The sequence below is a fragment of the Amycolatopsis decaplanina DSM 44594 genome, assembly GCF_000342005.1.
GTDB lineage: Bacteria > Actinomycetota > Actinomycetes > Mycobacteriales > Pseudonocardiaceae > Amycolatopsis > Amycolatopsis decaplanina.
On sequence record NZ_AOHO01000047.1, the window covers coordinates 1 to 57,369 of the forward strand.

Here is a 57,369-nt window from a genome sequence, read left to right on the forward strand (position 1 = left end):
ATGATGACCAGGCGCCTGACCCGCCACTAAGCGCGCCAGGACCACCCAGTCAGGTTCAAAGACACGCTCTAAGGACGGTTAGAACCGTCCTTACCACTCACGAGCCACCTGCTCAGCCGCAGTGCTCGGACGGGCTGTCGTACTTCGTCCCGCCCGCGGAACCGCCCCACTTCACGCATTTGCCCGCCGCGGCCGCCCGCACCGGACCGGCGAACCAGGAGAACGACCCGGAATCGGTGATCCGGGACGAGCCCGCCACCTCGAGGTAGGCCGCCGTCGCGGTCGCGGTGCCCGCGGACTCGCTCTTCATCGTGCTGACACAGTTCTGCCCGTTGGAAGCGTTGTAGGACAGGTAAACCGTGCCCGACGTCCCGAGCGGAGCCGAGTCGATCACACCGTATCCGCCGCCGCAGACCGGGGCGCCGAGCGTCGTCTCAATGACGGTCGAGAAGCGGATGGTTTCGTTGGCGTTCCCCGCCGGGCCCGCTTCGTACAGCACGCCGACCGAGCCCGAGGACAGCTGGACCATGTCGGAGTACGCGGCGTCACCGCTCCACACCAGCGTTCCGGCGGAGTTGCCCTGCCAGTTCGCGCCCTCGTCGAACGACGACCGCACGACGAGTTCCTTGCGGCGGTCGCAGACCGACGGCGCGGCGAACAGGATCCGGTTGTACTTGCCCGCCTTGTCGGTCGCGGTCATCCGTGCGGTCGAGGCCTGTACCACCGGAGTGATCAAGTCCTCCTCGAAGGTGAACTTGGTGGAGAAGCTCGCCCCACCATCGGAACTGATGGCGTAGGCCCGGTTCTTCGCACCACCGCTGAGGCATTTGTCGTCGTTGTTGGCCTGGTTGCGCGCCGCGGCGTAGACCCGGCCGTCGAGCAGTTCGGTGACGCTGATCTCCTGCGGGTTCAGCCCGGCCGACGCCGCCGGGGTGTCGGTGGCGCCGCGCTTCCACGTGACACCTTGGTCGTCGCTGTAGATGAGGGCGCCGCTGTTCTTTCCGTCGATGGTGTAGCTCATCCCGGCGACGATCCGGCCCGCGTGCGCGCCGCGGGTCAGCACGATGCCGTGCGACGGGCCGGTCGCGAGCCAGCCGGGTGCGGTGCCGAACCCGAGTTGCGTGGTGAGCACCTTGGGCGCGGTCCAGGTCTTGCCGTGGTCGTCGCTGATCGAGACGCGCGGAATCCGGTTGCAGTCGGGGTTCTTGACGCATTCCATCACCGAGAGCAGCACGATCCGCCCGGTGGACGGGATCACGATCGGCGTCGGATTTCCCTTGGTGTCACCGAAACCTTCGATGACGATCTTCGGGGCGCTCCAGGTCTTGCCGTTGTCGGCGGAGCGTTTCACGACGAGATCGATGTCGCCGCTGTCGTTGCAGAAGCTGGCGCCGCCGTTGCGGCCTTCGGCGAATGCGAGCAGCTCGCCGTTGTTCGCCTTGACGATGGCGGGGATTCTGAAGCAGTCGTAACCTTCTGTTTTCTGGTTGTACACCAACGTGTTCCCGACCGCGGCGGCCGAGATCCGGTCGCCGGTGGCCGGCGTGGCGAGTGAGGTGGCCGGGGATGCGCCGACCGCCGCGGTGGCGACGAGGGCCGCGAACAGGCCCTGTGCGACGCGGGAGATCTTCACGGGAGTGGCTCCGTCCTGGATTCGATTCCGGGTGACGGGGCATCAGAGTCCTTCCGGCTCGTACAGCCGTCGTACAAGGCGCGTACAACCCGGTTTCGCCTTCTGTGTCAGGTGACGCAGAACAACGGTGCCTTCCCTGCCAAGCTCGATCTCGTCGGACACGGCGCGAGATCGGAGGGAGGGCCGATGAAGGTGATCGATCCGGAGGGGCGCGGGCGGGCGGTCGATCGCCGGTTCGCGCCGTGGCGCCGGGCTACCTGCTGCTGACCTGCAGGAGGGCGACGATCCCAGTGGATATCGGGATCGGCGATGAAGGAATTAGGACGCTCAACGTCCCGATTCCTTCATAGACGCGAGGTGGCCCCGTCCCGGGCCATGATCAACGGAAGATCCGGGACACTCAACGTCCTCCATCTTCCGTTGATCAAGGCTCTGCCACTCAAACCCGGTGGCCTACACGCCCGCCCACCCCCGCCGCGGCACCGCTCAGGGGGCATTCACGTACAGGGGGCCTTCACGCGCCGACCACCTGGACCGACCGTCCACTCCTGCCTCCACGACGTTACGAAAGATACTTTCGCAAAAGGAACACAGCGGTGAACCGGCCGTGCGCGAGGCGCTCACGCGGTTCGGCGCGCGGGTGGAACGCCGTCGGACCCTGCTTCGTCGGAGATCTGTGCCAAGATCCGCACACGGATGAGGGGGAACGCGATGCGGGTGACCGATACCGACGGCGGCGAGTGGCTGATCGTGCGCCGGTTCGCGCCCTGGCTGCGCCGGATCCGCCCGCTCGCGATCGTCACCGAAAGCGAGCGCTACCGGGAAGTGTCGTTCACCAGGCACCGCGGCCGGTCCGCCGAGGAAGAACGTCTGGGCTTCGAAGACTGGCTGATGCTGGGAATCGCCGTCGGGCAGGCGGCCGGACTCGCGCTGATCCTGTCGCCGTTCCTTTTGGCGGAACTGGCGCTTTGGGGGCTGACAGGCGCGGTTCTCCGGCTGCTGAGGCTGACCGGCCTGGTCCGTGCCCGGGTCGACCTCATCGCGCCGCCCCCGGCCGTACGCAGCCTCGCGCCGGTGCGGGTCCTGCTGGTGCCGGGGAAGGCGGCGGCCGGGCTGACTCGCGACCTGGCGACGCTGATCGAGACCACGCCGGATTTCGATCCGGAGAACGAGCCGCGCGTGCGAAAACTGTTCCTGGCCACCGGAGCGCGCGTGGAACGGCACTTCGGCCTGCCGTGGCGGCTCAGTGGTCGTCGGGTGTCAGCTGTCTGAGGTTGCTCAGGCTCCGGACGACCAGCCGCTGGCGGCCGGTGCTGAGCAGCCCGTCGGCGCGCAGGGTCCGTGCGATGGCCTCCCGTGACGCGGACGCGAGTCCCGCCGGGTCGCGCTGGCTGATCCGCAGGGGGCCGAGCGCAGGCTGCCGTCCTTCTTGTCGCCTCCGTGCGCGATCGTACGAGCGGAACCGGCCGGACGTTAACCGGGGATCTCCTGGTACGCCTGGGAAAGGCGCCGGACGCCGTCCCGCAGTTGAGCGCCTGTCGCGGCGCTGACGTAGCTCAGGCGCAGATAGGGCCCCGGGGCCTCGGCGGCGAAGTACATCCTGCCGGGGGTGACCGCTACTCCGGCGCGGAAAGCGGCGCTGGTCAGCGCCACTTCGTCGACGAAGCCGGGAAGCGGCTGCCACAGGTGGTAACCCCCGGTCGGGACGGGGACGGCGCTCCAGGAGGGCAGGAACTCCCGCAGTGCCGAGACGGCGACGTCGCGGCGTTCCCGCAACGAGGCGGCGAGGGTCCGCAGGTGGCGTGCCCAGGCCGGAGAACTCACCAGTTCGAGTGCGGTTTCCTGGAGCGGCCGCGGCACGAAGAAGCTCTCGACGGCGTGGAGTCCGCGCAGCCGCTCCAGTGCCGGGCCGCGGGCGGCCAGCGCGCTGATCCGCAGGCTCGGGGACGCCGGTTTCGTGAGCGAGCGGATGTGCACCACGACGCCGTCGGGATCGTCGGCCACGAGCGGCGGCGGGGGAGCCGGGCTGCCGGGATGTGCCATCAGCCGGGCGAAATCGTCCTCGATGACGAAAGCGCCCGCGTCACGGGCGATTCGCAGGACCTCGGCGCGGCGTTCGGCGCACAGCACCGCGCCCGTCGGGTTCTGGAACGCGGGCTGGCAGACGAACAGCCGGGCGCCGGTGTCGCGGAAGGCGTCCGCGAGCAGTTCCGGCCGGACGCCGTCGCGGTCGATCGGCACCGGGACCGGCCGCAGCCCCGACGCCCGCGCGATGGCCAGCATCCCCGGGTAGGTCGGGGATTCCACCAGCACCGGCGCGCCCGGAGCGCCGAGCGCGCGCAACGCCGTGGTCAGCGCGCTTTGCCCGCCCGAGGTGACCAGCACGTTCTCGACGTTCACCGGGCTGCCGATGTCGCGGGCGAACCAGGCCCGCAGTTCGGGCAGGCCGCAGATCGGCGGCCGCGTCCACGCACCGGGACGGCGTCCGGCTCGGGCCGACGCCGCCGCGAGTTCCCGTTCCGGCTGGAGACTCGGGTGCGTGTACCCGCCGTTGAGGTCGATGACGCCGGACGGCGGGTCGCTCAGCGCGGTGAGCACGCCGGTCGCGTCGATCGCGCGGGTGCCGGACTGGGAACTCAACGCCACCTCCTGCCAGGACACGTCGCCGGTCACCACCACTTCGCGGGGCGGCGGGGCGCGGAAGACGCCGGCGCCGGGGCGGGTGATCACCAGTCCTTCGGCGGCCAGCGCGGCGATGGCGCGCGACACCGTCACCGGGCTCACCTTCAGCTGCCGGACCAGCTCCCGGCTGGACGGGAGCTTTCCTTCGATTGGATAGCGCTCAAGCTCGGACCGCAGCTGTGTGACCAGGCTGGTGACGCTGCTACCATCGGACATGAGACTGGATGATAGCGCTATCGCGGACCGGGCAGTAGCGGTCCGCTCCGGGACCGCGCTGGCGGCGCTGGGTGTCCTGGCCTTCTCGTTCACGTTCCCCGCCACCGTGTGGGCGCTCAAGGGGTTCGACCCGTGGACCGCCACCGGTCTGCGTAGCGTCCTGGCCGCGCTGGTCGCCGGCACCTGTCTTCGTGCCTTCCGGGTCCCGCTGCCGAGACGCGACCAATGGCGCGGCCTGGCCGTGGTCTCCCTCGGCTGTGTGCTCGCGTTCCCGATCCTGACCACGCTCGCGCTGAAGACGTCGTCGACGGCGCATTCCGCGGTGGTGATCGGGCTGCTGCCGCTGGCCACCGCCGTCATCTCCTCGAGGCTGACCGGGAACCGGCCGTCCCGCCGGTTCTGGCTCGTCGCCGCGGTCGGCGCGAGCGCGGTCGTGGTGTTCACCGTCGCGCAGAGCGGTGGGGGACTGTCCACGGCGGACCTGTTCCTGTTCGGCGCGCTCGTGCTGTGCGCGTTCGGGTACGCCGAGGGCGGCAGGCTGGCCAGGGAAATGGCGGGGTGGCACGTGATCGCCTGGGCACTGGTCCTCGCGCTGCCGGTCACCGGCGCGTTCGCGGTCTTCGGGCTCGCGACCGAGCCGTTGCATGTCACCGGCGAGGGGATCGTCGGCCTGCTGTACGTCGCGCTCGTTTCGCAGTTCGGCGGGTTCTTCGCCTGGTACCGGGGAATGGCCGAGATCGGCGTCGCGCGGGCGAGCCAGTTGCAGCTCGCCCAGCCGCTGCTGACGCTGGTCTGGGCGGTCCTGCTGCTCGGCGAGCACCTCCCGGCCGCCGCGCCGGTGACCGCGCTGATCGTCGTCGCCTGCATCGTCGTGACCCAGCGGTCGCGCAGCTAGATCAACGTCGCGAATCCGCCAGACCGCGGTGCCCGCGCGGTGATGGGCTGAAGCACATGACCGCTTCGACCCTCGACACCTCCGTGCGGACCCCGCTGAAGGGATGGCTCGCCGTCCTCGCGGTGACGCTCGGGATCTTCTCCCTCGTCACCACGGAGATCCTGCCGATCGGTCTCCTGACCCCGATCGGCGGGGACTTCCGGATCACGCCGGGGACGGCGGGCCTGACCATGACCCTGCCCGGCTTCCTCGCCGCGCTCGCCGCCCCGGCCGTCACCGTCGCCGCCGGGCGGCTCGACCGCCGGATCCTGCTGTGCGTGCTGATGGTGGTGCTGGCCCTCGCCGACGTCCTCGCGGCGACAGCGCACGCCTACTGGGCGATGCTGGTCTCGCGAGTCCTGGTCGGGCTGGTGATCGGCTCCTTCTGGGCGATCGGTTCCGGCCTCGCCGCGCGGCTCGTCGGCCCCGGACGCGCGGGCACGGCGACCGCGGTGATCTTCTCCGCCGTACCGCTCGGCTCCGTGCTGGGGGTGCCCGCGGGGACTTTCGTCGGCGAGCTGTTCGGCTGGCGGGCGGCCTTCGCCGTGATGGCGGTCTTCACGGTGGGCGTTCTCGCCGCATTGGCCTGGGCGTTGCCTCCGCTGCCGTCGGAGGGCGCTACGCGGCTCGGTGTCCTGCGCGAGATGACCCGCCGGCGCGAGACCCGGCTCGGCCTGCTCGTCACGGTGCTGATCGTGCTCGCCCACTTCGGGACCTACACCTACGTCACGCCGCTCCTGCGCCAGGTGACGCAGGTGAGCCCGGAGCTGATCACCGTCTTCCTGTTCGTTTACGGCACCGCCGGGATCGCCGGCAACTTCGCCGCCGGCGCGGCGATCGCCCGCGATCTCCGGCTGACCTTCCTCACCGCGGCGGGCTTGATCGGCGCCGTGACGTGCGCGCTGCCGTTCCTCGGCGACGCGAAAGCGGGCGTGCTCGCGCTGCTGGTGGTCTGGGGTTTCGCCTACGGTGCCGTCCCGGTCTGTTCGGGAACGTGGTTCGCGAGGGCGGCGCCGCGGGCGCCCGAAGCGGCGTCGGTGCTGTTCACCTCGTCGTTCCAGGCGACCCTCTCGGCGGGCGCGCTACTCGGCGGGCTGGTCGTCGACGCGGTCTCCGTCCCGGCCGTGATGGTCGCCGGCGGCTTGGTCGCGCTGCTCGCGGCCGCCGTCCTCAGCCGAGCACGGTCAGCGTGACCAGCGCGGTGGTCCCGACCAGCAGGGTGGAGAGCAGGCCGAGCAGCAGGGCGCGGCCACCGGTGCGGACGAGCGTGCCGATCCGGACCGCGCAGCCCAGTCCGAACAGCGCCCCGGCCAGCAACAGCGTGCAGGCGACCTTGGCGATATCGAGCGCGAAACCCGGCACGATCCCGGTGCTGCGCAGGGCGGCCATCGCCAGGAAACCGAGGACGAACAGCGGGACCAGCGGCGGCCGCTTGCCGTCGACGGGACGCTGCCGCTCGCGTACACCGACCGCGGCGACCATCGGGGCCAGCAGGACCACCCGGCTGAGCTTGATCACGATGGCGACCGCGATGGCGGCGCCGCCCGCGGGAGTGGCCGCGGCGACGACCTGCGCGACTTCGTGCACGCTGAGCCCGGCCCACTCGCCGATCCGGGCCGCGTCGAGCCGCAGCCAGCCGCCGATCAGCGGGACGGCCGCGATGGCGAGCCCGCCGTAGAAGGTGACCAGCGCGACCGCGGTCGCGACGTCGGAGTCCTCGCGTTCGACGACACCTTCCATGGCGGCGATGGCGGAAGCGCCACAGATCGAGAAGCCGGTCGCGACCAGCATCGCCAGGCCACGCGGAACGCCGAGGAGCCTGCCGATGCCGATGGTGCCGAGGAACGTGATGCCGACCGTGAGCACGACGGCGAGCAGCGTCCCGGGGCCCAGCGCCAGGACGGCCGGAAGCGAGAGCTGCAGACCCAGCAGCACGACGCCGGCGCGAAGCAGCTTCTTGGTGATCCCGGAGATGGCTTTCCGGGTCTCCTCCGACACCGACGACAGCGAGCCGGTGAGGATGCCGAGCACGACGGCGATGGTGAGCGCGCTGACGACCGGGAAAGCGGTGCCGACCAGGTATGCGGCGGCCACTCCGGCACCGGTGATGGCCAAGGCGGTCAGGTAGGGCTTCGTCGGTCTCGTGTGCGTGGTGCTCATGGTTCGAGCCTCGCCCGGACGGGGTGACCTCGGTAGCCGGGAATGCGAGGGGTAGGTCATACACTTGGGCTATGACCACACCCGATCTGGACTCCCTGCGCCTGCTGGTGCTCGTGGACGAGCTCGGCAGCATCGGGCAGGCCGCGGCCAGTCTCGGGATCGCGCAGCCCTCGGCGAGCAAACGACTGTCCACAGTCGAGCGACGGCTGGGACTGGTGCTGGTCGACCGCACGCGGCGCGGCTCGGCGCTCACTCCCGACGGCCGGGTCATCGCGGGCTGGGCGTACCGCGTGCTGTCCGAACTCGACGGTCTGCTCGACGGCGCCGAAGCGCTGCGCACCCAGCATGAGGCGCATCTGCGGGTCGCCGCCAGCATGACGCTGGCCGAGTATCTGGTGCCGGGCTGGATCGGCGAGCTCAAACGCGGCGACCCCGGGCTGTACCTCGGACTGGAGGTCACCAACTCCGACCAAGCCGCCGAACTGGCGCGGGAGGGCAAGGTCGACCTCGGGTTCGTCGAGTCGCCCGGTTCGTTGCCCGGCCTCTCGTCCAAGCGGGTCGCCACCGATCACTTGGTCCTCGTCGTGCCCGCGAATCATCCTTGGGCGCGTAAACGCCGCCCGCTGACCGCGGCCGAACTGGCGATCACGCCGCTCGTCGTCCGTGAACTCGGTTCCGGGACCAGGGAAACCGTGGACGCCGCGCTGCGCCAGGCCGGTGTCGGACCGGCGAAACCGTTGCTGGAACTGGGTTCCGCCTCCGCTGTCCGCAACGCCGTGATCGCCGGCGCCGGGCCGGCGGTGATCAGCGAGCTCGCCATCGCCCGTGACGTCGCCGACCGCAGGCTCGTCCCGGTCGCGGTCGACGGCGTCGACTTCGGCCGGGAACTGCGCGCGGTATGGCCCGCCGGGCGGCGGCTCGCCGGTCCGGCCGCGGAACTGCTGAGCATCGCGGTGCGGAGTGCGAAATCCCGGTGACCTCCCTGCACGTTTCCTCGTGGTCCGATGAAAGCGGAATGGTGAACTGCGGGTAACAGGCCGATGGCGTATCACGCATGGACGCCGTCGTCTGCCACGGTGTTTCGAGGCGCGCTTCCGGATTGACGGCTCCAGACCGGGAGAGGACACCATCTGCCTCTTGAAAAGCGCGCGTGTAGGGACTCTCCTGGAGGGGTACCAGGCTGCAGAAGGTGTGTCCTCGTGCTGGGAGTCGGCATGACCAGAGTGAAGACATCGCCCCGACCGGAGGCCGTCAGCTTCGGCGGACGGCGTCGAGCACCGAAGGGCGGCGTGTTCCTCAACGTCGTCCGCACCACCGACCACAAGACGATCGGCGTGCTCTACCTGAGCACCTCGTTCGCGTTCTTCCTCATCGGCGGGTTCATGGCACTGCTGATGCGCGGCGAACTGGCCAGGCCGGGGATGCAGTTCCTGTCGCAGGAGCAGTACAACCAGTTGTTCACCATGCACGGCCTCATCATGCTGCTGCTGTACGCGACACCGAACCTCTTCGCGTTCGCCAACTACATCCTGCCGCTGCAGATCGGCTCTCCGGACGTCGCCTTCCCTCGGCTGAACGCGTTCTCCTACTGGCTCTACCTCTTCGGCGGGCTGATGACACTCAGTTCCTTCGTGACGCCGAGCGGAGCGCCCGACTTCGGATGGACGATGTACACGCCGCTGTCCAGCGCCGCGCACACCCCGGGCGTCGGCGCCGATCTGGTGATCATGGGCCTGATCGTCTCCGGGCTCGGGACGATCCTCGGCGCGGTCAACATGGTCACCACGATCCTCTGCCTGCGGGCGCCCGGAATGACCATGTGGCGGTTGCCGCTGTTCACCTGGAACATCCTGTTCACCACGATCCTGATCCTGGCGGTCTTCCCGATCCTCACCGCGGCGCTGTTCGGGCTGGAGGCGGACAGACGGCTCGGCGCGCACGTCTTCGATCCGGCCAACGGCGGGGCGATCCTGTTCCAGCACCTGTTCTGGTTCTTCGGACATCCCGAGGTGTACATCGTCGCGTTGCCGTACTTCGGCATCGTCACCGAGATCGTCCCGGTGTTCAGCCGGAAACCGCTCTTCGGCTACAAACTCATGGTGTTCGCGACGATCACGATCACCGCGTTGTCCTTCGCCGTGTGGGCGCACCACATGTTCGCCACCGGCGCGGTACTGCTGCCGTTCTTCTCCATCATGACCTTCCTCATCGCGGTGCCGACCGGGATCAAATTCTTCAACTGGATCGGCACCATGTGGAAGGGGCAGCTCACTTTCGAGTCACCGATGCTGTGGTCGGTCGGGTTCATGGTGACGTTCCTGCTCGGCGGGCTGACCGGGGTCATCCTCGCCGCGCCACCGCTGGACTTCCACATCCACGACACCTATTTCGTGGTGGCGCACTTCCACTACGTGCTGTTCGGCACCATCGTGTTCGCCACCTTCGCCGGGATCTACTTCTGGTTCCCCAAGATGACCGGGCGGATGCTCGACGAGCGGCTCGCGAAGCTCCATTTCTGGACCACGTTCATCGGCTTCCACACGACGTTCCTCGTCCAGCACTGGCTCGGCAACGAAGGGATGCCGCGCCGCTACGCCGATTACCTGAGCACCGACGGTTTCACGGTGCTGCACACCGTTTCCACGATCGGCGCCTTCCTGCTCGGTGCTTCGGTACTGCCGTTCCTCTGGAACGTGGTCCGCAGCTACCGGTTCGGGGAGGTCGTCGAAGTGGACGATCCGTGGGGACACGGGAATTCCCTGGAATGGGCGACGACCTGTCCGCCGCCCCGGCACAACTTCTTCGATCTCCCGAGGATCCGGTCCGAGCGCCCGGCGTTCGAACTCCACTACCCCCACATGATCGCCAGGCTTCGCGCCGAGGGACACACGACCCCGTTCCAGCGTCGCGACCAGCCTGCCCCGTCGGAAGTGGCGGCGGACAAGGCACTGAAGGACGACGACACCGCCTGACCGAGGGAATGAGGTACCGCGCATGATTTCGATGGACGTCGAGGGGATGGCAGTCCTGGCCCCGGAAGCGGCACCGGTGATGTTGCTGCGAGAGCGGGAGGGTGAACGCCGCTGGCTGGCGATCACGATCGGCGGCCCGGAGGCGAGCGCGGTGGCGCTCGCGCAGGAGCAGATCCAGCTGCCCCGGCCCGGCACGATCGAACTGATCGGCCAGGTGGTCGAGTCGTTCGGGCACCGGGTCACCGGGGTCCAGGTCACCGCGCTGCGGGATGGCATCTTCTTCGCCGACCTGGTGCTCGATTCCGGTATCCGCGTCTCGGCACGGCCGAGCGACGCGGTCGCGATCGGGTTGCGCGCCGGCGTCGGAATCGAGGTGGCGGACGCGGTGCTGGAGGTCGCTTCCGTTCGGGTCGAGATCGTGGGATCCGGGCCCGACGCGGAACTGCCGACGGTGCCGTCCGATCCGGTCGCGCAGGAACGAGAGGTCGAGGAGTTCCGTGCGGCGTTGGACAAGATCGCGCCTGAGGACTTCGGGGACGGCCCGCCCGGCCCGTGAGATGAACGGGACTTTCATCGCGTTCTTGCGATGAAAGTCCCGTTCATCTCACTCGGTGAACGCCGCTACTGCTTCGCCAGGCCCTGTTCGATCGCCTCGATGATGCGCGGCCGCATCTCGGCCGCGCTGATGATCGCGTCCACCGAACCGACTTTCACCGCGCGCTCGATGCTGTGCACGCCGTCGAACTCGGCCGCGACCGCGCCCAGCTTCTCGGCGCGCACCGACGACTGGACGTCGGCCAGTTCCGCGGCCAGTGCGGCGCGTTCGGCACCGGTCGCCCCGCTCAGCTTCTCGGTGAGCGACCGCACCCGCTGATCCGCCGCGGTCCGGGCGTTGACCTCACCGGAGAACACGACCGCCGCGGCGGGCGCGCCACCGAGCACGGAGGCGAACGAGCCTTCCAGCGCCAGCACCGTCATGTTCGGGTTCAGCGCCTTCGAGAAGACCACGAACGCGCCGCCGTGGTACCGCGAGATCACGGTGAACACGATCGGGCCTTCGAAGTTGACGATCGCCCGTCCGATCTCCGCGCCGTACTCCAGCTGCAGTTTCCGCATCGACTCCGGCGAACCGTCGAAGCCGGACAGGTTCGCCAGCACCACCAGCGGCCGGTTGCCGCTGGCCGCGTTGATCGCCCGCGCCGCCTTCTTCGACGACCGCGGGAACAACGTGCCCGCGGTGTAGGTGTCCGGGCCGTCGGTGGGCGGGAAACCGCGGCGCGGCACCGAACGCGATTCGATGCCGAGCAGGCATACCGGCCGCCCGCCGAGGTGCACGTCCTGCACGGCCGCGGTCTCCGCGTCCGCCATGCCCGGCCAGCGCTCCAGCACCGGGTGGTCCTGGTCCGACAGCGCGCGCATCACGGTGCGGATGTCGAACGGCTTCTTGCGGTCCGGGTTGGCTTCCCGCGAGAAGATCTGGCCGACGGTGGTGAAGTCGCTGTCGACGGCCGCGTGCGGGAACGACGAGATGTCCCGGTCGATCGGGTCGTTCGTGACCGCCTTGCGCGGACCGGACTCCTCCGGCGCCACGTAGGTGTGGTCGTAGTGCGACATCAGCACGTCGCGCGCCGCGGCGAGGTTCGGCGCCCAGTACTGCGCCTGGCCGTTCGGGCCCATGACGCGGTCGTAGCCGCCGATGCCGAAGTTGTCCTCGGCCGAGACACCACCGGAGAAGTCGAGGGACTGCTTACCGGTCAGCACCATCGCGGAATCCGGCGTCATCACCAGGATTCCCTTGGTGTGCATGAGCATCGTCGCTTCGGCGTTCCAGTACGGCTGGGCGCCGACGTTGATCCCCGCGACGACGATGTTGATCTCGCCGCCGTCCTGGGTGAAGTGCACGATCCGCTTGAGCGCGGCCGCGACCCAGTCCATGTTCTCGGTGCCGGACTCCATCGAGATCCGGGCACCGGCCGAGAGCGCGTACCACTCCAGCGGGACCCGCAGCCGCTCGGCGAGGTCCAGCGCCGCGATCACCCGCGAGCACTCAGGCTCCGACAGTGCGCCGAGCGCCTTCGTCGGGTCGCCGAGCAACACGACGCGCTTGACGCCCTCCGGGTGACGTTCGGTCGGCGTGGTGACCACACCGGCGACGATCGCCGCCTTGTTGCGGCCCTTCTTCCGGTCGACCGGGACGAGCGTGTTCGTGTCGTCCATGTCGTACTCGGTGAACGAGCCGAGCATCTCGGTCAGCTCGTACGGGTACACCGTGTCGCGGCGGCGGGCACGCAGGACGTTCTGGCGGTAGTCGTCGAGCGGGAGGATCGGCTCGGTGGTGGGCTCGGACAGCGACATCTGCACGCCGCCGCTGACGTCGTAGCCGATCCGCACGGCGACCTCGGTGACCTCGCCGGTCGCGCGGTCGCGCTGCCTGCCGAGGAACTGGACCTCTTCGAGACCCGCGCCCGCCGTCGACGGCTGCACGCGCTGCGCGACCGTGTTCAGCTCCTCGCCGGTGAGCTCACTGGTCGGCCACACGTAGAGCATGATCCGGTTGGTGTCGAAGCGCTTCTTCGGCGGAAGCTTCGCCTGCACCTCGCGGATCGCGTCGAGGCAGCCCGCCAGCGTGCCTTCGACCGCGGGCAGGGCCAGCAGCTTGCCGTCGTTGTCCCGCAACGGGGTCAGGTCACGGACCTGGGCGAGCGCGACCAGCCGCTGATCCGACGGGTTCATCGGCGAGACGCACTTGAACAGGTAGACGTCCTCGTCGCCGGACGGCAGCCGCGTGAGGTCGAAGTTCGCCAGCCGCTGCAACTGCATCCGCTGGGCGATCAGCGGGTGCAGGCCGCGGATCAGCCGTTCCTCGCTGAAACCGGTCGAGGACGGGCGGAAGGTGAAGTGGTGGTGCATCACCGCGCCGCCGTGCCCGGCGACCGTGGTGGTGACGCGCCGGATCCGGCTCGGCAGCGACTCGGCCGTGAGGATCTCACGCAGGCCCGCCGCCATCGCGTCGTCGTCGGCGGACTCGTCGTCCCAGGTGAGGTAGAGGTCCGCCTCGACGTCGGTGTCGGCGGGCAGCTGGGCGGCGAGATCGGCGACCGCCTTGATCGCGCCGGGCAGTCCGGCACGGTCGACGGCGGTGGTGGCCATGTGGAACCGCTCGTTCTCGTCGGCGTAGTCACCGGTGACGAAGGTACACCCGCCGACGGTGACCTGCTGGACACCGGTGAGTGCGCGGTTGCCGTAGTAGCGGCGGCTCAGCACTTCGAGCAGCGGCGTGTGATCGGTGCCGGGGCGCCCGATCCGCTGCCCGAGCAACCGCACCAGCGGTTGCGCGCTGGCCTGCATGCTCGCGATCCGCTCGGCGCGGTCCGGCGAATCCGGGTGCAGGTCGAGGTGACGCAGGTGTTTGCGGACCTCGCTGTACACCTCGGCACGGGTGCGGCGGAGCAGCGGCTGGGCGAACCAGCGGAACACCACGCTGCGGGCCAGGTCGCCGACCACCGGGAAACGGAGCTGGGTGGCGGCGATGAGCGCCTCCAGCGCCTTGCCCGCCGGCTCGCGCATCGACTCGAACGGCTGCGCCTCGGTGAGCCACTGTCGCAGCAGGGCGGTGACGATCGCGACGTCGGACGAGGTCCGCTGCTGGGCGAGGAAGATGCGGAAGACCGCCTCCTCCAGCTCCGGCGTCCGCTCCAGGTCCGTGATGCCGTAATGCCCCAGCACCTTCTTGAGCTTGTTCTGGAACGACTCCGACAGCCCGGCGCGTTCGACGTCGAGGCTCTGCAGGTAGGTGTGGAAGAACTCGCGGGAGCTGTGCACCGGGGTGTCGGACTTGGCCTCTTCGCTCGCCGGCTTGTTGCGCATCAGCTCGGACAGGTCGGCGAACACGGTCAGCAGTTCGACCTCGCCCTCCAGCGGGCGGTCGCCGTTGCCCTCCAGTTCGGCGCGGGCGGCCAGGTACGCGCTGAGCGTGCGGCGCTCGTCGTGCGGGTCGACGTCGAAGCCGAGCAGGAGGCTGCGCAGGTCCTGCTGTCCGCGCGTGATCCGCTGCGCCGCCGACGTGCCGTCCGGCTCTGCGGGCAGCTCGATCTCGACGCTGCCGGTGTCCTCGGCGACCTCTTCGCCTTCCTCCGCCAGCGGCTCGAGCCGCAGCAGGGGAGCGCCGGTCTCGACCTGGCTGCCGACCGAGACGACGCACTCACGCAGCTTCGCGCGGAACGGCGCGCGGAGCACCGTCTCCATCTTCATGCTTTCCAGCACCAGCACGGGCGCGCCGGCCTCGACCTCGGCGCCGACCTCCAGCGGCGTCGCGACGACGAGCGCGGGCGCGGGTGAGCGGACGACACCGCCCTCGTCACGGCTGATGCGGTGGGTGATGCCGTCGACCTCGACCAGGTGGATCGGCCCGTGCGTGCCGGTGACCAAGCGGAACCGGGTGCCGTTGACGGTGATCTGGCCGGTGTGCTCGTCGAAACGGTCGACCTCGACGTCGGCGGGGTGGATGTCGCCGCCGCCCGCCGAGACGCCGACGCGGAACCGGCGGTGGCCGATCCTGGCGACGCTGACGCGGTACGTGGCGCCGCGCAGTTTGAGGTCGAGCGGGCGGCCGCTCTCGTGCTGAACCTGCGGGCGGCCACCGTGCGCGGTGGAGAGAAGTCGTTGGCGCTCAACGGCTTCCTCGTCCTCGTAGGCCTCGATCGCGGCTGCGGTGAGCGCGATCGCCGAATGGCGGTGGGTGACCAGCTTGCCTTCGCCGCGGACCCGGTCGATCCAGCCGGTGTCGGCACGGGCGTCGATCACCTCGGGCTGGTCGAGCAGGTCGAGGACGAAGCTCTTGTTGGTCGCGCCGCCCTCGATGATGACCGTGGTCTGTGCCATCGCGCGGCGCAGACGGCCGAGCGCCTCGTCACGGTCGCGACCGTAGGCGATGATCTTCGCGATCATCGAGTCGAAGTCGGCCGGGATCGTGTCGCCTTCGCTGACTCCGGTGTCGACCCGGATACCGGGGCCGGCGGGAAGGGCCAGGCGCGCGATGCGGCCGGGCGACGGTGCGAAGTCGCGGTCCGGGTCCTCGGCGTTGAGCCGCGCCTCGACGGCGTGGCCGAATTCGGCGGGCTGGACGCCTTCGAGCTTGCCGCCGGAAGAGACGTGCAGCTGGGCCTTGACCAGGTCCATGCCGGTGGTCAGCTCGGTGATCGGGTGCTCGACCTGCAGACGGGTGTTGACCTCGAGGAACGCGAACAGCTTGTCGCCGGGGTGGTAGAGGAACTCGACCGTCCCAGCGCCGCGGTAGTCGACCGCGAGCGCGAGCCGCTCAGCGGACCGCTTGAGTTCGTCGGCCTGCTCGGGGCTCAGCACCGGGGAGGCGGACTCTTCGATGATCTTCTGGTTGCGGCGCTGCACCGAACAGTCGCGGACGCCGAGCGCCCACGCGGTGCCCTGGCCGTCGGCGATGACCTGGACCTCGACGTGCCTGGCGCCGGTGACCAGGCGCTCCAGGAAGACCACTCCGCTGCCGAAGGCGCGCTCGGCCTCCAGGCTGGTGCGCTCGTAGGCGTCCTTGAGCTCGTCGGCGGAGGTGATGACGCGGATACCGCGGCCGCCACCGCCGGCGGTCGCCTTGAGCATCAGCGGATAGCCGATCTCGTCGGCCGCGCGGATCGCCGCGTCGAGGTCCGCGACGGCGCCGCGGCTCCACGGCGCCACCGGGACGCCGACCTCTTCGGCGATCAGCTTCGCGCCGATCTTGTCGCCGAGCTTGCGCATCGCGTCCGCGCTCGGGCCGATGAACGTGACGCCCAGCCGCTCACACAGCTCGGCGAAGGCCGGATCCTCGGCCACGAAACCCCAGCCGACCCAGGCCGCGTCGGCCCCGGTCTCGGTCAATGCCCGCTCCAGCACGGCGAAATCCAGATACGGACGCGCCGACGCGGGGCCGAGGTCGTAGCTGATGTCGGCTTCCCGCACGAACGTCGCCGACCGGTCCGCGTCCGTGAAGAGCGCGACGGTCTCGATCCGCCGTCCGGTCTCCGCCGAAAGCTCGCGGACGGCGTGGATGAGCCGCATCGCGGCTTCTCCGCGGTTGACGATGGCGACACGACTGAACACCGACTGAGCCTCCCAAGTGCGCGACACAACAGCTGACGTCCCGCCGGATCACGCGCGGGACAGTCTCCTGTACCTGGCTAACAGCCTGCCTCTTACCGGCCGGTACGAGAATGTCGCCGGTGGCGCATGCCGAGGGCCGGGTCTTGTAGGAACCCGCCAAAAAGTGGCCTGGAACACCTAGTAGAGGGGCCTGATGACGTGATGAAGTGGACAACTGCGGGGTGGACTTGGTAGCCGGGTTCGCGAGGTGTCATCCGGTGTTCACACCGGTTTCATCGGGAAGCTCAGGGCTTGTTCCGGCTGCCGTGGCGGGTGTGGCCGTTTTTCGGCGACGGTGCTGGCGGGGCGGCGGCGAGTCGTTGTGGTGAGTCTCGGCGGACGGGCGGCTGAGTGGTTGTGGCGGTCCTCGATCGAGCCGTAGCCGTTTTTCGGCGACGGCATGCCGGTCGGCAGCGCGTGATGGCGTCGGTCAGCAGGAGGGCCCTCACGTGGAGGTTGCCGAGTCATAGCCGTTTTTCGGCAACGAAGACCGAAAGTTCTCGGGCAAGGGGTGAAGCGGCGGTCGGGTTCGCGACACCGCGGCGTGCGGCACCGTGGTCGTTTTGGCGACGGCTGCGACTGGTGTCGGGAGTTCGGCTGGGGCTTGTCGGGTCGGGGCGTCGTTATGGGCGGTTTCGGGCGACGTTGAGAACGGTGGTGACTCCCTCAGGTAGAGACTGGTTCGCGGAAAGGTGCGTTGTGATGGCGGTCCACGATCGAGCCATGGCCGTATTTCGGTGACGAAGCCAGAACAGGGGCGTTCCTCCGAGGCGCAACACGGCAGGGTCGTGGCCGTTTTCCGGCGACGGCTCAGAATGGTGGTGGTTCCTCGGTCAGGGGTTCGTGCAGAGGTGGAGGCGTGCTGCCGTAGGCCTGCCCCGTGGGCGTGGTGATCGTGAGGGTCCCATCGGAAGCCAGCCGGTAGACCCAGCCGGGCTCGTCCTTCAGCCGGTGGTCGCGACGGCACAGATCGACCAGCTCGGTATCGGCGGTATGACCACCGAATTGCCACGGCAGTGAATGGTCGAGGTCGCAGGCTTGGGCGATGCGGTGGCAGCCGGGTCTTCGGCATTCCCGGTCTCGTACCCGTACGAACTCGTCCAGCCCCGCGGTTGGCCGGTAGCGGTCCCGGCCGAGGTCGAGGACCTGCCCGGACAGTGGGTCGGTGATGATCCGCCGCAGCACGGTGTTCGGCCCACTGGCGATGTGCCGGGCCAGCGAGGCCGGGATGTGCCCGTGCCCGGCCAGCTCCGCGGGATTGTCGTTCGCCCCGAGGTAGGAGTTGAGGTCCATGTAGAGGAACACCTCCGACCGTTCGCTCGTCCCGCCCTGGCCACCGAGCAGGAGATCGAGGGCGACATCCGCGCGCAGCTGATCCAGGGTGCGGGTCTCCCCGCCGGTTTTGAGTGCTCGTGCTTCGCGGTCGATCCGGGTGTAGGCGGCGGTCACCTTCTCCACCGGGCCGTCCTCGACCTGGATCGAGGCCACCCCGGTCTCGCCCTGCCGCACCGAGAGCCGGCGCCCGGCGCGGTGCCGTTCGGCCCGCACACCCGCCCCGTCGCGGTCGGCCATCATCGCCGCGTGGTTCGCCGCTTTCCGGATCTGTTCCGAGTTCCTGCCCGGCAACCGGTCCTCCAGTACCGCGTCCACCGCCCGGGCATCCTCATCCGACAACCACGCCGTGGCCGTGGCGACCTTCATCGCCCCGAACCCGCCCACCAGACCGCGATCCAACAGCCCCAATGTTCGTGGCAGGCGGGTGGTCAGTGCCTGGGCCGTCGACACCAGCCCGGCAGCGTGACCGTCCACAACAGACAGAGCGAACGCGACCTCCTGCGCCACACTGGACGCGCCATCACGATGACGGCTCAGCTGCCCCAACGCGCGGAACCGGACAGCTTCCAACCGCGCGATCCCCTCCGACGCCGCTACCGCCGCGGCGACAGCATCATTGTCCCCCAACGAACCCAGCGAACCATTGACCTCCCGAAGAGCATCCGACTCGGTGATTTCCTTTAATAGCGCCACAGTGGCGTTGAGTGTGTCCACGCCCAGAACGTACAACCGGACACCGACAGTTTCGGCACAGCAGAGAGCATCGCCGATTTCCGTCAACGGCCGGATCAGGGACCTACGGCGGCAGAAGAAGGAGGCCCCCCAGTCCACATAGGACATATGCCCCCAGTGCTCCCCGGGAAGCCCGTAATGCTCCAGAGCTCCCGCCTGCTCGCCTTGCTCCTTGTCCACCAGCAGGACCGGCGCCGGCGCGGACACCGGCAGCAGAGGCAATCCGACGATGAGTGAGACCGCGGCACCGATCACAGCCGGCACCGCCGCCCCGACGCAACAGAAAAGGCGCCGAGTAGTACGGTTTTCCCCCAATACCAGCAAAATCACCGCGATCCAGAGCGGCACGACCACGGGGAAAGATAGACCAGCTGCATCGGTACGAACAGGATCCGGTTCTCCGTGCCGTCGTCCTCGCTGATGCCGGAAGCCGCGGTCAGCAAAGGGAAATCGTGCGCAGCCTGCCAGCTCAGGCTCGGTGCGGCCGGCACGAGCGCGAGCAGGATCCCGACGGCGAGCCAGCCGCTGCGGAACAGCGCCTCCCCGGACGAGGCGAGACTTACTGCGCGGGCGGTGCCAATTCGACCCTGTTGCGGCCGCCTTGCTTCGCCCGGTAGAGCGCGGTGTCGGTGGCGACGAGGAGGTCGTCGACGCTGGTGATGTTGGCCGCCGGGTACAGCGCCCCGCCGATCGACACCGTCAGGTCGGTCAGCACGGTGTCGCGATCGGGCAGCGCGACCGAGACCACCGCCACCTGGTGCCGGATCCGTTCGGCCACCTGGCGCAGGGTCTCCTCGCCGTGGATGTCCGGGATGACGATCGCGAACTCCTCGCCGCCCCACCGCCCGCAGACGTCCTGCTCCCGGATCTCGGCGCGCAGCGCGTCGCCGACCGCGCGCAGGACGAGATCGCCGTTGGGGTGGCCGTAGGTGTCGTTGATCGTCTTGAAGTTGTCGAGGTCGAGGAACAGCACGCCGAGTTTGCGTCCGGCGCGTGTCCGGCCCAGGTGCTCTTCGGCCAGTTGACGCCAGCGGCGTTTCGTGACGAGACCGGTGGTGGCGTCGGTGTGCGCGTCGCGCCGGTACTGGGTCAGCAGCAGCCCGCGATGCAACGCGACCAGCGCGATGACCACACCGACCAGCACCAGCGGGTTGGCCTGCACGAGGACGACGGCCGTCACGAGGCCGAGGCCGAGCGCGCCCGCCTCGAGGATCTGGTCGCCGAACCCGGAGAACAGTTCGCCGATCGATTTCGGCGGCGACGAGAGTGCGATCGCGATCATCACCAGCGCGGTGTTGATCGCCCAGCGCAGGGCCGCGGCCAGGATGATGACGGCGAGGTCGCCCAGCCCGGCGAGCAGTCCGGGCTCGGGCGAACCGGGGTAGTGACGCATGCCGAGGCTGAGGACGACGACGGCGGCCTGCGTGCCGCAGAGCACCGTCGCGGCGGAAAAGATCCACCGATGGGGGAGAACCGGCCGTTGGTGTGGCCAGATCCGCAGCCATGCGATGGTGTAGGTCACCACGACCATCGCGGCGGCGAGCACCGGAGGCAGCGCGATGACGGCGGCGACGCTCCAGACCGCCTTGGTGTCGACGTAGGCGACCGACGGGGCCCTGTCGTACTCCCGTTGGCGTTCGATCTGCCGGGTGCCCTCGATCGCGATGGCCGCGCACAGCGTCAAGACGCCGAACCGGACCAGGTCGGTACCGGTCACCGGGACCAGCCGGGCGGTGGCGGCGGTCGAGAGGACTGCGATGAGATTGACGACCAGGACGTAGGAACGCACAGGTCGCGGCAGGCTCCACAGGTGCCAGGACCTGAGCCGCCGCCGCGCGCCGCCGCGTCGTCCGTCCACGAACCCTCTTCCGTCGGTGATCTACACCGTAATCGAACCGGGACGGCGACGACCGTCGTTGTCCGGACGATGAGAGTCGCGGGCCCGAATTCCCCCGGACAGCCCAACCGAAACGAGGGAGGTGCACCGATGCAGGACAACAACTGGTGAGTGTTTTGCCGGATAAATCGCTATTTCGAGGGAGGTGGACGACATGCGGGACAACAACTGGACCACTCGGCGTGACAACAACTGGACGTGATGAACCGATCGAGTCAGGAACCATGCTCGCCGACGGGTGTCGTCCCGCCGACCGGACCCACGGGATCTTCGGGATCCTCAGGGCCGGGGCGGGACGACACCGCCCGTGACCAGCCCACCCCGGCGACACAGGCGACCACCACACCGGCGCTCGCCGCGACGGTGACCACGGCGGTCGGCGTGACGACCTGGGCCAGCAGCCCGGCCGCCGCGATCCCCGCCGCCTGAGCCGCCCGCAACGCCGCGATCGCGACCCCGATCACCTGACCGCGATGGGCAGTCGGCGCGGCGAGGCTGTACTGCGTCTGAGTGATCAAGTCGTGCGCAGAGAACATGCCCGAGATCGTCCACAGCACGACGATCGTGACCAGGCCCGGCGCCCAGCCGGTCGGGATCAGCACCAGGCTGCTCGCCACCGTCAGCGCGCCCAGCACCCGGATCTGCCGTTCGCGCGGGATCCGGCTCAGCAGTATGCCGCCGAGCACCGAGCCGACCGGGTTCGCGGCCAGCAACCATGGCAGCGCGCCCGCGCCGCCCAGTTCGGCGGCGACCGGGACGGCGAGGCCCTCGGGCACGACGTAGAAACCGCAGCAGCAGGCGATGAGCAGCAGCCAGCGCAGCTTGCGGTCGCGCGCCACGAGACGGCAGCCCGCGATCAGGGAAGGGTGATCGTGGTGGCTCGGTGCCGAGGGCGGGTATCGCTCGAGCCCGAAACGGAGCATGAGCGCCGACAGCGCGAACGTTCCCGCGTCGATCAGCAGCGCACCGGGGACGCCGAGGCCGGTGACGACGGCGGCGCCCGCGCCGAAGCCCACCACGAGCCCGGCCTGGTACGTGGACGAGATGATGGCCTGGCCGACGACCAGCCGGTCCGGATCGAGCAGATCCGGCAGCATCGCCTGGCGGGCCGCGTGGAACGGCCCGGCCATGAGCTGCACGAGGAACAACAGCGCGGCCGCGGCGGGCAGCGGCAGACCGGGCACCGCCATCAGCGCGATCAGGACCGCGCGGCCGACGTCGGTCACCACCATCACGGTGCGCCGCGAGAACCGGTCCGCGATGCCGCCGAGCGCGCCGCCGAGGAGATCGGGCACGAAGGTCAGCGCGTACGCCGCCGAAGCCCACCCCGCCGACGACGTCCGGTCGAACACCAGCACCGTGAGCGCGACCCTGGCCAGCTGGTCACCCGCGACCGAGAGCAGATGCGCGAGCCAGATCCGGCGGAATCCGGCGACCGCGAGGACGCTGCGGAACGACGCCGCTCGGGCTGGCATGCGCTTCAGGCTGTCGTGATGCGACCACTTTGCGCAACCCCGGAACAAGTTCGAAAAATATCCGCGCGACTGTCGAACCGCCGAGCCGCCGTTCGACGTGTCTGTAGAGAGAGGAACGGAGAATCCGATGTCGCATTCACTGGGCCCGCTGGCGAACAACCTCGCCGCCTACGCCATCTACTCGACCGCGCAGACCGAGATGCGCCACGCCTACAAGCTGATCGAGGCAGGCGACTACCTCGGCGCCGCCGCGGAGATCGATTCCGCCGCGCACGCCGCCGAGGTGCTCGCCCGCGCCACCTCCGGTCTGGACGCCGAGCGCTCCGAACGATGGCTCAGAGTGGTCGCCGCCCGAAGGCGGTTCGCCGACCAGGCCCGGGCGCGGGCGTCGGACACCGCTCTGTCGCTCGCCGCCTGATTCAGCCGCCGGTCGCGTAGGCGGAGCCGATCCAGGCCTCGTCCACCCGCAGCCGGTCGGCGCCCTGGCTGTCGACCTTCTCGACGCGTACGTGCCGCGCCGTCGTCATGGGCAGATCGATGAACTGCACGCCGCGGTGGTTCGGCAGCGAGCCGGTCTTCACCGGTGAGCCCCAGTTCTGCCCGTCCGCGCTGACATAGACCCGGTAACCCTTGATCCGCGCCGAATTCGACGCCGGGTAGGTGGTGGAGTCCTCGCGCTGGTTGATCCCGATGTACTGGATCCGCTTCGGCGCACCGAGGTCGAACCGCAGCGACACCGGCCGCGCGGACGTCGCGTCCCAGTAGGTCGAGTAGTCGCCGTCCGCCGGTCTCCACCGCGAACACGGTGTCGTACTGGTCCCACGACGAGATCCCGGTCAAGGTGAGCCTTCCGCCGGACTGGCTGTGCGCGATCGCCGCGCCGGTGCGCAGGTTCGTCACCCGCTTGACCTTGTATCCGTTGTCCCGTAGGGAAAGCGTGGTTCCCGACGGCCGGGTGAGCACATGGAGATAGTGCTTGTCCGGATCGGCCTTGGACACCGTCGTGACGCCGTGCGCGCCGTCGTTCCAGAAGCCGGGCGCGAAGCCGCCGTGGTCGTAGCCTCCGCCATGGGTGCCTTCGACCGCTCTCCAGATCTTGTCGAAGAACGCGGCGGCGAAGTCGTTGAACGCCTCCTGGTTCGAGGGGAACCGCCCGTTCACCATGGCGGTCTCGGCCATCAGTGCCTTGACGTCCGAGCCCTTGTTGGCCAGATACCGGCCGAGGGTGAGCTTATAGTCGACCGAGGAGTTCGAGCCGCTGTACCACCACGCGCCGGAGGTGGGGAGTTTGAAGCAGGCCTCGATCAGCCTCGGCGCGGCGGTGTGGACCGCCTGCGGGTAGTCATAGGCCGGGGTCATGCCGGTCTTCTGCTCGTTGCTGATCGTGTCCATGATCGGCGTGTCTTCGTTGTTGTTGCTGAGCAGGTAATCCGGCCGCTCCCGGCGGACGCGTTCGTAGAGGCCGTTGCGCTCCCAGTACGCGTTGTCGTTGTCGATCCAGAACCCGGCGAGATCGGGGTAGCGCCGCATGATCTCGACGAAGGTGTCTTAGCCGAATTCGCCGAAGCCGTCGCGCGTGTGCAGATCGACCTGCTTGCCCCTTGTACTTCGAGTACGCGGACGAGTTCAGCCAGCTCTTGCCCGAGCCGAGACCCTCGTTGTACCACTGGGGATCGTCGGTCATGTAGCCGAGCCTGCTGTGGAACGACGCCAGCACGACGTGCTGCGCGTGCAGTTTCTTCGCCTCGTCGATCCAGTACTGCATCCCCCAGTGCAGGAACAGGCCGGCGGACGAGGCGCGCAGCCTGCCTCCTGACGACGTCCCCTACGGCGGGCGAAGACGTGCTCGGTGATGTGTACCGCCATGGTCGCCGGAAGGCGCGGCCACCGGCAAGAGGCGTTCCCGCTCAACGGAAAGCGCGCCGATAGGTGCCGGGGCTGACGCCGGTCGTGCGCTTGAACCGGTCGCGGAACGAGGTGGGCGAACCGAAACCGACCTCGGCGCCGATCCGTTCGACGGCGTACTGGGTGGTCTCCAGCAGATGCTGTGCCTGCCGGACACGTGTCCGGTGCAGCCACTGCAACGGCGTCGTCCCGGTCTGCTCGCGGAAGTGCCGGATCAGCGTGCGCGTGCTCATCCCGGCGTGCGCGGCGATGTCGGCCAAGGTGAGATCACGCGCGAGATTTTCCTGCATCCAGAGCAGAGTGGGTTCCAGCGCCGCGCCGCGGGGAGCGGGCGGATGCCGCAACGCGATGAACTGCGCCTGCCCGCCCTCGCGTTCCAGCGCCATCACCGAAAGGCGGGCGGCGTCGGCCGCGATCGCGGAGCCGTGGTCCCGCCTGATCAGATGCAGGCACAGATCCAGGCCCGCGGCGGCGCCCGCGGACGTCAGGATCTGCCCGTTGTCGACGTAGAGCACGTCCGGGTCGACATCGACCGCCGGGTACGCCGCGGCCAAGGCCTCGGCGGCGACCCAGTGTGTGGTGGCGCGAAGCCCGTCGAGCAGGCCCGCGGCGGCGAGGATGAAGGTGCCGGAACAGATCGAGGCGATCCGCGTACCCCTCGCGGCGGCCGAGATGAGCTCGTCGTGGACGCCCTCCGGCAACGGCCCGGTCGGATCGGCGGTGCCGGGGACGATGATCGTGCCCGCCTCGCGCAGCGCCTCCAGTCCGGACGGCGCGCGCAGGGTGAAATGCCCGGCGTCGACCTCCGGTCGTCCGGCGCAGACGAGGACCCGATAGCCCGCGCTCCCGTCGGCGAGCCGGGTCCTGGTGAAGACCTCGATCGGCGTCGAGAGGTCGAACGGGATCACCTTGTCCAGCGCGAGGACGGCGACGGTGTGCATGGCCGCAACCTACCCACCCGATGGCGAGATCCCGTTGGAAGGCGTCGTTCACGCCACTGGGAGCGGGCTCCGGCCGGTTCTAGCGTCGAGCCATGATGATCATCGCGCCGATTCTCGTCGGCCTCGTCTATGTCGTGCTGATGTCGCTGATCCACGAGCCGTACCGCCGCCGCTTCAACGCGGTCATGGTGGCGGGCGCCGGCGCCGCCTATCTGAGCGGAGGCGGGCTCGGGGTCTGGGAGTTCGCGTTCACCGTCGTCGTGACCTACGTGGCTTACCGCGGACTCGAGTCCTGGACCTTCATCGGCATCGCCTGGCTGCTGCACACCGGCTGGGACGTCGTGCACCATCTCAAGGGAGCACCGATCATCCCGTTCGCCGCGCATTCGTCGTTCGGCTGCGCGATCTGCGACCCGGTGATCGCGATCTGGTGTTTCACGGGCGGGCGATCGGTCACGGATTTCGTCCGCGCCCGTGTCGGTTCCCGTCGTCCGCGTTCGTCGGTGGTGTGAACCGGCCGAACGACCGGACCGCCGTTCGACTGATCCGGGAAGCTTGGCCACTGAGCCGTTTGATGCGAACATATGTTCTATGACGACCGAGGGTCCCATCCTGCACGCCGACCTGGACTCGTTCTACGCGTCGGTCGAGCAGCGTGACGACCCGAGTCTGCGCGGGCGGCCGGTCATCGTCGGCGGCGGTGTCGTGCTGGCGGCCAGTTACGAGGCGAAGGCGTACGGCGTCCGCACGGCGATGGGCGGTGGCCAGGCACGGCGGCTGTGCCCGGACGCGATCGTGGTCCCGCCTCGGATGCACGCGTATTCGGCGGCGAGCAAGGCGGTCTTCGAAGTCTTCGGCAACACGACACCGCTCGTGGAAGGCATTTCGATCGACGAGGCGTTCCTCGACGTCGGCGGGCTGCTGAAGATCGCGGGCACGCCGAGCCGGATCGCGGCGAAACTGCGGAAGGACGTCCTGGAGCAAGTCGGCCTGCCGATCACCGTCGGCGTGGCCAGGACGAAGTTCCTCGCGAAGGTGGCCAGCGGTGTCGCGAAACCCGACGGCCTCCTCGTCGTGCCGCACGACAAGGAGCTGGAGTTCCTGCACCCGTTGCCAGTCGAGCGGCTGTGGGGCGTGGGCAAGGTGACGGCCCAGAAGCTCCGCGAACGCGGCGTGACGACGGTCGGGCAGATGGAGGGGTTCGGGGAGAAGGAACTCGTCCGGATGCTCGGCCGCGGCGTCGGCGCCCACCTGCACGCCCTGTCCCACAACGACGACCCTCGACGCGTGCGGACGGGCCGTCGTCGCCGGTCGATCGGGGCACAGCGCGCGCTCGGCGGCAGGCCGCGTTCGCCCGCCGAACTCGACGCGACGCTGCTGACGCTGGCCGACCGCCTCGCCCGCCGTCTGCGTGCGGCGCACCGGGTGTGCCGCACCGTCGTGCTGCGGATGCGGTTCGCCGATTTCACCAAGGCGACGCGCTCGCGCACCCTGCTGGAGGCGACCGAACAGACCGGCGCGATCGTCGCGGCGGCCCGTGACCTGCTCGCGACGGCGAGACCGCTGATCGACGAACGCGGGCTCACGCTGATCGGGCTCGCGCTCACGAACCTGTCGAAGGACGACGCGATCCAGCTGGCCTTGCCGTTCGGGGCGAAGCCGAGGGACGCGCTCGATTCGACGCTCGACACCGTCCGGGACCGGTTCGGTTCGAAGTCCATCACGCGCGCGGTGCATCTGGGGCAGGTCGAGGAGCCGTGGGTGCCGCTCCTGCCGGACTGAACCCCGTCGCTAGGGTGTCCCGGTGGCGGAATCAGTCGAGATCTACACCGATGGCGCGTGCAGCGGGAATCCCGGTCCCGGCGGCTGGGGCGCGGTGCTGCGGTACGGCACGGTCGAGAAGGAGATCTACGGCGGGGATCCCGGGCCGACCACGAACAACCGGATGGAACTGACTGCGCCCATCGAGGCGCTGGAAAGCCTGAAGCGCCGGGTCACGGTGAACATCTACACCGACAGCACCTACGTCCGGAACGGCATCACCAGCTGGGTGCGGAACTGGAAGAACAACGGCTGGATGACCTCGGCCAAGACGCCGGTCAAGAACGCCGATCTGTGGCGCCGTCTCGACGAAGCCGCTTCACGGCACGACGTCGAGTGGCATTGGGTCAAGGGCCACGCCGGGCATCCGGAGAACGAGCGAGCGGACCGGCTCGCCGTCAAAGGCGTGGAAGAGGTCGTGGGACGACCCGTGGTCCAGCCCGGCGAGCGGTCCGCTCGGCGTGGTTAGCAGCTGACGTTGACCTTCGCGCTCTTGGCGAAGGACACGTGGACGTGGTCCATGTGGTTCGCGGTCGCGCCGCCGCGGTCCTCCATGGTGTCCCAGCCGCTGCCGTCGTTGTAGCGCTGGCGCCAGATGACGTAGGTGACGCCGAAGTCCTTCTTGTTGGCCAGGATGTAGTCGGCGATGGCGTTGCCGGTGGCGGTGTCCACCATGAAGTCCAGCGCGAGGCCGGAGGGGTGGTCGCTGGCGTTCGCCCGGCCGGCGACGCCGCCGACGTTCTTGACGCCGAACTTCGCCTTGACATGATTGCCGACCTGGGCCACGTGCGGTTTGGTACCGGCGAGGTCGGTGGAACACGCCGTCGAAGCGGGCACGGTCTTCTTCACCGGGGCGGGGGCCTTGGTCGACGTCGTCGGCTTCGGGGAAGCCGAGGAGGTCGCGGGGGAGGGGGCCGTGGAGGGGGTAGGGCTTGTGCTGGAGGGCGGGGTGCTGCTGGTCGACGGCGGCGGAGTCACGCTGGAGACCGGGGGAGCCTGCAGCGCGAGCGCGGCACTGGCCGCTTCGACGTCAGGGGAACCTGCGGTGGTCAGCCACATCGACGCCGGGAGCGCCGTGGCGACCGCTGCCGCGATACCCGCGGGGAGCTTCCACTGCGGGGCCTTGTTCTTGCGATGTCTGCCGGCCATTTCTCTGATCACTCACCACTTCGGGGACGGGAACTCGCGTCGGGGGCCGCGAGCTCCGGGCAACATTACGAAAAGGACACGGCAATGTCACGCCTGAGTGTGCTCGCCCACAGTCACCTTGATCGTTGAACCGAAAGAGGTTGACGTCCGTACAGATACGAGAAGTGCCTTTATGTGAGCACTGTGAGTGACGAGTTCAGTCGGCTCTACAGGATTGGAAGTACACCTCACCGTCCGGCGAGGTCACGTTCACCCCCTGGGAGCGCGGAGTCCGTCCGGTGGCCGTCGACGCCGCGATCGCGGTGCAGATCAGCTGGTTGATGGCCTGATCGGACAATTTGCGCAGGCTGAACGGCAGCACGATGGACGACGGGTCACCCGAATACACCTCGACCCGTCCCACCTCCGGCGGAACGAACGTGGTGAGCCCCTGCGCGGCTTCCCGCTCCGTCGGTCCCTTCAGCAGCAAGGTGATCGCGCCTTCGGGGGAGATGAAGCCTTCGCTGGGCCGGGTCACCGGGATGACCCGGCCGTCGGAGACGAAGTACAGCGTCAGGCCGCCCAGCACGTTCGGCCCCGTGGTGGCGCGGATCGACGGGCCGGGCCCGGCCTCGACGACACCGGTCGGCTGGACGCCGCAGGCCGCCATCAGCGCCGCGGCCGCGAGCGCGGGCAGCACCCGTGTCCTCATCGCGTCCCTCCTTCGGCCCGGTGCGGCAGGCGCAGTACGAACCGGGCGCCGTGCCCGGTGTCGGCGGCGGTGATGTCGCCGCCGTGCAGGCGGGCGTTCTCGAGCGCGATCGCCAGGCCCAGCCCGCTGCCTTCGGAGCGGGCGCGGGCGGTGTCGGCCTTGGTGAACCGATCGAACACGTGCGGCAGGATCTCGGGGTCGATCCCGGGCCCGTGGTCCTGGACCTCCAGGGTGACGTCGTCACCGCCGGCGCGCAGGCGGACTTCGACCGGGGCCGCGCCGTGCCGGAACGCGTTGCCGACGAGGTTGGCCACGATCAGGTCGAGCCGCCGCCGGTCGACGCGGGCGAGAACACCCTCCGGCAGGTCGGTGACCAGGTTTTCACCGTCGCGCCAGCCGCGGGCATCGAGACTGTCCCGGATCGCCGTCGCGAGATCCCATTCGTCGAGCACGAGTTCGGCGCGGCCCGCGTCGAACCGGGAGATCTCGACCAGGTCCTGGACGAGCCGGGTCAGCCTGCGGGTCTCGCCCGAGACCAGCCGCGCGGCGACGGCGGTGTCCGGCGGCAGCGCCTCCGCGTCCTCGTCGAGGACGTCGGTGACCGCGTTCATCGCCGCGAGCGGCGTGCGGAGTTCGTGCGAGACGTCGGCCACGAACCGGCGGGCGTCCGCCTCCATGGCTCTCAGCTCGCCGACCGTGCGCTCCAGTTCGGCGGCGGTGTTGTTGAAGGTCGTGACCAGTTCGGCCAGTTCGTCGGAACCCTTGGCGGGCAGCCGGACGTCGAGCCTGCCCTCGCCGAGCTGGGCGGCGGCGGTGTTGAGCGCCCGGACCGGCCTCAGCACCTGTCTCGCCGCGAGCAGGGCGAGCGCCGCGGCCAGCGGAAGGGCGAGCGCGGCCATCTGCCATGCGGATTTCGCGAGTTCGTCGATGGCCTGTTGCTGCTGGACGAGCGAGGTGAGCGAGTACACCTCGACGCCGCTGGCCCCCATCGAACCGTCGGCCTGGCGTACTAGCACCGGCAGGCCGACCAGGAGTTCGGGCTTGGTGTCGCGGTCCACGCGCTGGAACTGGATACGGATGTTGTTCGCGACGCTCTCCCTCAGCTCGGGGGAGAACGTCGTCAGATCCGGGCCGCTGACCGACCGCAGGTTCCGGTAGACCGCGACGGCGTTCAACCGCAGGCTGCCGGCGAAGTCGTTGAGCTGCTCCTGGGTCGGCGGCGTGGACAACGGGCGGCCGTAGGCGCTGACCCGGTCCTTCAGCTGGTTCATCGCCGCGTCCTGGACCGCTTCGAGGATCGCGTTGCGAGCCGAGACGTAACTGGCCCCCGCCGCGGCCGCCGCCCCGATGATCGTCATCGCCGCGAAGGCCAGGATGAGCCGGGGCCGCAGCCCGGAGACCAGCCTCATGAACGGCCGAACCGGTACCCGAAGCCGCGGACGGTCTGGACGTGTTCGGGTTTCGCGGGGACGTCTTCGATCTTCGCGCGCAGCCGCTGGACACAGGCGTCGACCAGCCTGGAGTCGCCGAGGTAGTCGTGATCCCAGACGGCGGAGAGGATCTGCTGGCGGCTGTAGACCCGTCCTGGTGTGCGGGACAGCTCCAGCAGCAGTTTCAGCTCGGTCGGGGTGAGCGAGACCGGTTCGCCGTTCTTCGTGACCACCAGCCCGGCGCGGTCGATGACCAGGTGGCCGTGCCGTTCCCCGGTGTCGTCGTCGTTCGCGGGCTTTTCGCTCGCCGCGCGCCGCAGCACCGCTCGGATCCGGGCGTCGAGCACGCGGGGTTCGATCGGCTTGGTCACGTAGTCGTCGGCGCCGGCCTCCAGCCCGGCCACGATGTCGAAGTCGTCGCTGCGGGCGGTGAGCATGATGATCGGCACCTCGCCCGCCGAGCGGATACGGCGGCAGGTCTCGAAGCCGTCGATGCCGGGGAGCATCAGGTCCAGCACGACGATGTCGGGCTGGAACACGCGCAGCTTCTCCAGCCCGAGTTCACCGCTCTCGGCGGTGTGGACGGTGTGCGCCTGCCGGCGCAGCGCGAGTTCCAGCCCCTCCCGGACGGACGCGTCGTCTTCGATCAAAAGGACACTTGCCACGCCGCCATTATTCGGATGTCGCCGCGCGTGTGCGACTCGGCACGATCTTGTAGCAGAACCATGACATTGTCCGGACCTCACGGCTAAACGGCGTGGGGACAGTGAGACGCATGGCCCTACTCACCCACCAAGCGAAGCCGACCCCCGCCCGCCGTCCGCTGCCGGGACGGCACGCCGAGACCAGGCTCACCCTGTCCAGGGCCGTGTTCCAGCTCGCCACCGGACTGGGACTGGCCGCCGCGTTCGCCGTGACCTATGTGCTGTTCGTGCACACGTCGGCCGGGCAGCTCGCGGAGAACGGCGTCGTCCGCAGCGCGCAGTCCGGTCAATGGTCCACAATGGACTGGGCGGGGCCGCTGCGTGACCAGGACATGGTGCTCGTGATCGGCGCCGCCGGGATCGTGCTCGTCGGCCTGGCCCTGTTCCGGCGCAAACCCGGCCTCTTGATCCCCGCGCTGAGCGTCCTCGTGCTCCCGCTCGTCGCCGCGCAGTTGCTCAAGCTCTACGTCCTCGTACGCCCCGAACTGCCCGACGGTGGGCGCGGGCCGGGACACAACAGTTTCCCGAGCGGGCACGTCAGTGCCGCCATGGCCATTCTGATGGCCCTCGCTTTCGTTCTGCCCCAACGGTTCCGTCCGGCGATCATCGGGATCGGCGCCGTCGCCGTCGCCTGGGTCTCGTCGTCGACCATCGCGCTGGGCTGGCACCGGCTCAGCGACACGGCCGGCGCGTGCCTGCTGGGGGCGTCGTTCGCCTGCCTGCTCGCCGCCTGGCTCACCACCCGGCGCCGCGACCTGCGCCGCACGCCCGCTCTCCTGGTGGCGCTGGCCACGGTGCTGCCGACCGGGATCGTCCTGATCGGATTCGCGGTGCTGAGCACGGCGACCGACGGCGCCGCCCAGTTCGTCGCCGCGCTGGTGCTGGCCGCGTGCGCGGCGGTGGGCGTCGTGCTGGTCGCGCTGTGGCCGCTGTGCGGATCCGCGTTCGAACGGCGGACCGGAGTGGAGACCCGTGTGGTGGACGACCTGCTCGAGACCCGCCTCGTGACCCGCCGCTGACGAAACCTCTTGGGCGATCACGCGTGCTCAGAGGCGGAACTCGCGTGCTTGAAGGCGGAACTCGTGTCTTCCGGCTTCAAGCACGCGTGATCCGGCTGGAAACACGCGTGTGACGTCAATCTCGGCGTGAGTCTCCGGCCCGGCTCAACGGAGACGTCGGAGCACGCGGCGAAGGAGGAAGCGCGGATGGCGCCACGACCACCCGGTTCCGCCCGCTCCGTTTCGCTTGGTACATGGCCGCGTCCGCCGCGCGGAAGAGTTCGCCGTAGTCGGTCGAGTGCTCGGGCGAGAGCCCGACGCCGATCGACACGGTGCATCCGTGGATCGGCCCCACCGCGCGCGGTTCGTTGGTGGCGTGCCCGCTGGCGAGTTCCGTCAAGCCGGTGATGGCGGTCTTCGCGACGGCCGCCCGGATCCGCTCGGCGATCCGCATCGCCTCTTCGCGGGTGGTGTCCGGTAGCAGTACCGAGAACTCCTCGCCGCCCCAGCGCCCGACGATGTCCGTGGAGCGGGTGTTCTGCCGCAGCACGGCGCTGACGCAGCCGAGCACGATGTCGCCGCCGGAATGCCCGTACTTGTCGTTCCACTGCTTGAAGTGGTCCAGGTCCAGCATCAGGAACGCCGTCGGCCGCCGATCGGTCTGGTCTTCGAGCAGCCGCAGGGCGGCCGGGGCGTGGAAGGAGTCCTCGGTCAGCAGCCCGGTCTTCCGGTCACGCTGGCTGCGCGCGATCGTGTCCGCCAGCGCCTGCGAGAGCCGGGTCGAGCGCAGTGCGACCCCGATCATCACCAGCGGCACCAGCGCGATGTTGACCGCGCCGAGGATCGTCGTGCACGCGGCGAGTTGCAGCGCGTAGACGAAGTCGGCGTTGTCGGCCCAGCTGCCGATCAGCTTCTGCCGCCGCCAGCCGCCCCACGCCAGTCCGCGCGCGATGCTGATCAGGAGGGTTTGGGACGCGAAGTACCAGAGCGCGGCACCCACCAGCGCGACGGCGGCGACCACGATGTCGCCAGGCCGCTGGGGGAGCGTGCCTGATTCGAGCCAGGTGTGCAGTGACGTCAGCCGGGTGATCGTGTGCACACCGAGGATGGAGGCGGCGTGCGCGGCGGTGGTGAAGAGGAAGGTCGTCATCGCCTTGTGCGCGATGGAGTAGCGCTGCACACGGACCATCAGCAGCAGCGCGAGCGACAACGTGGGCGGCAGCAGGACGGCCGCGCCGCCCAGCCAGACGGCGGTCTGGTCGATGTGCTCGCCGCGCCGGTCGTCGGCCCGGCGCTGTTCCTCGGGATGCTGCGTCTGGACGAGATACCAGATGGCGCAGCCCGCGATCACGCCGAAGCGGACGAGGTCCGTGGTCGTGGCGGAGGCCTTGAAACCGCTGTACAGCGCCCAGACCGCGACCGCGATCTCGGTGCCGAGCATCCAGAGGACCGCCGCGGGCGGCAGGCGCCACAGTTCCCACCCCGCGGGATGCCGCAGGGTGTTCCAGGCACGACCACGCAGCCGCCAGACGCGGGCGGCGGCGAGGCCGACGGTGTCGGCGAAACCCCGGAGCGAACCACGCGGCCGTTCCGAGACCGCGTCACGGTCGTGCTTGCCGAACTCGCTGACGAGGGTCACCTCCATTCGTTACGCACCGCACCCGCTTCGATCTTGCTGGGTCACCACAAGGGGGTGACAGGGGGATCGCGTTGACGATCGCGTGAGACAGGCCAATGCCTGCGTTCGCCGGACGCCATTACGGCACGAGCTGGCATCGTGGCTCGTATGCCTGACGCCGCATACGACGCCGCCGCGGTTCCCGTGATGTTCGGCCCGGAATTCGACAGGGATCCCTCACCCGCCTACGAATGGCTTCGGGTGAACGCGCCGGCGTTCCGGCTCCCGCTCCCCGGCGACACGTGGACCTGGTTGCTGACCCGGCACGCGGACGTCGTTTCCGCGATGGCCGACCCCCGGCTGTCGAAATGCCCCTCCGTCGCGGCGGAACATTGGCGCAAGGCCGATCTCGGGCTGCCCGCCGACCACCGGCCGACGCTCATCGGGCATATGAACAACTTCGAGGGCGAGGAACACGCGCGGCTGCGCAAGGCCTGCGCCGGCGCGTTCGGCCCGCGGCGGTTGCAGCACATGCGCGACCGCACGCATCAGCTCGCGAACGAACTGCTGGACCCGATCCTGGACCGGGGCGAGGGCGACCTCGTCGAGGATTTCGCGTACCCGCTGGGAATCCGATCGATCTGCGAGCTGATCGGCATCCCGGACACCCTGCTGGACGAGGTCCGCCCGCCCGCGCTGGTGGTCGCCGCCGGCGACGTCACGGACATGGCATCGATGCTCAAGGCGACCGACGACCTGGACGCGCTGCTCGCCGACGTCGTCACCCGCAAACGCGCCGAACCCGGTGCGGACCTGATCAGCGATCTGCTCACCCAGGAAGCCGCCGGGAAGCTGACCGGCGAAGAGGTCGCCGCGACGGCTTTCCTCTCCTTGATCGCCGGGCACGAGACGACGATCAGCCTCATCGCGTCCACCGCGCTGACCCTCATCACGCATCCGGAGGAGGCGGCCCGCGCCCGCGCCGACGGCTCGCACCTGACGCTCGTCATCGAGGAGGTCCTGCGCCGAGACACCCCGCTGCAGAACACCAGCTGGCGTTTCGTCACCGAACCCATGGAACTCGCCGGGCAGCGGATGGAGGCGGGCGACCCGATCCTGTTGTCGTTGCTGGCCGCCAATCGCGATCCGGAGGTCCACCCCGAACCGCTCGCCTTCCGCCCGGGCGAGCGGCCGGTGCGGCACGTGGCCTTCGGCGTCGGCCCGCATATCTGCCTCGGCGCCGCGCTCGCGCGGACGCAGGCGTCCGCGGCCTTGGAGACGTTGTTCGACCGCGCGCCGTCGATGACACTGACCGTGCCCGAGGACCGGCTCGTGTGGTGGCCGAGCGCGATCACCCGCGGCCTGCACAACCTGCCGGTGAAGCTCTAGGCGGGGGCTGAAAGCGTCCTTCACCGCGTCGCATGCGGGGAAAGTCCCTTTCAGCTCGCTCTAGACCGCGCCTTCGAGGCGGCCCCGCAGCACGCTCGCCTTCCGGTCGTCGAGATCCATGACGAGCTGGAGCGCGTCGCGCCAGACTGCCATGGCCTCGTCGGTGTGCCCCTGCGCGGCCAGCGCGCAGCCTCGTTCGTCGAGCGCGTCCGCCTGTCCCCAGACGTCGCCGCAGTTCCGGTAGGCGGTCAGCGCCTGCTCGCAGTACTCGAGCGCCTGCTCCGGATCGCCGAACCGGCGGCAGGTCCTGGCGAGCGGCACCAGCGCGAAACCCATTCCGTGCTGGTCCGCGTCCTTCGCGTAGGTGTCGAAGGCGCGAAGGCCATGTTCGAGGGCCAAGTCCCGTTCGCCGAGGTCGCGATAGGCACGGCCGAGGTGGACCCGCGCGGTCGCTTCGCCGAGCCGGTACCCGATCCGCGCGTTCACCTCCACGCCCTGCTCGGCGAGCCGCACGGCTTCGGCGTAGTCCTCCCGCTCGTGCGCGATGTTGCCGAGCCCGACCAGTGCCCAGCCCAGGCTCGGGTTTTCGCCGATCTCCTCGGAGATCTCGACGGCCTGGCCACAGAGTTCGCGCGCGCGGTCGAGGTCGCCGCGCCGCCGGTGCGCCTCGGCGAGGTTGATCGCCGACAACGCCAGCCCGCCGAGGTCACCGCCCGCCTTCGCGGACTCGATCGCCACCTCATGGCTGGAGATCCACGTCTGCCACGGCCTGCCGAGCAGGTGGTAGTCGAACAGTTCCACCGGCAGCCGCCAGCCGATCTCGTACAGTCCGTGGTCCAGTGCCAGCCGGGCGACGCCGGTGATGCTCGGCATCTCCGACGCGCACCAGATGTAGGCCTCGTCGAACGTGGCGAACCGGAGCGGCTCGACGCCTTCGGGCGCGGGACCCAGATCGACGTGGTGGTCGCGGGCCGGTGTCAGCGTCCAGCTCGCCGCGTTGGCCGCGTGGAGATACCAGTGGGTCAGCCGGGAAACCGCCGCCTGCCGTTCGTCCCGCCACTGTGCGGTGGCGGCCTCTTCGGCGGCGTAGACGCGGAGCAGATCGTGGAACCGGTAGTACTGCGCGCCGACCTGCTGGACGAGATGCGCGTGCACGAGTTCGTCGACGAGCCGTCGGGCGTCGTGTTCGGGCAGTCCGGCGAGCGCGGCCGCCGCGCCCGCGGTGAACCGCGGGCCGGGGTGGAGGCCGAGCAGCCGGAACATGCGGGCGGTGTCGGCTTCCAGCGCGCGGTACGACCAGCTGAAGGCGGCCCTGACTCCGACGGCGTCGTCGTCGACCGCGAGCAGTTCCAGCCGCCGCCCCTCGGCGACGAGTTCGCGGGCGAGGTCGCCGACACTCTGATGGGGATGCGTGGCGACCCGTTCGGCGGCGATGTTCACCGCGAGCGGCAGAGCCGCGCACAGCCGGACGAGCCTGCCGACGCCTTCGGGATCGCCCGCCGCCCGTTCGTCGCCGATGAGATCGGCCATGAGCCGCGTCGCTTCGAGATCTTGCAGTGGTTCCAAGGAAACCTGGACCGCGCCACTGCCGACGACCAGTCCGGACAGCCGTCGCCTGCTGGTGATCAGCACGGTGGTGTCCGGGGTGCCGGGCAGCACCGGCCGCACCTGGTGCGAGTCGAGGGCGTTGTCCAGTACGACAAGCGTGCGCTGGCCGCGCAACAGGCCCCGCAGGAGCGCGAGCCGCATGTGCTCCTCGGCGGGGACGCGGTCGGGGCGGACGCCGACGCAGCGCAGGAGATCGTCGAGGATGTCGGCGGGGTGCGCGGGAGAGCCCGCCGCGTAGCCGCGCAGATCCGACCAGAGGACGCAGTCGAACTCCTCCTGGCGCCGGTTCGCCCAATTCAGCACGAGCGCGGTCTTCCCGACCCCGGGCGGCCCGGCGACGAAGACCACTTTGGCCGCTTTGGTGAACACTTTTTCGTCCAGCAGCGCAAAATGTTCTTCACGGCCGACGAAATGGCCCGGTGGCGGGGGAAGGTGCACGTACGGTTCCGCGCGGGCGGCTTCGGCGAGCACGATCAGCGTCCCGCCCGCGCCCAACGCGCGATCGCAGGCTTCGGCGAATTCGGCGCTCGGCGGGGTGAGTCCGCGTTCGACCCGGCTGATGAGACTTTTGTCGACATAGGCGAGTTTCTGGAGTTCTCGCAAGGCCAGTCCGCGTGCCTGCCGCCGTTGCCGCAAGGCGCGCCCGAACGTCGACGCGGCCGTCGAAACCGGCCTCGGTTCCGCACGTGCTTTCCCGGTCTCCCCGGATCTGCGCGAGCCGGAATTCTCGGTCACCAGAAGCACCTTTCTCCCCGCTTCGCGGCAGATCGTGCCACAACCATCCCATTACATGGGTCACAACACGGCCACCGGGTGTGCGGAGGTGCGAAGACAGCCCCCAAACTGTGCGAGAACGCGCTCGTTCCCCACCGGTGCGCCAGTCGAAAGGGAGGTGGATCATGCGCGACCGCGAAATGTGAGCAGGCCCTGTTCCGCCTTGCGAACAACCGGGCGAGTACTGATCTCCTCGGGAGCCGGTCGTGGCCGTCTTTCCCGGCGGCCACGACCGGGACCCTTCGGAGCATGTAGGACCGCTTAACGTCGGTGTAGATCTTTTCACTTGTCCTGACGGGTCGCCCGAGGCAGCTTGGAGAGGTATCGAGCAGCCCGGCGAAAGGAACGAAGTGAGCATCGGCGCGCCGGGAACCCTGGTCCGGATGGGCGTTCTCGCCCTGTTGTGGGGATCGGGGTTCCTGTGGATCAAGCTCGCGCTGACCGGGCTGCCACCCGTTCAGGTGACCGTCATCCGCTGCGCCCTCGGCGCGGCCGTCCTTCTCGTGCTGAGCCGCTGGGCCGGGCAGCGCCTCCCGCGCGGCCGCCGGATCTGGGGCAGGCTCCTCGTCGCCGCCTTCTTCTGCAACGCCTTGCCGTTCGCGTTGTTCGGCATCGGCGAACTGACCGTCGATTCCGGTGTGGCGGGGGTGATGAACGCGACGACTCCGCTGTGGTCGTTGCTGATCGGCATCGGGATCGGCACCGAACGCCGGATCACCATGATCCGCGCGGGCGGGCTGGTCCTCGGTTTCGCCGGCATCCTGCTGATCTTCGCACCCTGGCAGAAGAGCGGCCTGTTCGGCTGGGGGACACTGGCACTGCTCGGCGCCGGTATCAGTTACGCGGTCGCTTTCGCTTACATGGGAAGGAAACTCGTCGGCGAAGGCGGTCCGATCGCGATCTCCGCCGCGCAATTGCTGACCGCCACCGGGCTGAGCGCGCTCGCGCTGCCGTTCGACGCGACACCGGCCGGACCGCCGAACCTGACCGCGTTGATCGCCGTCGTCGTACTCGGGATCTTCGGCACCGGCGTCACCTTCTACCTCAACTACCGGCTCATCGCCGACGAAGGCCCGACTTCCGCGGCGACCGTCGGCTACCTGCTGCCGGTCGTCTCGGTCGCGCTGGGCGCGATCGTGCTCGGCGAGGAACTCGGCCCGCGTGTGCTCGCCGGGATGGCCGTGGTGCTGCTCGGAGTCGCCCTGACCCGCTACGTGAGGTCTTCGGCGAGCAAGTCCATCAGCAGCCCGTCGTGCCAGCTCTCGCCGTCGGTGTCGCGTTCGTAGCCGCGCATCACCCCGACCTCGCGGAAGCCGACGGCCTTGTAGCAGCGGATGGCGGCGTCGTTGTCCACGGCGGGATCGATGACCAGCCGGTGGTGCCCTCGATCGTGCAGGAGGTGCCGCGCCATCGTGCGGACGGTGTCCGTGCCCAGCCCCCGGCCGTGCGCCGCAGGGTCGAGGAAGAGGTCGACCGACGCGTGCCGGTACATCGGGTCCTCCTCTTCGCCGTACTGGACGAAGCCCCGGACGACGCCCCCTTCGAGGACCGTGAAGCAGGTCGTCGTGGGATCGTCGAACGGCCAGGTGGGGGAGTCGTCGACCGAACCCCAGCGCGCCCCGACCTCGGCCGTGGCGCGGATCCGCCGCAGGTCTGCGACGTGGGCCTCGGTGACAGGGGTCAGTGTCACGAACTCCCCGCGCAACTCGGTGGTCAGTTCCCGCTCCGTCCGCTCGTCCGAATGGCGTCAGTCTAGGGAGAAACCGGCGAGGGCGCCGCCGGAACCGCAAGAACGCGGGGGGCTTTCGCCGCCGGAATCAGGTATCAACTAAAGGGACGATGGAGGTGGGTCATGGGGAACCCGTTCGAGGAATTGCGTCCGGTGGAGGAACTGGTCGACGGCGGGGCGACCGCCGTGCGGGCGGCGGTGCTGCGCAAGGCGACCGAAGCGGTGGTCGCGAACGCCCGCGACGCGACGGACTGCCGGATGCTGCTGGAGATGCTGGGGCTGCATTCCGATCTGGCGGCCCGCGCCGACGACGAGGCCGCCTGAGAGCATGAGGTCTCGTGAGTGGTGAGGACGGTTAGAACCGTCCTCACCACTCACGAGCCCCACGCGGGACCGGGCGGCTCAGCGCCGCGGCAGCACGCAGAATTCGTTGCCTTCCGGATCGGCCATGACCACCCAGTCGTCCGACTCGGGATCGTCGACGACCCTGGCACCCAGCGAAACGAGCCGGGCGACCTCTTCTCGCTGCTCGAGTCTGGTGGGCGCGAGGTCGAGGTGCAGCCGGTTCTTGCCCGACTTCTTCTCGGGAACCGGCTGGAAAAGCAGGCTCGGTGCGTTGGGACTCTTCAATTCGACATAGGTAACCCCGTGACTGTCCGTCCACCGTTCGGTCTCGGGGTAGCCGAGTGCTTCCTTCCAGAACGCGGCCAGTGCATCGGCTTCACTGCAGTCGACGGCGACTGCGAGCATCCGGGTTCGCATGACTCCACGGTGTCATGGAAGGGCGAGGTTTGCCGAATGCGCGGACGGGCATCCGGCGGAGAGCAGATCCACTCGCCGAAGGGAGCACCATGAAGGCCGTCACCTGGCACGGGAAACGCGATGTCCGGGTGGACACCGTCCCGGATCCGAAACTGGTCGAACCGACCGACGCCGTCGTACGGATCACCTCGACCGGTATCTGCGGCTCCGACTTGCACCTTTACGAGGTCCTCGGCGCCTTCATCGACGAGGGCGACATCCTCGGGCACGAGCCCATGGGCGTCGTCGAAGAGGTCGGGTCCGGGGTGACGAACCTGAAACCCGGCGACCGCGTCGTGGTCCCCTTCAACATCTCCTGCGGCCACTGCTTCATGTGCGATCGTGGCCTGCAGTCGCAGTGCGAGACCACGCAGGTCACCGACCGCGGCAAGGGTGCGGCGCTGCTCGGCTACACCAAACTCTACGGCCAGGTCCCGGGTGGACAGGCCGAATACCTGCGGGTCCCGCAGGCCCACTACGGTCCGATCAAAGTGCCGGACGGCCCGCCGGACGAACGCTTCGTGTACCTCTCCGACGTCGTGCCCACGGCTTGGCAGGCCGTCGACTACGCGAACATCCCCGAGGGCGGCACGGTCGCGGTGTTCGGGCTGGGCCCCATCGGCCAGTTCTGCTGCCGGATCGCGAAACACCGGGGCGCGGGCAAGGTGATCGGCATCGACCTGGTCCCGGAACGCCTCGCGAAAGCCGCCGCGGCCGGCGTGGTCACCTACGACACGCGTGACCACAAGTACCTCGGCGACGTCATCCGCGAGGCCACCGGCGGCAGGGGAGCGGACTCGGTGATTGACGCCGTCGGGATGGAGGCACACGGCGCCCCGATCGGGCGGCTGGCGCAGAATCTCGTCGGTCTCCTGCCCGATCCGATCGGTGCGAAGATCACCGAGAAGGCCGCGATCGACCGGCTCAGCGTGCTGTACGCGGCCATCGACTGTGTCCGCCGCGGCGGCACGATCTCGCTGAGCGGCGTCTACGGCGGCATGGTCGACCCGCTGCCGATGATGGATCTCTTCGACAAGCAGATCACCTTGCGGATGGGGCAGGCGAACGTCCGGCGCTGGATCGACGACGTCATGCCGTTGATCATCGACCCCGCCGACCCGCTCGGTGTCGAGGGCTTCGCGACGCACAAACTCCCGCTGGAGAAGGCGCCGCACGCTTACGAGATCTTCCAGAAGAAGCAGGACGGCGCGGTCAAGATCCTCCTGGAGCCGTCTGCGGCTTGAGGTGTCGGCCCGCGAATGCCGGGTATCCGATATGTGGATCTGACGAAAGGAGTGATGGGATGGTCACGGCACGAGACATCATGACCGCGAACGCGACATGTGTGTCCGCGTCCGAAACCGTGCTCGACGCGGCGAAGAAGATGGCCGCCGAATCCGTGGGCGCGGTACCGATCTGCGGCGAGGACGGCAAGCTCAAGGGCATGCTGACCGACCGCGACATCGTGGTGAAGGTTCTCGCCGAAGGGAAGGACCCGCGGGCGCTGCACGCCTCGGAACTGGCTCAGGGCGAAGCGGTGACGATCGGCGCGGACGACGACGCCGAAGAGATCATGCGCACCATGGCGAACCACAAGGTCCGGCGCCTGCCGGTGATCGACGGGCACAAACTCGTCGGCATCGTGGCGCAGGCCGACGTGGCCAAGGCCCTGCCGAACCCGGACAGCGGTGAACTGGTGGAAGCCCTGTCCTACGACTGACGCGCCGGTCCGCGACCGGCATACTCGTTCGGTGGCGTTCTTCGACATCGAAGGTCATGCACCCGTGTGGCTCTCCGGGCTCAAGGCGATCCGGAGAGCGCACGGGGATCGGTCGTGCGCCTTCGTCGAATACGCCGAGTGGCTCTCGGACGCGCCCGTCCGCCGTGGTGGACTTCGGTGACGAACGGCATCGAGTACACCAAGCCGGACTCGTCCTACCGGAGGCATTCCCCACCTCCTGGTAGGTGGCGGGCAGCGTGGGGTTGGACTCCCCGATCACAACTCAGCCCAGCACGACGCACAGGTGACGGCGCAAACGGCACAGTTCATCACCACGTCCCGGTCCCGGAAGGCGAGGGCGGGTACGGGGTCTTTCCACGGTCCGGCGCGCTCAGCCGGACCACCGCCGGCATTCCCGTCACCACAGTGGCGTTCCCGACACCCTTCACCGCGTCGAGGCATGGGCGGACCTGATCGATTCTGTGCCAAGGTGAGGAGCGGAACAACCCAAGAGCCCAGGTGGTGACCCCGGATGGCACTGAAGATCGGTTACAAGGCGTCGGCCGAGCAATTCGGTCCGCGCGACCTCGTCGAGTACTCCGTGCTCGCCGAGCAGGTCGGGCTGGACAGCGTGATGGTCAGCGACCATTTCCAGCCCTGGCGGCACCAGGGCGGGCACGCGCCGTTCTCCTTCGCGTGGATGGCGGCGGTCGGCGAACGCACCGAGCGGGTCGTCCTCGGTACCAGCGTGCTGACGGCGACCTTCCGCTACAACCCGGCCGTGGTGGCACAGGCGTTCGGCACCCTCGGCAGCCTGTATCCGGGCCGCGTGCTGCTCGGGGTCGGCAGCGGTGAGGCCCTCAACGAGGTCGCGGTCGCCCGGATCGAGTGGCCCGCGTTCAAGGAACGGTTCGCGCGGCTGCGCGAGGCGATCGACCTGATGCGCAAACTGTGGTCCGAGGAACGCGTCACGTTCGAGGGCGAGTACTTCCAGACCACCGACGCCACCGTGTACGACCGTCCCGAGGGCGGCGTGCCGATCTACATCGCGGCCGGCGGCCCGGTGATGGCGAAGTACGTCGGCAAGCAGGGCGACGGCTTCATCTGCACCAGCGGCAAGGGGATGGAGCTCTACACCGAGAAGCTGCTGCCCGCGGTCGCGGAAGGCGCGGAGCAGGCCGGTCGCAGCACCGGCGACATCGACAAGATGATCGAGATCAAACTGTCCTACGATCCGGATCCGGCGCAGGCGCTGGAGAACACCCGGTTCTGGGCGCCGCTCTCGTTGACGCCGGAGCAGAAGGCGGGCATCGAGGACCCGGCCGAAATGGAGAAGGCCGCGGACGCGCTGCCGATCGAACAGGTCGCCCGCCGCTGGATCGTCACCTCCGACCCGGCCGACGCCGTCGAGCAGATCAAGCCGTACGTCGAGGCGGGCTTCAACCACCTTGTCTTCCACGGTCCCGGCCACGACCAGGAACGGTTCCTGCGCTCGTTCTCCGAGCAGGTCGTCCCGGGGCTCCGCGAACTCGGCTGATCCGGCGGGTGGCGGCGCCGTGCGGACGGTGCCGCCACCCCGGCTCCTGCGAGCCCGCGAAACGAATCCGCCTGGAGGCCATCAGGACTCGGTGACGAGCTTGCCGATCTCCTGGTCGAAGTCGAACCATTCCGGTTCGGAGCCGGCGGGCACGACGTCGTAGGTGCGGTCGAGGAATTCGGCCAGCTCCTGCGCCGGCGCTTCGAGGACCGCGCAGCCGTCGGGCGCGCTGAGGGCGAAAATCACGATCGAGCTGTCGTCGGCCGGGCTGATGATCACGTCGCCTTCACCTGATGGTGTGAGGAGTCCGTCCGCGAGGAGATCACGGCCGAACATCCAACGGACCGTCCCGCCGCCCGAGTGGTAGGCCACCACGACGGCGTAGGGGTCTTCGGGGTTGTATTCGAGATCAGCTTGGACGGGGAGCGGGTCCGCACCGAATGTGCGCAGGCCGAAGACGATCGTCCCCCGGATGAGGTCGCTTTCCTTGTCCAATGCTTCAGCCCCTTACGTTCGGTTGCTGTTGATCTTCAGCTATTGATAACGCAATGTGAAGCCCTTTCGTGACCCGAGTTGACAAGGTTCACACGTTCGGCTGAGAGCTGCGTCTCACGCGCTCACGGACAGTCTTCGGCGGGCACGTGCGGTGAGCATGCGGGAAATGTGACCATTCGTGCAAAGAAAGAGAATCCGCACGTGCACATTCCGGTGAATGAGAATAGCCAACCATTCGGCGGAGTGAATCGGTATTCCTTGTGGTTAACATCATCGTGCGTCGTTCACTCATTCCAAGAGATCGGCGCGGCTTCGTCCTGGACCTCGACGAGCACGGTCGTTGTGGAGCGGGAGGGAGCGGTAATGGGCGTACGAATCATCGTCGCCATTTCCAAAGGGGACGCCGGGCGGCGGAACGCCGTCAACGGACCGGCGGTGCCGCGTGTCCGGGGGCGTCGCCGTGATTGACCGGCTCCCGATGAGCGTCGGCCAGGCCGACGTCGAGCGGCTGGAGGGTGTCATCGCCGCGCTCCGGGCCCGTGACTACCGGGAAGGCGGCGGGTCCTGCCGGGAACTGCTGCGCGTGCTGGAGCCATACGGCACCGCGCTACGGCGGGGGATGATGTCCGAGCCGCTGGCCCGGCGGCTGGCGGGCGTGGTCGCGGATCTGCACAACCTCAAGGGCTGGACGGAATTCGACTCCGGCCGCCCCGCGCGGGCGGAGCGGCACTTCCGTTGCGCGCTCAAACTCGCGGCGGAGGCGGGCGACGACGACCTTCTCGCCAACATCCGCTACCGGCTCGGCCGGATGTATCTGCATCACCGCTCTCCGGAGGAGGCGCTCGAGCAGTTCGGTCAGGGGCAGCTCGCGGCGAGGCGCGCGAGGCGGCCGCTGTCGCAGGCGATCCTGTCGGCGAACGAGGCTTGGGCCTACGCGCTGCTCGGTGACGTCCGTCAGGCGCTCGACAAGCTTTCCCTTGCCCCGGAACAATTCGCGGATTCCGCAGGAGGCACCGTCCCGTCGTGGTCCGCCTTTTTCACGGCCAATGACCTGGCCGCGATGATCGGCACGGTGCGCACCGAACTCGCCAGGCTCGTCGACGTCCGCCACAGCCGGGAGGCCATCCCCGCGCTCACCGAGGCCATCGACGGTTATGGCCCGGACATGGTGCGCAGCCGATCGCTGACGATGATCTGGCTCGCCGTCGACCATGCGTTGGAAGGCGATCTCGACCGGGCGGCGGAGGTCGGCCTCGCCGCGATGGAGATCGCGAACGGAATCAGTTCCGCGCGGACGCGAGATCGTTTGCGGCCGCTGTCGGAAAGCGTGCGGAAGCGGGTGAGCGATATTAACGCGCGAGATATCCTTGACCGGATCGCGACATTCCGGGCCAGTGCCTGAGCGCGGGAGAATGGGTGGAGGAATGACCGGATCGATTTCGCCGGGCGTAGGCTCGCGGGCATGAAACGGACTTCGTTCGCGCAGTGGCCGTGTTCGATCGCGCGCACCATGGACCTGCTCGGCGACTGGTGGACGCCGCTGGTCCTGCGGGAGGCGTTCTACGGGATCCGCCGGTTCGACGAGTTCCAGCAGGAGCTGGGCATCGCGCGGAACACCCTCGCCGACAGGCTGCGCCGCCTGGTCGGGGCGGGGTTGCTGGAAAAGCGCGCGTACCAGGCCGACCCGGTCCGTTACGACTACGTGCTGACCGAGAAGGGCGCGGATTTCTACGGTGTGCTCGCCGCGATGTCGCGCTGGGGCGACCGCTGGCTCTCCGGGGAGGCCGGACCGCCGATCACCCTTCACCACGAGACCTGCGGACACGATACGCACGCCGAGGTCGTCTGCGCGCACTGCGCCGGTCCGCTCACCGCGGAGAACACGCGGGCGCGGCTCGGCGAGGGCTACCCGCCGAAGCTCGCGAATCGTCCCGACGTGGTGCGTCGCTTCGCCGCGCAGGAGGGTTTGACAACGTAAGTCCATCTACGCAACTATCGAGGTCACGAGCATGGGAGGCGACCACGATGGAGTGGACGGGCGCCAAGTACGCCGACAAGCCGACGGTCGAGGTGCAGGCGTGGGTCGATGCCGCCCCGGAGAGGGTCTGGTCGATCGTGTCCGACGTCCGGCTGATGCCGGAGATGAGCCAGGAACTCCAAGCGGCCGAATGGTGCGACGGTGTGGCAGGCGAGGCCGCGGTCGGCAGGCGGTTCGTCGGCCGCAGCAGGCACGACGCGCTCGGCGAATGGGAGACCACGTCGCACATCGTCGAATGCGACGAGCCGCGTGTGTTCACCTGGGCGGTGCACGATCCCGAGACACCCACCGCGTTGTGGCGCTTCACGCTCGAGCCCGAGAACGGTGGGACGAAGCTCCGGCAGTGGATGCAGCTCGGGCCGGGACGCTCGGGTCTTTCGCTGGCCATCGACCAGATGCCGGACAAAGAAGAGAAGATCGTCTTCGTCCGGCTGCGCGAGTTCGAGAACGCGATGACCGGGACCCTCGCGGCGATCAAGGAGCGGGCCGAGACGGACCGCGCGTGATGCGTACGGCGACCACGGTCGAGGCCTCGCGAGGACTGCGGGACACGCTGGATTTCGTGCTGGAGGCGGAAAAGCTCGGTCTCGACGAGTGCTGGGTAGCCGAGGCATGGGGTTCGGACGCGCCCTCCGTGCTCGGCTGTCTCACGGCGCGGACAGAGCGGATCCGGCTCGGCTCGGGCATCATCCAGCTCGGCACCCGGACCCCGGTCGCGATCGCACAGGCCGCGCTGACCCTCTCGGAGCTTTCCGGCGGCCGGTTCGCCCTCGGGCTCGGCGCTTCGGGGCCACAGGTGATCGAGGGTCTCCACGGCGTTTCGTTCGCCCGGCCGCTGACGCGGATGCGGGAAACGGTCGCGATCATCCGCCAGGCGTTCGCGGGGGAGAAGATCTCGTTCTCCGGCAAGGAGTTCGAGATCCCGCTGCCGGGCGAGAGCAGGCCGATGCGGTTGTCGACGGCGCCGAATCCGGACATACCCATCCATCTGGCCACGCTTTCGCCGAAGCTGCTGGAGCTGACCGGCGAGATAGCGGACGGGTGGCTGGGCACGAGTTTCGTCCCGGAGGGCGCGCAGGCCTACTTCCAGCATCTCGACGCCGGCCTCGCGAAGGCGGGCCGATCGCGGGCGGACCTCGAAGTCTGCCAAGGTGCCGAGGTCGCCTTCGCAAGGGATGAGGACGAGTTGCGCGGGATGGTCGCGGGCCGCAAGGCCGAACTCGCGTTCAGCCTCGGCGGGATGGGTTCGGCGAAGACGAACTTCTACAACGACGCCTACAGCAGGCAAGGCTGGGCAGAGGCCGCCGAGGCGGTGCGGGAGCGCTGGCAGGCGGGCGACCGGGAAGGCGCCGCCGCTCTGGTGACCGACGAGATGGTGCTCGGTACGACGCTGATCGGCACCGAGCCGATGGTGGCGCGACGGCTGCGCGTCTGGCGTGACGCCGGGGTCGACACGGTGCGGCTGTACCCGGCGGGCGAGACGGTCGCCGACCGGCTCACGACCCTCGGCCGCGCGCTGGATCTCGTCCGCGCGCTGGGCTGAGAAGTTCGCCCGAATGCCCGTGCCGGTTGAGGTGACCGGCCGAGCGCGGTGGTCCAGGCCTGCTCCAAGCGGGTAGAACTTGTTTCACTTTTGCCTCCGCCTGGAGAACATGACCTCGCTCGATCCCCCACGCGAGGAGGATGCATGGGACCCGACTTCCGCCTGTCCCGTCGCCAGATCCTGCGCGGCACCGGGATCGCGCTCGCTTCGGGACTGCCGTTCGCCGGAACGGCTTCTGCCGCCTCCGCGGTGATCGGCGAGTACGACGTCGTCGTGGTCGGAGCGGGCGCGGCCGGGATGACCGCCGCGTTGACGGCGGCCAAGCGCGGGCTCAGCTGCGTGGTGCTGGAGAAAGCGGCGAAGTTCGGTGGTTCGGCCGCCCGTTCGGGGGCGGGGATCTGGATTCCGTGCAACTCGGTGCTGGCCGAGGCCGGCGTCCGTGACACCCCGGAACAGGCCGCACGGTACTTGGCCGCCGTGGTCGGCCCGTCGATCCCCGCCTCGCGGCAGCAGGCGTTCCTCGCCAACGGCCCGGCGATGCTGTCGTTCGTGATGGCCAACAGCCCGTTGCGGTTCCGCTGGATGGAGGGTTACAGCGATTACTACCCGGAACTGCCCGGCGGGATGCCGGACGGCCGCTCGATCGAACCCGATCAGCTCGACGGGAACATCCTCGGCGCCGAACTGGCCAATCTGAACCCGCCTTATCTCGCCACGCCCGCGGGGATGGTCGTCTTCAGCGCCGACTACAAATGGCTCGCGCTGGCCGCGGTCAACCCGAAGGGCGCCGCGGTGGCGGCCGCCTGCCTCGCCCGCGGCACGGCCGCCGCGCTCGCCGGGCAGAAACCGCTCACCATGGGCCAGTCGCTGGCCGCGGGACTGCGGGCCGGGCTGCAGCGCGCCGGAGTCCCGGTCTGGCTGAACACGCCGTTGACCGATCTCGTCATCGAGAACGGGAAGGTCACCGGAGTGGTCGTCGCGGCGGGCACGGTGAAGGCCCGTCGTGGTGTCATCGTCGGCTCCGGCGGGTTCGAGCACAACGCCGCCATGCGGGCGGAGTACCAGCGCCAGCCGATCGGTACACAATGGACGGTCGGTGCCCGGTCGAACACCGGGGACGGGATCCTGGCCGGAAAGCGCGCCGGAGCGGCACTGGACCTGATGGACGACGCCTGGTGGGGGCCGGCGATCCCGCTGCCCGGCGAACCCTACTTCTGCCTCGCCGAGCGGACCCTGCCCGGCGGGCTGATGGTGGATGCGGCGGGCAAGCGATTCGTCAACGAAGCGGCACCTTACAGCGACGTCGTGCACACGATGTACGACCGCGACCCGACGTCGCCCACCATCCCCGCGTGGCTGGTCGTCGACCAGCACTACCGCAACCGGTATCTCTTCCGTGACGTCGCGCCGCTGCTGCCGCTGCCCGACGAGTGGTATTCGGCGGGCGCGGTCAGGAAAGCGTGGACCGTGGAGTCGCTCGGCACCGCGATCGGTGTCCCGCCGCAGGCGTTGCGCGCCACGGTCGACCGGTTCAACCGGCAAGCACTGTCCGGTGTGGACAGTGACTTCCATCGGGGCGCCAGCGTCTACGACCACTACTACACCGACCCGTACGTCCTGCCGAACTCGTGCCTCGCCGCGCTTTGGGAGCCGCCCTTCTACGCGTTCAAGATCGTCCCGGGCGACCTCGGCACCAAGGGCGGGATGCGCACCGACGCGCGGGCGCGGGTCCTGCGGGCGGACGGCTCGGTCATCACCGGTCTGTACGCCGCCGGGAACGCCAGCGCGGCGGTGATGGGCAACAGTTACGCGGGGGCGGGGTCGACGATCGGCCCGGCGATGACCTTCGGGTATGTCGCGGCGAACGACCTCGCCGATCAGCCTCCGAGCTGATTCTTCATTCGTCTTCGAGCGGCTTGTGCGGTTCAAGTTGTGAGGGTACGAAGGGGACGCCGTCCAAGGTGGAGTCGGTGAACCTGATGTCACCGCTGAACGTCGCGCCGTCGAATGTGGTGTAGCTGCTGAATGTCACCTGATTGAACCAGGCGTCGCCGGCGAACGCGGCTTCGGTGAAGTAAGACCGATGCGCGAACGTCACACCAGGCAGGTAAGCGTCTTCGAAGAATGTGGCGTCATCGAAGGTTGCGCTGTCGGTGAAGGTGGCTTTGCTGAACACCACGCTCCCAGTGAACGTCGTGTTCGTGAACCGGGCTTCGCGCAGGAATGAGGCAGAGCGAAAGGTGGCGGTTCCCTTGAAGGTGGCCGCGTCGAACCTGGCCATGGCCTCGAAGGTCGCCTGGTCGAACCGGACGTTGCCGGTGAACCGTGCCTCCGAAAACCAGGAGTCGCCGGTGAACGTGACGCCGTCGAACCTGGTTTCCCCGTCGAAGTGGATGCCTATCAGCAAGGTGTCACCGCAGAACCGGGCGTTCGAGAAGCGAGCGTTGTTGAGCCGACAGTCGCGGAACATGACATCGATCAGCAGTGCGCCGCTGAGATCCAGGTCGATGTCCGGCCAGAACCGTTTCCCATCCTGGTAGTTCGGGTCGAGATGGTCGGTCAGGATGCGTTGGGCGGTCGTTCGTACCTCGCGTTCTTGAATGTCACTCCGGTATTCGTCGTGGATCTCCTTCTCTGCACTGGGATCAGGGGCCTTGTCGGGCAGTTCGTAAGGCATGCGCAGGTAGGCGCTGATCACATTGACGATCGTCTGACGCTGCGAAGGATTGTCCTGCGCCAGGCGATCGAGCGCGTACAGCCCCGCGAGTCGGACGGGTGCTTTGTCCGCTCCCAGTTGCTCGACTGCTTTGAGGTAGAGGTCGCTGATCCGCCGCTCTGCGGCATCGTGGCGAGCGTCGTCATTGGCCCGCTCTCGTAACTGGAGGTCATGCCGTTTGGTGAGGAGGTCCTGCTCCGCGGTCTGTTGGCGTCGAGCGGCCAGGAGCAGTGCGATGGCGCCACCCGCTCCGAGCACGATCGTGCCGACAGTGCGCACGCCCTCCAGCCGGGCTTTGTCGGCGTCGGTTCCTTTTCCATAGAGAAAGAACAGCACCCAGCAAGCGGCGATGGCGAAGACGAGCAGAAGTCCGGCGCACAGGGCGATGGTGCGATTCGACAGAGTCCGATGCTTCCCTTTAGCGGGCGCGGTAGGTCGGGTTCGAAACTTCTCCGGTGAGTGGGAATCATCGACCATTGGACCATGATCGCAGCGCGGGGCCGGTTTCGAATCCAGCGAATACGTGATAGAGCTGTGTACTCGCAGACTTGACCTGGGACTTTTCTGGTGAGCTATCGCGCCGGTGTCAGGGCGCGGTCGGGGAGCTTGAGCCGTGAAGCGACGATGACGAGCGCGAAAGCGGTGAGCGCGGCGGCGGTCCGGATGATGTTGTAGGCCTCCCCGCGATCGAGGATCGCCGCGTGGTCGGAGGGTCCGCGGTGACCGACCAGACCTTTGTATCAGCGCCGTGTGGAAGGTCAACCGCACATCGAGCGGGACGACGTCGAACGTGGCGGCGACGTTGACCGCGCCGTAGCCGGACGCCCCCGCGAGCAGTCCCGTCGACAAGAGGGCGACACCGGTGACGAGGCCCGGCCTGAGCGCCATCGTGCGTACGGCCACGGAACGCCCCGAAGCGCTCACGGCGGGTCTCGTACCGGTTAAGGTGGGGCGTTCGCGTGGCATCAAGGGCTGGGGGGTCCGCCATGATCATCAAACGTGCTTATCACCACGGGGATCTCCGTCGTGCGCTCGTCCTCGCCGCACGGGAGCTCCTCGTCGAGAGAGGTCCGGAGGGGGTGAGTCTGCGCGCCGCGGTCGCGAAGGTGGGCGCGTCCACCGCGGCGCCGTACCGGCATTTCCGCGACAAGGACGCGTTGCTGGTGGCGGTCGCGCTGGAAGGACACGCCGAATTGCAGAGCTCCCTGCGGGGCTGTGACGCCGGGACGGTGACCGCGCTCGGCCATTCCTACCTCGGCTTCGCGCTGGAGAATCCGGCGTTGTACCGCTTGATGGCGGGCGCCGGCATCGGTGACCGCGCCGCGTACCCGGACCTGGCCGAGGCGCAGCGGGTGACCCACGCGGTGCTGGCCGATCGGGTGGGGGAGCGGAACGATCCAGGTGGCTTCGCCGTCACGCTCTGGTGCCTGCTCCACGGGCTGGCCACGCTCGTGATCGACGGTCACGTCGAGCGCGGCTCCGTCGTCGCCGAGGCCGAGCGCAGTCTCGCCTTATTGGCGGGCGCCCCGGGATGACGTCGTGAGTGGTCCGGGCCGTCAGGACGATCCGGACCACTCACGACATCCGTTCAGCCGATGGACGGGATGAACGTCGGCAGCCGCCGGACCTTCGTGTCCTGCTCGAAGGCGTAGGCGATGGCCAGCAGTGAGGGTTCGCTGAACCGTGCGCCCATGATCGACAGGCCCAGCGGCAACGGCCCGGCGTACGCCATCGGGACGGTCATGTTGGCGTAGCCCGACACCGCCGCCGGTCCGGACGAGTCGATGAACAGGGCGCCGTCGCCGACACCGAGCTGTGTCTTCCACGCGGCGTTGTTGGTCGGCGCCACGATCGCGTCCAGTTCGCTCCCGCGCAGTGTCTCGTCGAGACCGCGCCGGGCGGCGCTCGTCGCGGCTTCCCGCAGCACGCGGTAGGCCGGATCGGTGAGATCACCGGTGGTGGCTTGCGCCCGGTCCCACAGGTTCTGGGTCCAGTACGGCATTTCGACCGCCGCGTGGTCGAGGTTGTACTGGATCAGCCCGGCCAGGTCGGCGGGATGCCTGCCGCCGGTGGACGCGAGGTAGGCGTTCAGGTCGTGCTTGAACTCGGTCCTGATCGCGGGGAACTCGTTCGCCGCGATGACGTCCAGATAGGGGATCGTGATCTCCACCGTGGTCGCGCCGAGCGTCCGGAGCCTGCTCAGCGCCTGCTCGAACGCCGCCTTCGTCGTGTCGTCAGGGGTGTAGACCTCACGCCAGACGCCGATCCGTTTGCCGCGCAAGGCGTTGGGGTGCAAGAACTTCGTGTAGTCGTCGAGTGATCGCCCGGCGGCGTCGACGGTGATCGGGTCACGACGGTCGGCGCCGTTGAGTGTCGCGAGCAGGATCGCGGCGTCGACCACGTTGCGTGCCATCGGGCCCGCCGTGTCCTGCTGTTTGGACACCGGCACGATCCCGCTGCGGCTGACCAGCCCGAGGCTCGGCTTGACCCCCACGATGCCGTTGGCCCCGGACGGGCAGCTGATCGAACCGTCCGTCTCGGTCCCGACCGCGACGGTCGCGAGGTGTGCCGCGACGGCGACCCCCGGGCCGGACGACGAGCCGCACGGGTTGCGGTCGAGCACATAGGGGTTGGCGGTCTGGCCGCCGAGCGGGCTCCAGCCGTTGGACGAGCTGGTGGAGCGATAGCTCGACCACTCCGACAGGTTGGCCTTGCCGAGGATGACCGCTCCGGCCTCGCGCAGGTTTTCGACCACGCCCGCGTCCCGGTAGGGGCGTGATTCCAGCAGCGCCGTCGAGCCCGCCGTGGTCGGCTGCCGGTCCGCGGTGTCGATGTTGTCCTTCAACAGCACCGGAATGCCGTCCATGGGCCCCTTCGACCGGTGCCGGTGCCGCCGCGCGTCACTGTCCGCGGCGAGCCGCAGCGCGTCCGGGTTCGTGGTGAGCACCGCGTGCAGTGTCGGGTTCAGCCTGCGGATCCGCTGCAGGTAGAAGGTGGTCAGTTCGACCGAGGACAGTCGTCCGGAGCGCATCGCCCGCTGCAGATCGGGGATCGTCGCCCGCTCCAGATCGATCCCGGCCACGACGGGACGGCCGGAAAGAGCCGCGGCCCGAGCCGGGACGGCCGTGGTGACCGACGCTACGGACATCATGACGAGGAATGCGGTCGCGGCCGCGCTGCGTCTTTTCAGGGAATGTCTTTTCAAGGAATTGCCTCCTCGGCGGGAAGAATTCCTGCACAGTACGTGTACTGCTCCGGTCCGGAACCGCCGGAAAGAGTGGAAAACGGTGATTTAATCGCCGCGCGAATGACTGCCCGGTAGGCGATCGGTCACGGAAACAGCCTGTTGGGGAAGGGTGATCATGATTTCGGTACTCGGTGGCGCCGGGCGCGGACGCACGGTGAGGCGATTTTCGGAATTTGGTCGGAAATATTCCGCCCGATTTCAGTTTGCTGCCCGGTTCTCGCATTGATCGAGGATTGTTCGGGGTTCGCCGATCATCTGGCCCGGCTCGGCTGTGAGTATTCGGCGAGCGCGGCGCTGAAGGAGCGTGCGGTGCTCGTCAACCAGGTGACGGCGGAAACCGGGTCGCGGCGGGCGGGCAGGACGGCGGCGAGTGCCGCGCCGACCCGGCCGTCCGGGGTCCTGATACCGACGGCGGCGCAGCCGAGTCCTGCTGTGATCGTCTCCGATTCCGCCGCGTACCCGGACTCGCGGATCTCCGGCGCGTCCGCGTCCGGCTCGGCGAGCGCGGGGTGATGAGCGGCGAGGAGCCGTCCGGCGGCGGTCCCGGGCGGCAGTGGGCTGCCCGGCCACGCGGGGACGTCGTCGGCGGGGAGGACGGCCCCGGCCGCGACCAGCGCGCGACCTTCCCTCGGGACCACGAGCACCAGGCTCGCGCGCATCCGCGCCGAAAGCACCGGCAGCCATTCCTTGGCCAGGTCCCGTAGTTCGGGCTGCCAGAACCGCCCGAGCCGGAACACGCGCGAGCCGATCCGGTAGCCGCGGCCCGCCCGCTCGACCGCGCCCAAGCCGGCCAGTTGGTCCAGAAGCCGGTGCACGGTGGTCTTCGGGAGCCCGGTGGTCCGCGTGAGCTGGGTCAGCCCGGCCTGCCCGCCGTGCTCGTCGAGTGCTTCGAGCAACGTGAACGCGCCTTCGAGCACGCCGCGTCCGCCGATGGTTTCCCGCATCGCCGCCCTTTCCGGTAACAAGCCACACCGGAGAAGTAAAGTGCGCCCCCGGCCGGCCGGGATACGAACTTCCGGACAGCCGATGGGGCGGGTTCCGCTGAACGGCCCAGTCGCCGACGTGACCGACACCGCGCCGCGAACCACCGTGCCGGGTCCTGCGTCCCGGTGCGTTCCTGGCATGCTGGCAAGGTTCGCGCGAACACCACAGCTCCAGGGGGACGTCGATAATGGAGGAGATCCGCCGCCTCGCCGATCGGTTCGATCTCATCGAGCCCGTCGGCGGTGGCTCCATGGGCACCGTATGGCGGGCGCGCGACGAGAACCTGGAGCGCACGGTCGCGATCAAGGAACTCCTTCTGCCGTACGGCGCTGGGGAGCAGAAGGCCGACGAGGCCAAGAATCGTGCGTTGCGCGAGGCCAGGATCGCCGCGCGGCTGGTGCATCCGCACGCCATCACCGTCTTCGGGGTGATCGACGAGCAGGACCGCCCGTGGATCATCATGGAGTACCTGCCCTCGACCAGTCTCGCGGACAAGCTGCGTGACGGGCCGATGGAAGTCGACGACGTCATCCGCCTCGGCATCCAGCTGTGCTCGGCGCTGGCGGCCGCGCACCGGGCGGGCATCGTCCACCGCGACATCAAGCCCGGCAACGTCCTGCTCGGCGAAGACGACACCGTCAAGATCACCGACTTCGGGATCTCACGGGCGATGGGCGATGTCCAGCTCACCGCGACCGGGGAGATCTCCGGCACGCCGGCGTTCCTGGCGCCGGAGGTGGCCCGCGGCGAGGACGCCACGTCCGCTTCCGACGTGTTCTCGCTCGGCGCGACGCTGTACACCGCGCTCGAGGGCGGCACGCCCTACGGCACGGCGGAAAACCCGATCGCGTTGCTGTACCGCGCGTCGAGCGGTGAGATCACCCCGCCGACCAGGTCGGGGATCCTGACGCCGCTGTTGACCCGCCTCCTCGACGTCCGGCCGGACAGCAGGCCGACGATGACCGAGACCGAGCGGGAGCTGCGGGCACTGGCGGCGGGGGAGCCGACGACGCTCGTCGCCGAGGAACCGCCGCCGAAGGCCCGCAAGGGAATGCTGATCGGCGTGATCGCCGTGTTCCTCGTGCTCGCGGCTGCCGCCGCCGCGGCCGTGGTCGTGGTGCTCAACCGCGACGAGGACACCCCGGCGGACGAGGCCCCGCCGTCGGTTTCCCAGCCGCAGTCCGCCGCCCCGACCACATCGGAACCGGTCGCCCCACCGCCTTCGCCGTCTTCCGTGCCCCCTTCGACGACGACGCCGCCGTCTTCGTCGTCCTCGGCCGCGCCGCCTCCTGCGCAGACGCCGGGGCAGGCACTCGCGGCCTACTACGCGCTCATCCCGGGGAACCTCCAGGCCGGGTTCGCGACGCTGAGCGACAACTTCAAGCGCACCAGGAACCAGAGCTTCGAGCGGTATTCGAACTACTGGAAGGACTACCGCTCGGTGACCGTGTCGAACGTGTCCGAATCCGGCAACACGGTGACGGCGACACTCACCTACGTCAAGGCGTCCGGTGCGACCATGACGGGGAGGGAGACCTTCGTCCTGGTCCAGCAGGACGGCCGGTATCTCATCGATTCCCAGCGGGCAGGCTGAGTTTCCCGGCGAGGCGCCGAACCCAGGCCTCGACCTCGTCGGGGGAGCGGTCCGGAAGACCGAAGATCGTCTCGGTGACCCCGGCCGCTTCCAGCTTGGCCAGGTTCTCCGGATCCGGGCGGACGCCGAGCGCCGAGATCTCCGGCTCGCCGGCGCGGCCCGCTTCGCGCCAGATCTCGCGCAGCCGCCGCGCCTTGTCCTCGATGTCCGTGTCGCCAGGAGTGGTGAGCCAGCCGTCGGCCGATTTCGCGATCCAGCGGAACGTCTTCTCCGTCCCGCCCGCGCCGACGATCACGGGGATATGCGGTTGAGCCGGTTTGGGCCACGCCCAGCTGGCGCCGAACGAGACGAACTCGCCCGCGTACGAGGCTTCGTCCTGCGTCCAGAGCGCACGCATCGCTTCCAGGTACTCGCGCAGGACCGTCCGCCGTTTGCCGCCCGGGACGCCGTGATCGGCCAGTTCGTCGACGTTCCAGCCGAAGCCGACGCCGAGGGTGACCCGCCCGGCCGAGAGGTGATCGAGGCTGGCGATCGTCTTCGCCAGCGTGATCGGATCGCTCTCGACCGGGAGGGCCACCGCCGTCGCGAGCCGGATCCGCGTGGTCACCGAGGCCGCGGTGGCCAGCGCGACCCACGGGTCCAGCGTGCGCAGGTAGCGGTCATCGGGTAGCGACGAGTCGCCGGTGCGCGGATGCGGAGCCTCCCGTTTGACCGGGATGTGCGTGTGTTCGGGCACGTGGAAGGTGTCGAAGCCCGCGGCTTCCGCCGCCCGCGCGGCGGCCGCCGGACTGATGCCCCGGTCACTGGTGAACAGCACTATCCCGTGTCTCACAGCCGGTCACGCTATTAGAACGTGTTTCAGTTTGCAACCGTGGCGTGCAGGGTGACCGGCAGTGCGTTCAGCCGCCAGGTGCCCGGGTCCGGGATCCGCAACAGGCCGTCGGCGAGCGCGAGATCGGGGAACCTCCGCAGTAGCGCGGTGAGCGCGACCTCGACCTGAACCCTGGCCAGCGAAGCACCGAGGCAGAAATGCGGCCCGTGAGCGAAGGCCAGATGCCACGCCGGCCCCGCCGCGCGCCGGATGTCGAAGACGTCCGGGTCTCCGAATGCCCTCGGGTCCCGGTTCGCCGCGGCGATCGCGACGGTAACAGGTTCTCCTTCGGGGATGAGGACGTCGCCGATCCGGACGTCCGTGGTGGCGAACCGGGGGAGCGTCAGCAACTGCGGGCTCTGCCATCGCATCACTTCCTCGACCGCTCCGGGCATGAGTGCCGGGTTCTCGCGAAGCTCGGCCAGCTGTCCGGGGTGGGAGAGCAGGATTTCGACGGCGTTGGCGATGAGGTTGCCGGGCACCTGACCGCCCAGTACGAGTTGCCAGACGAGGGCGACCAGTTCGGTTTCGCTGAGCCTGTCGTCGTCTTCGGCCTGGATCTGGAGCAGTTGCGAGACGACGTCCTCGCCCGCGTGGAGTTTCCGGTCCGCGATGGCGGCGAGCGCGCCCTCGACGATCCCCGGGACCGCCTTCGCGAGCCCTGGCCCGTCGCCGGCCGAGACCAGGCCGCCGTATTCGCGCCACCGCGGGCGGTCGGCTTCGGGGATGCCGACCAGTGCGCAGATCACGTCCACCGGCAGCGGGCGCGCGAACGCGGTGACCAGGTCGATCCGGTCTTCTCCGGCGAGGTCGTCGAGGAGGTCGTCCACGAGCCGCTCGATCCCCGGGCGGAGCGCGGCGGCTTTGCGCGGGGTGAACG

General features: G+C 69.0%; 48 protein-coding genes (1 of these 48 only partly in view). 25 read left to right on the plus strand and 23 right to left on the minus strand.

What is annotated here, in order from left to right:
- Positions 1 to 112: 112 nt before the first annotated feature.
- Complete coding sequence (locus tag H074_RS11440; RefSeq protein WP_007030189.1) at positions 113 to 1,633, minus strand: sialidase family protein; 1,521 nt, start codon at positions 1,631 to 1,633, stop codon at positions 113 to 115.
- 711 nt (positions 1,634 to 2,344) lie between these two features.
- Between H074_RS11440 and H074_RS11445 the strand changes: the two genes are divergently transcribed.
- The gene (locus H074_RS11445) at positions 2,345 to 2,905 is read left to right on the plus strand and encodes a hypothetical protein (RefSeq protein ID WP_007030190.1); all 561 of its coding nucleotides are present in this window, start codon (positions 2,345 to 2,347) and stop codon (positions 2,903 to 2,905) included.
- A 201-nt stretch (positions 2,906 to 3,106) separates the two neighbouring features.
- Here H074_RS11445 and H074_RS11450 read toward each other — a convergent pair whose 3' ends face one another.
- Positions 3,107 to 4,531 (minus strand): aminotransferase-like domain-containing protein, encoded by a 1,425-nt coding sequence (locus H074_RS11450; RefSeq protein WP_007030191.1) that lies wholly within the window; start codon positions 4,529 to 4,531, stop codon positions 3,107 to 3,109.
- Here H074_RS11450 and H074_RS11455 point away from each other — a divergent pair.
- Positions 4,530 to 5,426: a DMT family transporter gene (locus H074_RS11455; RefSeq protein WP_007030192.1), complete on the plus strand. Its 897-nt coding sequence runs from the start codon at positions 4,530 to 4,532 to the stop codon at positions 5,424 to 5,426. The two genes, H074_RS11450 and H074_RS11455, sit on opposite strands and share 2 nt — an antisense overlap.
- 56 nt (positions 5,427 to 5,482) lie before the next feature.
- Positions 5,483 to 6,658 carry an MFS transporter gene (locus H074_RS11460; RefSeq protein ID WP_007030193.1) on the plus strand — a complete coding sequence of 392 codons (1,176 nt, stop codon included), beginning with the start codon at positions 5,483 to 5,485 and terminating at the stop codon, positions 6,656 to 6,658.
- On the opposite strand, the gene H074_RS11465 is transcribed toward H074_RS11460, so the two are convergent.
- Positions 6,636 to 7,625 carry a YeiH family protein gene (locus tag H074_RS11465; protein WP_007030194.1) on the minus strand — a complete coding sequence of 330 codons (990 nt, stop codon included), beginning with the start codon at positions 7,623 to 7,625 and terminating at the stop codon, positions 6,636 to 6,638. The two genes, H074_RS11460 and H074_RS11465, sit on opposite strands and share 23 nt — an antisense overlap.
- Before the next feature lie 71 nt (positions 7,626 to 7,696).
- Here H074_RS11465 and H074_RS11470 point away from each other — a divergent pair, with 71 nt between their 5' ends.
- From H074_RS11470 to H074_RS11480, 3 genes are all read left to right on the plus strand, one after another.
- Positions 7,697 to 8,602 (plus strand): LysR family transcriptional regulator, encoded by a 906-nt coding sequence (locus H074_RS11470; RefSeq protein ID WP_007030195.1) that lies wholly within the window; start codon positions 7,697 to 7,699, stop codon positions 8,600 to 8,602.
- A 237-nt stretch (positions 8,603 to 8,839) separates the two neighbouring features.
- A complete protein-coding gene (gene ctaD, locus H074_RS11475) occupies positions 8,840 to 10,597 on the plus strand; it encodes an aa3-type cytochrome oxidase subunit I (RefSeq protein ID WP_200865766.1) in 1,758 nt (585 codons plus the stop codon).
- Positions 10,598 to 10,619: 22 nt separating this feature from the next.
- Positions 10,620 to 11,153, plus strand: a complete 534-nt coding sequence (locus H074_RS11480) for a bifunctional nuclease family protein (RefSeq protein WP_007030197.1) — start codon at positions 10,620 to 10,622, stop codon at positions 11,151 to 11,153.
- 65 nt (positions 11,154 to 11,218) lie between these two features.
- Here H074_RS11480 and H074_RS11485 read toward each other — a convergent pair whose 3' ends face one another.
- From H074_RS11485 to H074_RS11500, 4 genes are all read right to left on the minus strand, one after another.
- A complete protein-coding gene (locus tag H074_RS11485) occupies positions 11,219 to 16,708 on the minus strand; it encodes an ATP-binding protein (RefSeq protein ID WP_007030198.1) in 5,490 nt (1,829 codons plus the stop codon).
- An 849-nt stretch (positions 16,709 to 17,557) separates the two neighbouring features.
- The gene (locus tag H074_RS11490; RefSeq protein ID WP_083920409.1) at positions 17,558 to 18,718 is read right to left on the minus strand and encodes an HNH endonuclease signature motif containing protein; all 1,161 of its coding nucleotides are present in this window, start codon (positions 18,716 to 18,718) and stop codon (positions 17,558 to 17,560) included.
- A gap of 655 nt (positions 18,719 to 19,373) precedes the next feature.
- The gene (locus tag H074_RS11495; RefSeq protein WP_007030201.1) at positions 19,374 to 20,603 is read right to left on the minus strand and encodes a GGDEF domain-containing protein; all 1,230 of its coding nucleotides are present in this window, start codon (positions 20,601 to 20,603) and stop codon (positions 19,374 to 19,376) included.
- Positions 20,604 to 20,926: 323 nt separating this feature from the next.
- Positions 20,927 to 22,186 carry an MFS transporter gene (locus H074_RS11500; RefSeq protein WP_007030202.1) on the minus strand — a complete coding sequence of 420 codons (1,260 nt, stop codon included), beginning with the start codon at positions 22,184 to 22,186 and terminating at the stop codon, positions 20,927 to 20,929.
- 127 nt (positions 22,187 to 22,313) lie between these two features.
- On the opposite strand from H074_RS11500, the gene H074_RS11505 reads away from it, so the two are divergent.
- Positions 22,314 to 22,604 carry a hypothetical protein gene (locus tag H074_RS11505; protein WP_039922202.1) on the plus strand — a complete coding sequence of 97 codons (291 nt, stop codon included), beginning with the start codon at positions 22,314 to 22,316 and terminating at the stop codon, positions 22,602 to 22,604.
- Position 22,605: 1 nt separating this feature from the next.
- On the opposite strand, the gene H074_RS41500 is transcribed toward H074_RS11505, so the two are convergent.
- A complete protein-coding gene (locus H074_RS41500) occupies positions 22,606 to 22,923 on the minus strand; it encodes a discoidin domain-containing protein (RefSeq protein ID WP_007030203.1) in 318 nt (105 codons plus the stop codon).
- A gap of 68 nt (positions 22,924 to 22,991) precedes the next feature.
- On the opposite strand from H074_RS41500, the gene H074_RS41505 reads away from it, so the two are divergent.
- Positions 22,992 to 23,159 carry a hypothetical protein gene (locus tag H074_RS41505; protein ID WP_235096734.1) on the plus strand — a complete coding sequence of 56 codons (168 nt, stop codon included), beginning with the start codon at positions 22,992 to 22,994 and terminating at the stop codon, positions 23,157 to 23,159.
- Between the two features lie 934 nt (positions 23,160 to 24,093).
- Here the strand turns inward: H074_RS41505 and H074_RS11515 are convergent.
- Positions 24,094 to 25,032, minus strand: a complete 939-nt coding sequence (locus tag H074_RS11515) for a GlxA family transcriptional regulator (RefSeq protein WP_007030204.1) — start codon at positions 25,030 to 25,032, stop codon at positions 24,094 to 24,096.
- A 92-nt stretch (positions 25,033 to 25,124) separates the two neighbouring features.
- Between H074_RS11515 and H074_RS11520 the strand changes: the two genes are divergently transcribed.
- The 3 genes from H074_RS11520 to rnhA all read left to right on the plus strand — a co-directional run bounded on the left by H074_RS11520 (position 25,125) and on the right by rnhA (position 27,322).
- A complete protein-coding gene (locus H074_RS11520) occupies positions 25,125 to 25,544 on the plus strand; it encodes a DUF6010 family protein (protein ID WP_007030205.1) in 420 nt (139 codons plus the stop codon).
- Between the two features lie 79 nt (positions 25,545 to 25,623).
- On the plus strand, positions 25,624 to 26,814 hold the full coding sequence (gene dinB / locus H074_RS11525) for a DNA polymerase IV (RefSeq protein ID WP_007030206.1): 1,191 nt from the start codon (positions 25,624 to 25,626) through the stop codon (positions 26,812 to 26,814).
- Positions 26,815 to 26,836: 22 nt separating this feature from the next.
- The gene (gene rnhA / locus H074_RS11530; protein WP_007030207.1) at positions 26,837 to 27,322 is read left to right on the plus strand and encodes a ribonuclease HI; all 486 of its coding nucleotides are present in this window, start codon (positions 26,837 to 26,839) and stop codon (positions 27,320 to 27,322) included.
- Here rnhA and H074_RS11535 read toward each other — a convergent pair.
- The 4 genes from H074_RS11535 to H074_RS11550 all read right to left on the minus strand — a co-directional run bounded on the left by H074_RS11535 (position 27,319) and on the right by H074_RS11550 (position 30,788).
- The gene (locus tag H074_RS11535) at positions 27,319 to 28,002 is read right to left on the minus strand and encodes a VldE C-terminal domain-containing protein (protein WP_039922204.1); all 684 of its coding nucleotides are present in this window, start codon (positions 28,000 to 28,002) and stop codon (positions 27,319 to 27,321) included. The genes rnhA and H074_RS11535 overlap by 4 nt on opposite strands.
- Before the next feature lie 196 nt (positions 28,003 to 28,198).
- Positions 28,199 to 28,693, minus strand: a complete 495-nt coding sequence (locus tag H074_RS11540; RefSeq protein WP_007030210.1) for a GerMN domain-containing protein — start codon at positions 28,691 to 28,693, stop codon at positions 28,199 to 28,201.
- The gene (locus tag H074_RS11545; RefSeq protein WP_007030211.1) at positions 28,690 to 30,102 is read right to left on the minus strand and encodes a sensor histidine kinase; all 1,413 of its coding nucleotides are present in this window, start codon (positions 30,100 to 30,102) and stop codon (positions 28,690 to 28,692) included. The genes H074_RS11540 and H074_RS11545 overlap by 4 nt, the downstream gene beginning before the upstream one ends.
- Complete coding sequence (locus H074_RS11550; RefSeq protein WP_007030212.1) at positions 30,099 to 30,788, minus strand: response regulator transcription factor; 690 nt, start codon at positions 30,786 to 30,788, stop codon at positions 30,099 to 30,101. The genes H074_RS11545 and H074_RS11550 overlap by 4 nt, the downstream gene beginning before the upstream one ends.
- Before the next feature lie 110 nt (positions 30,789 to 30,898).
- Between H074_RS11550 and H074_RS11555 the strand changes: the two genes are divergently transcribed.
- Positions 30,899 to 31,846, plus strand: a complete 948-nt coding sequence (locus H074_RS11555; RefSeq protein WP_007030213.1) for a phosphatase PAP2 family protein — start codon at positions 30,899 to 30,901, stop codon at positions 31,844 to 31,846.
- Between the two features lie 115 nt (positions 31,847 to 31,961).
- On the opposite strand, the gene H074_RS11560 is transcribed toward H074_RS11555, so the two are convergent.
- Positions 31,962 to 33,470 carry a GGDEF domain-containing protein gene (locus tag H074_RS11560; RefSeq protein ID WP_007030214.1) on the minus strand — a complete coding sequence of 503 codons (1,509 nt, stop codon included), beginning with the start codon at positions 33,468 to 33,470 and terminating at the stop codon, positions 31,962 to 31,964.
- 141 nt (positions 33,471 to 33,611) lie between these two features.
- Between H074_RS11560 and H074_RS11565 the strand changes: the two genes are divergently transcribed.
- Entirely contained in the window at positions 33,612 to 34,832 is a 1,221-nt protein-coding gene (locus H074_RS11565; protein ID WP_007030215.1) for a cytochrome P450, read from the plus strand.
- A 60-nt stretch (positions 34,833 to 34,892) separates the two neighbouring features.
- Here H074_RS11565 and H074_RS11570 read toward each other — a convergent pair whose 3' ends face one another.
- Complete coding sequence (locus H074_RS11570; protein ID WP_007030216.1) at positions 34,893 to 37,175, minus strand: tetratricopeptide repeat protein; 2,283 nt, start codon at positions 37,173 to 37,175, stop codon at positions 34,893 to 34,895.
- A 389-nt stretch (positions 37,176 to 37,564) separates the two neighbouring features.
- Between H074_RS11570 and H074_RS11575 the strand changes: the two genes are divergently transcribed.
- Entirely contained in the window at positions 37,565 to 38,500 is a 936-nt protein-coding gene (locus H074_RS11575) for a DMT family transporter (protein ID WP_007030217.1), read from the plus strand.
- On the opposite strand, the gene H074_RS11580 is transcribed toward H074_RS11575, so the two are convergent.
- The gene (locus tag H074_RS11580) at positions 38,425 to 38,931 is read right to left on the minus strand and encodes a GNAT family N-acetyltransferase (protein WP_420805376.1); all 507 of its coding nucleotides are present in this window, start codon (positions 38,929 to 38,931) and stop codon (positions 38,425 to 38,427) included. The genes H074_RS11575 and H074_RS11580 overlap by 76 nt on opposite strands.
- Before the next feature lie 135 nt (positions 38,932 to 39,066).
- On the opposite strand from H074_RS11580, the gene H074_RS11585 reads away from it, so the two are divergent.
- A complete protein-coding gene (locus H074_RS11585) occupies positions 39,067 to 39,267 on the plus strand; it encodes a hypothetical protein (protein WP_007030219.1) in 201 nt (66 codons plus the stop codon).
- Between the two features lie 78 nt (positions 39,268 to 39,345).
- Here H074_RS11585 and H074_RS11590 read toward each other — a convergent pair whose 3' ends face one another.
- Positions 39,346 to 39,705, minus strand: coding sequence for a VOC family protein (locus H074_RS11590; protein ID WP_039922208.1), 360 nt, complete (start codon positions 39,703 to 39,705; stop codon positions 39,346 to 39,348).
- A gap of 89 nt (positions 39,706 to 39,794) precedes the next feature.
- Between H074_RS11590 and H074_RS11595 the strand changes: the two genes are divergently transcribed.
- From H074_RS11595 to fgd, 3 genes are all read left to right on the plus strand, one after another.
- A complete protein-coding gene (locus H074_RS11595) occupies positions 39,795 to 40,988 on the plus strand; it encodes a zinc-dependent alcohol dehydrogenase (protein WP_007030221.1) in 1,194 nt (397 codons plus the stop codon).
- Between the two features lie 59 nt (positions 40,989 to 41,047).
- Positions 41,048 to 41,464 (plus strand): CBS domain-containing protein, encoded by a 417-nt coding sequence (locus tag H074_RS11600; RefSeq protein WP_007030222.1) that lies wholly within the window; start codon positions 41,048 to 41,050, stop codon positions 41,462 to 41,464.
- 532 nt (positions 41,465 to 41,996) lie between these two features.
- A complete protein-coding gene (gene fgd / locus H074_RS11605) occupies positions 41,997 to 43,001 on the plus strand; it encodes a glucose-6-phosphate dehydrogenase (coenzyme-F420) (protein WP_007030223.1) in 1,005 nt (334 codons plus the stop codon).
- Positions 43,002 to 43,082: 81 nt separating this feature from the next.
- Here the strand turns inward: fgd and H074_RS11610 are convergent, their stop codons facing one another.
- Positions 43,083 to 43,496 (minus strand): SsgA family sporulation/cell division regulator, encoded by a 414-nt coding sequence (locus H074_RS11610; protein WP_007030224.1) that lies wholly within the window; start codon positions 43,494 to 43,496, stop codon positions 43,083 to 43,085.
- Positions 43,497 to 43,974: 478 nt separating this feature from the next.
- Between H074_RS11610 and H074_RS11615 the strand changes: the two genes are divergently transcribed.
- From H074_RS11615 to kstD, 5 genes are all read left to right on the plus strand, one after another.
- Positions 43,975 to 44,898 (plus strand): tetratricopeptide repeat protein, encoded by a 924-nt coding sequence (locus tag H074_RS11615; protein ID WP_051071918.1) that lies wholly within the window; start codon positions 43,975 to 43,977, stop codon positions 44,896 to 44,898.
- Positions 44,899 to 44,958: 60 nt separating this feature from the next.
- Positions 44,959 to 45,474, plus strand: coding sequence for a winged helix-turn-helix transcriptional regulator (locus H074_RS11620; RefSeq protein ID WP_007030226.1), 516 nt, complete (start codon positions 44,959 to 44,961; stop codon positions 45,472 to 45,474).
- A gap of 47 nt (positions 45,475 to 45,521) precedes the next feature.
- Positions 45,522 to 46,040 carry an SRPBCC family protein gene (locus H074_RS11625; RefSeq protein ID WP_007030227.1) on the plus strand — a complete coding sequence of 173 codons (519 nt, stop codon included), beginning with the start codon at positions 45,522 to 45,524 and terminating at the stop codon, positions 46,038 to 46,040.
- Positions 46,040 to 47,077 (plus strand): LLM class flavin-dependent oxidoreductase, encoded by a 1,038-nt coding sequence (locus tag H074_RS11630; RefSeq protein ID WP_039922209.1) that lies wholly within the window; start codon positions 46,040 to 46,042, stop codon positions 47,075 to 47,077. Before H074_RS11625 ends, H074_RS11630 begins: the two co-directional genes overlap by 1 nt.
- A gap of 144 nt (positions 47,078 to 47,221) precedes the next feature.
- On the plus strand, positions 47,222 to 48,970 hold the full coding sequence (gene kstD, locus H074_RS11635) for a 3-oxosteroid 1-dehydrogenase (protein WP_007030229.1): 1,749 nt from the start codon (positions 47,222 to 47,224) through the stop codon (positions 48,968 to 48,970).
- A 4-nt stretch (positions 48,971 to 48,974) separates the two neighbouring features.
- Here the strand turns inward: kstD and H074_RS11640 are convergent, their stop codons facing one another.
- On the minus strand, positions 48,975 to 50,270 hold the full coding sequence (locus H074_RS11640; RefSeq protein ID WP_063705359.1) for a pentapeptide repeat-containing protein: 1,296 nt from the start codon (positions 50,268 to 50,270) through the stop codon (positions 48,975 to 48,977).
- A gap of 509 nt (positions 50,271 to 50,779) precedes the next feature.
- Between H074_RS11640 and H074_RS11645 the strand changes: the two genes are divergently transcribed.
- A complete protein-coding gene (locus tag H074_RS11645) occupies positions 50,780 to 51,328 on the plus strand; it encodes a TetR/AcrR family transcriptional regulator (RefSeq protein ID WP_007030231.1) in 549 nt (182 codons plus the stop codon).
- Positions 51,329 to 51,381: 53 nt separating this feature from the next.
- Here H074_RS11645 and H074_RS11650 read toward each other — a convergent pair whose 3' ends face one another.
- Complete coding sequence (locus H074_RS11650) at positions 51,382 to 52,944, minus strand: amidase (RefSeq protein WP_083920407.1); 1,563 nt, start codon at positions 52,942 to 52,944, stop codon at positions 51,382 to 51,384.
- Positions 52,945 to 53,291: 347 nt separating this feature from the next.
- Positions 53,292 to 53,984 carry an IclR family transcriptional regulator gene (locus H074_RS11655; RefSeq protein ID WP_007030233.1) on the minus strand — a complete coding sequence of 231 codons (693 nt, stop codon included), beginning with the start codon at positions 53,982 to 53,984 and terminating at the stop codon, positions 53,292 to 53,294.
- Positions 53,985 to 54,211: 227 nt separating this feature from the next.
- On the opposite strand from H074_RS11655, the gene H074_RS11660 reads away from it, so the two are divergent.
- Positions 54,212 to 55,618, plus strand: a complete 1,407-nt coding sequence (locus H074_RS11660) for a serine/threonine-protein kinase (protein WP_007030234.1) — start codon at positions 54,212 to 54,214, stop codon at positions 55,616 to 55,618.
- Here H074_RS11660 and H074_RS11665 read toward each other — a convergent pair.
- Both H074_RS11665 and H074_RS11670 read right to left on the minus strand, forming a co-directional pair.
- Positions 55,593 to 56,450: an LLM class F420-dependent oxidoreductase gene (locus H074_RS11665; protein ID WP_039922215.1), complete on the minus strand. Its 858-nt coding sequence runs from the start codon at positions 56,448 to 56,450 to the stop codon at positions 55,593 to 55,595. The two genes, H074_RS11660 and H074_RS11665, sit on opposite strands and share 26 nt — an antisense overlap.
- A gap of 26 nt (positions 56,451 to 56,476) precedes the next feature.
- Positions 56,477 to 57,369: the 3' portion of a cytochrome P450 gene (locus H074_RS11670; RefSeq protein WP_007030236.1), read on the minus strand. 298 nt of this gene lie beyond the right edge of the window; 893 of the gene's 1,191 nt are visible here — the last part of the coding sequence; its start codon lies off the right edge, out of view; the stop codon is at positions 56,477 to 56,479.

What these genes read in the sequence shown, in the direction of transcription:
- H074_RS11565 (WP_007030215.1), top strand. Translation starts at nt 33,612, where the DNA reads ATGCCTGACGCCGCATACGACGCCGCCGCGGTTCCCGTGATGTTCGGC.
- kstD (WP_007030229.1), top strand. Translation starts at nt 47,222, where the DNA reads ATGGGACCCGACTTCCGCCTGTCCCGTCGCCAGATCCTGCGCGGCACC.
- H074_RS11590 (WP_039922208.1), bottom strand. Translation starts at nt 39,705, where the DNA reads ATGCGAACCCGGATGCTCGCAGTCGCCGTCGACTGCAGTGAAGCCGAT.
- H074_RS11515 (WP_007030204.1), bottom strand. Translation starts at nt 25,032, where the DNA reads ATGCACACCGTCGCCGTCCTCGCGCTGGACAAGGTGATCCCGTTCGAC.
- ctaD (WP_200865766.1), top strand. Translation starts at nt 8,840, where the DNA reads ATGACCAGAGTGAAGACATCGCCCCGACCGGAGGCCGTCAGCTTCGGC.
- H074_RS11620 (WP_007030226.1), top strand. Translation starts at nt 44,959, where the DNA reads ATGAAACGGACTTCGTTCGCGCAGTGGCCGTGTTCGATCGCGCGCACC.
- H074_RS11600 (WP_007030222.1), top strand. Translation starts at nt 41,048, where the DNA reads ATGGTCACGGCACGAGACATCATGACCGCGAACGCGACATGTGTGTCC.
- H074_RS11480 (WP_007030197.1), top strand. Translation starts at nt 10,620, where the DNA reads ATGATTTCGATGGACGTCGAGGGGATGGCAGTCCTGGCCCCGGAAGCG.
- H074_RS11585 (WP_007030219.1), top strand. Translation starts at nt 39,067, where the DNA reads ATGGGGAACCCGTTCGAGGAATTGCGTCCGGTGGAGGAACTGGTCGAC.
- dinB (WP_007030206.1), top strand. Translation starts at nt 25,624, where the DNA reads ATGACGACCGAGGGTCCCATCCTGCACGCCGACCTGGACTCGTTCTAC.
- H074_RS11615 (WP_051071918.1), top strand. Translation starts at nt 43,975, where the DNA reads ATGAGCGTCGGCCAGGCCGACGTCGAGCGGCTGGAGGGTGTCATCGCC.
- fgd (WP_007030223.1), top strand. Translation starts at nt 41,997, where the DNA reads ATGGCACTGAAGATCGGTTACAAGGCGTCGGCCGAGCAATTCGGTCCG.
- H074_RS11630 (WP_039922209.1), top strand. Translation starts at nt 46,040, where the DNA reads ATGCGTACGGCGACCACGGTCGAGGCCTCGCGAGGACTGCGGGACACG.
- H074_RS11555 (WP_007030213.1), top strand. Translation starts at nt 30,899, where the DNA reads ATGGCCCTACTCACCCACCAAGCGAAGCCGACCCCCGCCCGCCGTCCG.
- H074_RS11560 (WP_007030214.1), bottom strand. Translation starts at nt 33,470, where the DNA reads ATGGAGGTGACCCTCGTCAGCGAGTTCGGCAAGCACGACCGTGACGCG.
- H074_RS11535 (WP_039922204.1), bottom strand. Translation starts at nt 28,002, where the DNA reads ATGGCCGGCAGACATCGCAAGAACAAGGCCCCGCAGTGGAAGCTCCCC.
- H074_RS11505 (WP_039922202.1), top strand. Translation starts at nt 22,314, where the DNA reads ATGTCGCATTCACTGGGCCCGCTGGCGAACAACCTCGCCGCCTACGCC.
- H074_RS11595 (WP_007030221.1), top strand. Translation starts at nt 39,795, where the DNA reads ATGAAGGCCGTCACCTGGCACGGGAAACGCGATGTCCGGGTGGACACC.
- H074_RS11455 (WP_007030192.1), top strand. Translation starts at nt 4,530, where the DNA reads ATGAGACTGGATGATAGCGCTATCGCGGACCGGGCAGTAGCGGTCCGC.
- H074_RS11445 (WP_007030190.1), top strand. Translation starts at nt 2,345, where the DNA reads ATGCGGGTGACCGATACCGACGGCGGCGAGTGGCTGATCGTGCGCCGG.
- H074_RS11625 (WP_007030227.1), top strand. Translation starts at nt 45,522, where the DNA reads ATGGAGTGGACGGGCGCCAAGTACGCCGACAAGCCGACGGTCGAGGTG.
- H074_RS11660 (WP_007030234.1), top strand. Translation starts at nt 54,212, where the DNA reads ATGGAGGAGATCCGCCGCCTCGCCGATCGGTTCGATCTCATCGAGCCC.
- H074_RS11450 (WP_007030191.1), bottom strand. Translation starts at nt 4,531, where the DNA reads ATGTCCGATGGTAGCAGCGTCACCAGCCTGGTCACACAGCTGCGGTCC.
- H074_RS11470 (WP_007030195.1), top strand. Translation starts at nt 7,697, where the DNA reads ATGACCACACCCGATCTGGACTCCCTGCGCCTGCTGGTGCTCGTGGAC.
- H074_RS11520 (WP_007030205.1), top strand. Translation starts at nt 25,125, where the DNA reads ATGATGATCATCGCGCCGATTCTCGTCGGCCTCGTCTATGTCGTGCTG.
- H074_RS11650 (WP_083920407.1), bottom strand. Translation starts at nt 52,944, where the DNA reads ATGATGTCCGTAGCGTCGGTCACCACGGCCGTCCCGGCTCGGGCCGCG.
- H074_RS11540 (WP_007030210.1), bottom strand. Translation starts at nt 28,693, where the DNA reads ATGAGGACACGGGTGCTGCCCGCGCTCGCGGCCGCGGCGCTGATGGCG.
- H074_RS11465 (WP_007030194.1), bottom strand. Translation starts at nt 7,625, where the DNA reads ATGAGCACCACGCACACGAGACCGACGAAGCCCTACCTGACCGCCTTG.
- H074_RS11460 (WP_007030193.1), top strand. Translation starts at nt 5,483, where the DNA reads ATGACCGCTTCGACCCTCGACACCTCCGTGCGGACCCCGCTGAAGGGA.
- H074_RS11500 (WP_007030202.1), bottom strand. Translation starts at nt 22,186, where the DNA reads ATGCCAGCCCGAGCGGCGTCGTTCCGCAGCGTCCTCGCGGTCGCCGGA.
- H074_RS11640 (WP_063705359.1), bottom strand. Translation starts at nt 50,270, where the DNA reads ATGGTCGATGATTCCCACTCACCGGAGAAGTTTCGAACCCGACCTACC.
- H074_RS11645 (WP_007030231.1), top strand. Translation starts at nt 50,780, where the DNA reads ATGATCATCAAACGTGCTTATCACCACGGGGATCTCCGTCGTGCGCTC.
- H074_RS11545 (WP_007030211.1), bottom strand. Translation starts at nt 30,102, where the DNA reads ATGAGGCTGGTCTCCGGGCTGCGGCCCCGGCTCATCCTGGCCTTCGCG.
- H074_RS11655 (WP_007030233.1), bottom strand. Translation starts at nt 53,984, where the DNA reads ATGCGGGAAACCATCGGCGGACGCGGCGTGCTCGAAGGCGCGTTCACG.